Source organism: Allofournierella sp. CML151 (genome assembly GCF_027853465.1).
Taxonomy (GTDB): Bacteria; Bacillota; Clostridia; order Oscillospirales; family Ruminococcaceae; genus Allofournierella.
This window is the reverse complement of sequence record NZ_JAPNNW010000009.1, coordinates 57672-115342: the sequence shown is the minus strand read 5'-3', so window position 1 is coordinate 115342 and position 57671 is coordinate 57672. Positions and strand designations below refer to the sequence as shown.

The following is a 57671-nucleotide window of genomic DNA, read 5'->3' as shown; positions in this document are numbered from 1 at the left end:
TGAGATCTTTGTCCGCCGTCACCAACTGGGTCTTACGCAAGAGACCGTGGCGGAACTTGCGGGAATCTCGACCCGATGGTATCAGCAGATCGAAAGCGGACGGCGCACTCCCAGCGGCCGACTTCTGCTTCGCCTGTGCGCCATTCTGCACATTGATGCACGGCTGTTCTACTGCACTGTCGGTGTGGACCCGGCACAGCTGGACTGGCTGACGCTGGACGACCACCAGGCGGGCTAGCCCCTTACGATACCGTACGCCCGGCAAACGACGGCACATCACGCGCCGTTTTGCCGGGCACTCTTCTTTCCCGGGGCAAGCGTTCGAATAAATCGCTGGGGCACAAATAACAAATCAATTTTATTATAACCAGAAAAATTTCTGCTGGCCCTTCAGCTTACAGAATTTTTAGGCTATTATTTTTTCGGGGCTGACCCTCGGCTAAATCCTTTCAAAAAGAAAAAATCCGCAAGCCTCTTAGCCTACGGATTTTCTGGCGGAAAGAGAGGGATTTGGAAATCTTTGCTGCGCAAAGCTTCCCGCGCTTGGGGCACAGCCCCGGCGCGCAGATCGCCTAAAAACCTGCCACCGGCAGGTTTTCTTCACGGCAATCACCCTTTCGGGTTCGAATCCCCGGTTAACTTTTTTCAAAAAGAAAAAATCCGTAAGCCTCTCAGCTTACGGATTTTTCTGGCGGAAAGAGAGGGATTCGAACCCTCGGTGGGTTTATGGCCCACACACGATTTCCAGTCGTGCGCCTTAGACCAGCTCAGCCATCTTTCCATATGGAGGTGCTGACCAGATTTGAACTGGTGAATGAAGGTTTTGCAGACCTTTGCCTTACCACTTGGCCACAGCACCAAAAAAATGGAGCGGCTTACGAGGCTCGAACTCGCTACCTCCACCTTGGCAAGGTGGCGCTCTACCAGATGAGCTAAAGCCGCAAATTACTGCTCGAATATAATACCATAGCCTTATGAAAAATGCAACCCCTAAACTGCCACTTTTTTCAATTTTTTATTTTTCTTTTTGGAGCAAGCAGTTTTCCCTTAGATGAGGCAAAGAAGAAAACCGGCAGGCACCCAATGGCACCTGCCGGTTTTGGTTGGGTTGGCGGGATTCGAACCCACGCATGCGGGAGTCAAAGTCCCGTGCCTTACCGCTTGGCGACAACCCAGCAGAAACGCCGTGTAAAAACGGCGGGGTGATATAGAAAAAAGCGAACTCTTTCGAATTCGCTTTTTTAGTGGGGTGGCTAGTGGGATTCGAACCCACGGCCTCCAGAGCCACAATCTGGCGCGCTAGCCAACTGCGCCATAGCCACCACATGTTTGGTGCGCCCGGAGGGACTCGAACCCCCGGCCCACTGCTTAGAAGGCAGTTGCTCTATCCACCTGAGCTACGGGCGCTTAGTCGTTCTTCCCTGGGAGACGCTGCTCAAATATAATACCATCCCCCTACTATATTGTCAACACCTTTTTTGAAATTTTTTCAGTTTTTTATATTTTTTCTTTTTCCCTCTCCTTTTGATCGTTTTCATGCGCTGAAACAGGGATGCCGGCATAAAGCCGGCATCCCTGTTTGCAGCTTTGCATGCGCTATGCAAAAGAGAGAGAAAGAAGGATATTAGAAATGGTCAAGGAAAAGTCAAACGAGACTCTGTCTCACAGCAGACCCATCTTGGTCATCAGAGTCTTGATGCGATCCTCCTGCTCCTTGGTGACAGGCAGGAAGGGTACGGTGCTGGTATCGCTGATGGGCAGGCCACGCAGCTGCAGGGCACGCTTTACCACCGGGATGAAGGGAGTGCCGATGCTGTAGATGTCCATCCACTGGTCGATCTCACGCTGATACTTCTGGATATTCTCCATATCGTTCTCGCGCACAGCTTTGGCCAGCGCGCTGGTAACCTCAGGCACCAGATTGGACAGGCCGCCAATGCTGCCGTTGCCGCCGCTGATTACATTATGTACGAAGTTATCATCGTAGCCGGACAGGATTTCGAACTCCGGGAACTCGGGACGCATGGTCTTAATCAGCTCGCGGGTGTGCTCCATGGGCACCACGGTGTCCTTGAAGCCAACGATATTCTTGTGGCGGCGGGCCAGGTTCAGGGTAACCTGAGGCTTGATATCGTAGCCGGTGCGGTCCGGGAAGTTGTAGATCAGGATATCGCCGTGGATGCCATCGGCAACCTTGTCAAAGTACTCCTCCACACTGGCATCGCTCAGAGCGAAATAGTAGGGAGGAATGATCATTACAGCCTCGGCGCCCTGGTCGATGGCATAGTTGCCCAGCTCGATGGTCTCGCGGTAATCCATGCAGCTGGTGCCAACCAGCAGACGGGTACGGCCCTTGATGGTCTCGGCCGCAACGCGGATCAGCTCTTTTTTCTGCTCCATGGGCATGCTGAAAAATTCGCCGGTGGAACCCATCACAACGATACCATCCACGCCGCCCTTGATCAGGTGCTCATAAACTGCCTTATTGCCTTCCACATCCAGGGTGCCGTCCTCATGGAAAACGGTGACCACAGGAGTCATCCAACTGATTTTGCTCATAATCTGCTTACTCCTTTTGTTCATTGATTTGCAGTTAATCTCGAATGCGGTTGCGGAGAACGCCAATGCCTTCCACTTCACATTCTATCACATCGCCGGGCTTCATGTAACGGGGCGGATCAAATCCCATCCCCACACCGGCAGGTGTTCCGCTGATGATAATGTCCCCCGCTTCCAGCGTAATGCCCTGCGACAGCTCGCTGATCAGCTTGGGAATATCCCGAATAAACGCCCGGGTATTGGAGTGCTGGCGAACCTCGCCGTTGAGGCGGCTCTCCACATTCAGATTCAGGGGCATGGGCAGTTCGTCCCGGGTGACGATCCAGGGGCCCATGGCGCAGAAACCATCCAGGCTTTTGCCACGGTACCACTGCATATGGCTGTGCTGCAGGGTACGGGCTGAGATGTCGTTGAACACGCTGTAGCCAAAGATGTGATTTTCCACATCCTGGGGAGCAATGTCACGTCCTCCCTTGCCCAAAACGACCGACAGCTCCACCTCGTAATCCAGCGCCAGATCCAGGCCCGCATGGCTTTCCACGCTTTCTTCCGGACCGGTCATCCGGCTGCATCGCTTGGAAAAATACACGGCAGCCTCCGGCTCCTCCATATGGACGGCGGCGGCGCATTCCTCGTAATGCGCCCGGTAGTTTACCCCAACGCACATCACATCGTGAATGGGACGCTCAATGGGCGCCAACAGCCGGACCTGGTTCAGCCAGAAGCTTTCCCAGGCACCCTGGCCGGTCTGTGCATAGGTTTCCGCTGCCGCTTGCTGCTGCGGCGAAAAGCCACGCACCACCTCCAGCACATCCTGAGCCGGTTTGCAGCCCGGGATGGAAGCCAATGCCGCCACCTGGCCGCCCGGCCCCAGCACACCGGCCTGTGCCCGCCCTGTTTCAGGATGGACAAAGCGAACAAACCGCATATCGTTCCTCCTTAATAGGGCCGCCCGCCCAGAGGCGGCCCTGATGTATGAGTGTTACCTGTACCGATCAGGTGAAGTTGCACACGCGGGCAATTGCCATCTCCATGAAGCCCAGGCTCTCCGCCTTGGTCTGCTGGCCATTGGCGACCCGAACCAGCAGGTCCATCAGCTCATCGCCCATCTGATCCAGGCTCTTGCTGCCGTAGATGATCGGGCTGGCGTCCACATCGATGTTGTCGCTCATCTTAGCATAGGTGTTGCGGTTGCCGGTGATCTTGATCACGGGTACCAGCGGGCTGCCGGTGGGAGTACCACGGCCGCTGGAGAACACCACAACCTGGCAGCCGCCAGCTACCATGGCCGCCACGCTGGAGGGATCGTTGCCCGGGGTGTCCATGATAACCAGGCCCTCGTGAGCCTTCAGCTGCTTGGCGTAATCGTACACATTGCTTACCGGAGCATGGCCACCCTTGTGGATGCAGCCCAGGCTCTTCTCTTCCAGAGTAGTCAGACCGCCAGCCTTATTGCCGGGGCTGGGATTGCCCTCACGCACTTCCTCGCCCACCAGCTGCAGCGCCTTTTCATAGCGATGCACGATCTCGTAAATGCGGTCGTGAACCTCCTTGTTCACTGCACGGGCGGCCAGCAGATGTTCACCGCCGATGAACTCGGTGGTCTCGCTGAGCACGGTGGTCGCACCTGCCTCAACCAGCATATCGCTGAGCTGGCCGATCAGGGGGTTGGCTGCCAGGCCGCTGGTGGGGTCGGAGCCGCCGCACTCGGTGCCTATGATCAGCTCGCTGATGGGGAACTCTTCCTTCTGCAGCAGAGAAGCCTCGGCAACCATTTCCTTGGCGTAGCGCACACCGGCCTCCACAGCCTTCAGGGTACCGCCCACTTCCTGGATGATGACCTGCTTGATGGGCTTGTTGGTACGCTCCTCGATGGCCTTGACCACCAGATCCATCTGGCAGTTCTCACAGCCCAGAGAAACAACCACAGTGCCGTAAACGTTGGGGTTAGCGGCGTAACCGGCCATTACGTCCATGGTGTACTGCTGGTCCACAGGCACCTGGCTGCAGCCCAGCTGGTTGTTGAAGGTCACCGCGCCGGTCACCTGCGAAGCAATGACGCGGGTGGTATCGGACGCGCAGACGCTGGCGGGCAGAATCAATACATGGTTCCGGATACCCACGCGGCCGTCCGGACGTTTATAACCGTAAAAAGTCATAGCTCTTACTCCCTTATTCTTAATGCATTACCGAACACGGCTCACAGGTCTTCCCGCTTGCTCTCCACGTTGTGAACGTGGACATGCTCGCCGGCCTTGATATCACAGGCAGCAACACCAATGTGCTGGCCATATTTCACAACGGGCTCCCCTTTGGCAATGTCGCGGCGAGCCAGCTTGTGATAAATGGTCACGTCGGTGGCAGCCTTCAGGCTTTCGGTCTGGCCGTTCAGGGTGTAATTCACCTCATCGCCAGCCTTCAGCGGCTCAATGGCCACGATGACATTGTCCTGAGGATCGATGATCATTGCGTTAATCATAGAATATTCTCTCCTTATTTATTAGGCGCTGCCGGAGCTCCGGCGCGGTCCATTACCACAGGTTGCCGTTCTCGTCGAAGCCCCAATCCTCCAGCTCGCCATCGATTTCCATATTGGGATGTGCTTCCACCTCAGGAATCAGCGCTTCCGATACCCAGATGTGGCCCAGCTCCATGGTGTTCTCAATGTGAACGATGCGGGGGTTCTCCTTGTCGATCATGTTGCAGGTGCGAACGCCCAGCTTGATGGCGTTTTCATCGCTGTGGCAGAAGATGGGCATCTTGACGATGTTCACTACGGTGCTGGTAACAGCGTTGGGATAGGTGATATCCACATCGGTCTTGTCCACCAGACGCTTGGTGGTAACATCCGCCACGCCGATGCCGTTGGCATTGCCGTGGGTTTCATCGCTCAGATCCAGCACAACGATACGCTGTGCGTCGATGGGGCCGGGCTTGCCGTCCTTGGCGCTGTTGGGGCAGGCGAAGGCACCGGTCACGTTGGGGTCCATGCCGTCGCCGGAGAAGTTCTTGCCGATCTTATCCACAACCAGCACATCGGTCTTGTCAATCCAGATGCGGCCCATCTTGCTCTTGGCTTCCACCAGCAGAGCGGGCTCCTGCTCCCAGATCTCATCGGCATTCAGGCCAACCAGCTTGTAGGTCTGATCGAAAGCATTCTCCAGAACGCCCAGACCGGCCACAATGTTGGTGTGGGCAAAAATCACCTTGCCGAACTGCGGCATTACGCGGCCCATGTTGTCAAAGCCGGATTCATGAACCGACTCTGCGCCATGCTGCTTGCCCATGCCGATAACCGACATCTTGATCAGGCCGCTCTCGTAAGGGCCACGGAAGGCGGTGTGCGCCTTGATGCGGCCGCACAGAATCACGCCGTCGGCCTCATGGGCGTATTTATCGATGAATACCGGGCTGCCTTCCTCGGTGTCGCCCAGGTAAACGGTCTCCATGGTGGCCCGGATGGGGCAGCCCATGGTCTCCTCGGTCACATTGTAGCTTTTCAGGATATCCAACTGGCCTTCCACAGTGGCGCCGCCATGGCTGCCCATTGCCGGGAACACGAAGGGCTGTGCACCGCACTCCTTCACATAATCCACAATGGCGCGCAGGATCACGGCGATATTGGCAACACCGCGGCTGCCGCAGGTGATCGCAATGCTCATGCCGGGCTTGATGTTCTGCTTCACCGCATCCCGGGACAGCTGCTCACGAACGATGCCGGGGATGTCCTTCACCTCGATGTGGGTATGGTCAAACTCCTGACGGACCCGAACCATTTTGGGCAGTTTCGCAGTGGAAGCCAGCTGATCGGTCACATTGTTTTTCTTACTTTCGAACGCCATAATGATACTCTCCTTTATATCTTCGCTTGGATATAAATTTACGTTTCCTGAAAAAAGCTCGACCATGCCGCGGGGATTTTTCAGTATTCCGGTCCCCTCTTACTTCAATTATAATATAATGTAAAAGGGCAGATACCACAAACCTCATTCACTCCATGCGAGTGCATGGAGTGAATGAGTGATTTGCATTTATGCCATAGGTACAAAAGTCGCGCCCAGCAGGGTAACAATCAACGTTACAATCGAAACCACAAAGATGGGCAGAGTGTAGGTCTTCAGGCCGCCGGTCACGGTGAAGCCGGACAAGTTGGTGCAAACCCAGAAGCCGCTATCGTTCACGTGGCCGATGCTGATGCCGCCGGCCAGAGAGGCCATTGCCAGCCATACGGGGTGCACGTTCACGGAAGGAGCGATGGTAGCCATGATGGTCATGGCGGTGATGCCGGCAACGGTGCCGGAGCCCTGCGCCACACGGAAGATGAAGCCGATGAAGTAGGCGAACAGGCAAACCATGATCACAGAATCGGTGTTGATGTTCAGAGCAGAAATCAGAGCGTCGCCGATGTTGGTAGCCGCGATAACGGAACCAAAGGAACCGCCGGCACCGGTGATGAGCAGAGCCACGCCGGCAGTGCCCAGAGCCTCGTTGGCGGACTTTTCACTGGCCTTCATGCCAATGTACTTCCAGGCGATGAGGTAAGCGCTCAGAACGCCCACAACCAGGGCGAAGATCTTGTTGCCCAGAACGCTGACCAGGATGTTGCCATCCTCAGCGCCCATGGCATCGATCATGGTGCTGATCATGATGCACACAACAGGCAGCAGCAGGGGAACCAGAGACAGAACAAACGGAGGATCAGGCAGCTCCTTGGTCTGGCGCTGCTCCAGGTTTTTCAGCACGTCAACTTCGTGGTTAACATCCTTCTGCTCATTGAACAGGCCCAGATCCAGGATCTTGATGCAGATGAACAGAGCGATGAAGGTAACGATCAGGCCGCAGATCAGGCCAACGATGACCTGGGTGCCCAAGCTGTAACCCAGCAAATCGGGGGCAGCCAGCGGGTTGGGCGTGGGAGGAACGAAGGTCTGGGCAACGCAGGCGCCGATGATCAGGGCGGTTGCTACATAGCTCATGGGTTTATTGATCTGCTTCGCCACCGCGATGCCGATGGGCACCAGGATGATGAAAGTGATGTCGAAGAATACGGGGATTGCCAGCAGGAAGCCTGCACCCGCAAGAGCCCACAGAACGTATTTGCTGGGAACCGCATGTACCAGCGTGGTAGCGATCTTCTGCGCCATGCCGGAGTCGCTCATCAGCTGGCCCAGGATAACGCCGAAACCGATGGGAAGACCGATACTGGTCATCATGCTGCCGAAACCGCTTGCAATGGTATCCAGGGTGGGAACAACACCCAGTCCGCAGGAAATGCCCATGTAAGCACTGGCCAGTACAAGGCTGACCGAAGGATTTAGCTTGGGAATCAGAATCAAACCGATAATCAAAGCGATGGAAATCGCCAGATTAACAACCAACATTGTGCTTGTCATTTTTTACTCCCTTTCTCCGATGGTATCCTCTCTCACTGCCATCGAACAGTCTGCTTCCTATGTATTGTGCCGGGCTTCCCCTTGCCCTGTGCACGTGACCGTTTCACCTCCGTTCTGTTTTAATTATTTCAATTTCGTATATACGAACATTTTTCTTAATAACGAACCGCCTGTTATTAGACTAACACTGCGTTCATAAAATGTCAACAAAAAAGCGGAAAACTGAATGCGATTTGTTGGATTAGCATCGATTCATTTCAAAAAAACTGTGCATTATGCTCAATGCTTTTCATTTTCTTTCACTTGTTTGAAAGTGATATCCAAATTATGGACATTTCGCACCGTTTTTGTTATCATAAGTAATAATGTATTCAATGAATCCAAAGGAGTATCATTTATGCTCACTTCTACTGAACACCGCAGCACCTCCCGGGTGCTGGATATTTTAGAGCTTGTTTCCTCCGAGGGAACCGACGGCTTCACTCTTTCCGAAATCGCCAGCCGGCTGAACGCCCCCAAGAGCAGCCTGTTCCCCATCATCCATACGCTGCACGCACGCCGCTTTCTGGAACTGAATCCCGCCACCGGCCGCTACTGCATCGGCCTGGCCGCCTTCACGGTAGGCGTGGTATTCTCCAACAAGCACACCCTGCTGGAGCATATCCACAACGAGATGCGTCAGGTCACCGAGGGCTGCGGAGAGATCTGTCAGATGGGCGTGGCGGACCGCGGCAAGGTGCTGTACGTGGCAAAGGTGGAATCGCCCAACGCAATCCGGTTGATCAGCTCGGTGGGCAAGCGGCTCCCTCTGTATTCCACCTCTCTGGGCAAGGCTCTGCTGATGTGCTGGTCGGATGACCAGATCCGTGCCCTCTACCCGGACAGCAGCCATATGCCCGCGATCACCGCCAACACGGTAACCGACCCGGATACTCTCATTGAGCAGCTGCACCAAATGCGCAAGGCAGGTTACGCCAGCGAGTGCGGTGAAAGTGACGAGAACATCCGCTGCGTGGCGGTTCCCCTGGTGGCCAACGGTCAGGTAATGGCAGCCCTCAGTGTCAGCGCTCCCCTCTTCCGCTTCGATGAGGAACGCCAGGCGCTGGCTCTGGAGAAGCTTTTCTGCGCCAAGCAGAACATTGAGTCCCTTCTTCGCCGGCCGGACTTCGCCCCTGAAGTAAGCGGTTTCATCGAATTGGTTTAAGCAAACAAAAGGCTCCGGCCGCATTGAACAACAATGCGGCCGGAGCCTTTTTCTGATTTATATTCCATTTATTCCACTGCCGCTTGATTTTCCAGCCTGCGCTGCAGCCCGCGCCAGAACACGGCAAACATGATCACCAGAATTACGCCTTTGCAGATGGTGGAGATGGAAATACTCCACCAGATACCGTTCAGCCCCAGGGCCGTACTGGTCAGAACCATGGCCAGCGGGATGCGGGCCATGGTGAGCACCATGCTCAGGATGCTGGGCGGCGCGGTGTGGCCGAGGCCAGCATAGGCCCCTTCCACCAGGATTTCCCAGCACATGAACAGCTCGGAGAAGCCCAGAATCACCAGGTAGTCCACCCCCAGAGGCAGCACCTCTTGCTCCGGGATGAAGAAGCCGAAGATCGGCCCGGCCGCAAAGATGAGCAAGCAGCTGCAGAACACGCCCCACAGGCTCATCATGGCAAAGGCAGCGGCGAAGCCCTTTTTTGCCCGTTTCAGATTTCCCGCACCGTAATTCTGGCCAATGAAGCTGTTCACCGCAGCAGCAAAGCCATCCGCCGTCATCCAGCTGATGGACTCGATCTGGCTGCCTACCTTCTGCACCGCCACCGCGTTGTCACCAAAGGCAGCCACCATGCGGGCAATGTACATGGAAATCAGCGGGAACACCACATTCATCACCGCTGCCGGGCCGCTGATGCGCACCAGTGCAGCCAGCTCCGCCGGGGTAGTGCGCTGGGTCAGCCGCACCTGATCAAAGAGGCAGCTGTCCTGCCGGGCATAGGCCACCAGCAGCACAAATACCACCACCTGAGCCAACACCGTGGCCAGGGCAGCGCCTGCCACCTCCATACGGGGTACAGGCCCCACACCGAAGATGAGCACCGGGTCCAGCACAAAATTCAGCCCCAGACCGCAGCACATGGCCAGAAAGGGGGTATGGCTGTTGCCGGTGGCGTTGACCACCGCAATCAGCACCTGATTCAGAAAAGAGAAAAACATGCCAAGGCCAACGATAATCAGATACACCCGCGCCTGGGCCGCCACCTGAGGGCTGTTCAGCTTGAAGAAGCCGATCAGGGGTCCTGCCCCCGCCACCATAAGCAGGGTGTACAGCAGCGAAATCACCGTTGCCAGCTGAATGGCCGCAGCCGCATAGCGGGCGGCCGCCTGCTTGTCGCCCGCGCCCAGGCGCTGAGCCACCAGCACCTGTCCGCCGGTTTTGCCCAGAATCGCCAGCCCGTTGGACAGCCACATAAACATACCGGCTGCGCCCACGGCGGCCACCGCTCCGGCGCTCACCCGGCCAATCCAGATCATATCCACCAGATTGTACGCCATCTGCACCAGCTGAGAGCCCATGATGGGCAGAGCCAGCGCAGTGAGGCTCTTCAGGATACTGCCCCGCAGCAGATCCACCTGTTTTGCCATTGTACTTCCTCCTCTTTCTCCCTGTTCAGCGGATGACGAGTCCCAGCACCCGGGCCAGGTCTGCCGCCTGACTCACATTTACAATCGCTCCCCGCAGCTCCTTACCGGTATCACTGACCACAATACCCTCCATACGGCTGTCGGTAAAGTCCAGTCCGTTCAGAAGAGTGCCAAAGAAGCTGGTACTCATCAGGGTGCATTCCCGGAAGGTGAGGCCCTTGTGGCGGCACTGGGCCAGAAAAGCCTCGCTCAGGTCGGTTTGCTTCCACGAAACCTGCTGCAGCAGCGCCCCGGTCAGATTCGTCTGCCGGAAGTTGCTGTTCTCCAGCCGGACGTGCGCCAGGCGGCTGCCTGCAAAGCTCGCCCCCATAGCTTTTACGTTTTCAAACCGGCAGCGGCAGAAGTCCGCATCCTCCGCCTGCAGCGCCGAGCATTCACAGTTTCGGAATACCACATCCGAAAACCGGGCGCCGTGCCAATTGGAGCCGGTAAACCGGCAGCCCTGAAACAGACACCCCTGTACCTCCAGCTCGGTCAGATCCATTCCGGTCAGATCCGCCCCGGTAATCTGCCAGCCGGTGAGCGCATCGCCCCGGGCCAGCGCCATATCCACCAGTTCCTCCGGCCGCTCCGCTGGCTCCAGCCGGGCGGGCAGCGCAGCCTCCAGCAGCTTATTCCGTTCCACGGTCCATTCCCTCCTGTTTCCGGCGGCAAAGCTCATTCGTCTTTGCTGCCTTGTTTGGTACACATTTCTTCTATCATAATCCATTCCGGCGGGCGGTACAATCCCCCTTTTGACTTTTCTTTTTCAAAAGCAACACAAACCCCGGCGGCCCCTTCCATTGGAAGGAGCCGCCGGGGCATTTGGTATGGAATTACCGTTTTCGCTTAGGCAAGGCTCAGCCCTGCTTGCGGCGCAGCAGTACCAGAGCGGCGGCGCAGCTCAGCGCCAGACCGCTCAGAGCAGCCAGAGGCCAGATGCTGTCGCCGGTCTGAGCAGATGCCGTACCGGTGGGGGCAGCTGTGGCAGACGGAGCCGCAGTGGAACCACTGCCGCCCGGGCCGTTCTGGCTTTCCTGAGCACCACTGTCCTGACCCGGGTCGGGCGCAGGAGTAGGTACAGGGGTGGGTACAGGAGTCGGGGTGGGGGTTTCCTCCGGCTGCTCCGGTTCACCAGCATCCTTTGTGTAAGAGCCGGTCACCACCAGATCCTTCTCCGGCATGGTCTCGGGTAGGTTCTGCCAGCCGCTGAAGGTATAGCCCTCATGCGCCGGTGCAGCGGGCGCGGCAATCTGCTCGCCTGCCTTATACTGCAGGGCAGCAAAGCTTTCCTCGGGAAAATATTCGCCAGTGATCCGGAAAGTCACCGTATAACGCACGTCAGCCTTCTTTTCCAGACCGCGCGCAGCCTGGAACAGCGAGCCGGTTGCCTCATTGATGGTCTCCTGCGCCTGCCGGGCCTGGTCCCGGGCAGCAGCAGAGCGGGCATCGGAATCCACGAACAGTGCGCCATCCAGCGCGGCTGCCTGCTCTGCGGCGGCCTTCTCCTGCTGCATCCGATCCCAGCTGGCCGGGGTGTACAGGCTTTCGTCCAGCCCCTCCAGGAATGCAATCATCTTCTTCAGGCCTGTGGCGCTGGTGCGGTAGTAGCTTTCCCCTGCCTGCAGGGCAAACTGACGGTACATGGCCATCTCGCTGCCGCTGCCTGCGGTGATGCAGAACTTGCCGGTCTGGCTCAGGAAATACTCGGTGTCGTCCAGCCGAGTGCTGATCTGATAACCGCCCTCTCCGTCACCGGTAATGGCAAAGTAGGTGGGCGTTTCCTTGACCGGGGGATATTTGCCGCCGGTCTGCCCCTCCACCGCCAGATACCAGCCGGGGCGGGCCATGCTTTCCAGGGTATAGCCCTGTTCGGTTTTGGTCAGCTTCCACAGCTGGGTATTGGCATCAAAGCCGGTGTTCAGGTTCAGCTCGCCTGCTTCATCGGTCACGCCCACCTGGTCAGCCGCGGTGCCGGTGGCACTGGAATACAGCGCCTTGCCGCCGGCCACGATGGCATACACGCCGTCTTCAATGGCCGTCTGCATCTTCAGCAGCGGGTTCTCGTTGCGGGCTGCACTCTCGGTAACACCGCCGTTTTCAAATTCGTCCGGCAGAGTCACGGTATTCTCGTCGGATACATAGACCCGGACACTGTCCTGCAGGGTGAGGGTTTTGTTCTCCGTTTGCACCTGCGCAGTCACGGTCAGGGTAGCCTTGCCTACCGCCTGAGCGGTCAGGGTCACCATCTCGCCCGCACTGCTCTCGGTCTTGTCCAGAGCTGCCACAGCGGCCTCACCATCACTGGTCAGGCTCCACTGCAGCCGGGCATCCTGCGGGATGCCTGCAGTGCCGGCGCTCACCTGCACGGTGCTGCCCGCATCGCAGGCAATATCGCCGGTGTTCAGCGTCAGCTGCGGTGCCTGGGCCAGATAGCTCCAGCCCTCACTCATCAGATCGGTCATGGCAAAGGCGTCATACAGGATGTAGCCGGTGCCGTAGCTGGTGTCTTCCTTTTCATACAGCAGGCCCAGGGCTTCTCCCTTCAGCTGAGTCAGGCAGGAATACAGGTAGCTGCCGGGGTATTTCACATCCGCCGGGTTCAGCCAGATCACCTGATTGGTGGCCGCGTCAATGCTGCCGATGCGCAGCACACCGTTGTTCCGGCCGCTGCCCTTGGGATAGGAGGCGGCGATCAGATTGCCGTATACGTTTCCGTCCGCATCCACCAGAGCACCGTCCACATTGATGAAGGACACCATGCAGTTGCCCACATAGTTCAGCGCCTCATCCTTGCAGGAGGGCCCCCAGGTCACGCCGCCGTCGTAGCTGTCGGCATAGCTGATATAGCCAATGTCATTGCGGGAATACATGCGAATGCCGCCGTCCGGCAGAAGGACGGTCTGGGACTCGCTGGTCTTGCCCACGTTGTTGGTCACATGCTCTCCACGCTGCCAGGTGGTGCCGCCGTCATCGGTATAGATCACGCTGGCGCGCTCCTGGCCGGTGGCATTATCGTAGACCTGGAACAGCACCCGCTCGGTGCCGTCCTCACCCAGCTCCACGGTCAGGCCGCGGCCGGGGCACACACCCACAAAGCCTTCGCCCGGCTGCTTCACATTCAGAATCCGGGGCTCGCTCCACTGGATGCCTGTTTCGGTCACATTGCCGGTGCGCAGCCAGATGTGGAAGGTGGGATAGATTTTCCATTCCGACTGGCTGTAGAACACATTGTTCTGCACGGTTTTGCCGCTGAGCTCCTGGCGGCAGGTGGATTTCACCACCGCGCTGCCGCTGGTCTCATACAGATTGTATTCCGCGTCCACCCAGGCGCCGGTGAGCGCACCCGCTGCATCCTTGATGGGATAGAGGGTCCGGTTCTGGCCTTCCACCACCTTGGACTGGGGGTCTTTGGAATCGATATAGTAGGTGTAATCCTCCGCCTTGGTGGAGGCGATGGAACCGGCTTCGCCCCTGGCGATCACCAGATTGCCGTTTTCGTCAAAGCCGGTGCTCTCCTTGCCGGCGGTGCCGCCGTTCTGCAGACCGGAGTAGGCCGGGCAGGCATCCACCACCATGTAGATGGTGCCATCCTCGCTCTGGATCAGCGCCGGGTCAATGAAGGAGGCGCTCTTCCTGTAAGCGCCGGGGGTCTGGTCCGGGAAGTCGGCGAAATGGTTAATCATCTGCCACTCCCAGGTCTTGCCGCCGTCCTTGGAAAGGCTGACCAGTCCGTCCAGGTTGTTGGCCGCGTCCATGGTGGAGCCCCAGCGGGCATCCGCCGCGCTCAGAATCCAGCCATTGTCCAGCGTGATCATGGCGGGAATGCGGAACCGGCGGCTGGAGCCGGTTTCGTCGGGAATATAAGGCTGGTCCTGGGTCACACCGGAATGGCCACCCTCCATCGGACCGTCGTAGCTGGCCAGATAGCTCCAGCCCTCGCCCAGCATGCCGGTAATGGTCAGATCGGTGTAATAGATGCCACCCGCGCCGCTGTTCTCGGTGCTGCCGGGGCCGGCGGTCCCGGACTCAAACAGCAGGCCCAGGGCATCGCCCTGCTTCTGGGTCAGGCAGGAATACTGGTACCGGCCCGCAAAATCCACCTCAGTGTCGTTCAGCCAGGTGATGGTGCCGGTCTCGCTCATGGAGCCCACACGGATCACACCGTTGGTACGTCCGCCGCCCGCCGGGTAGGAAGCGATCACCAGATCGCCGTAAACCTTGCCCTCCGGGCTCTTGACATAACCGGCCGCATTGATGAAGGACACCATGCAGTTGGAGGTGTAATTCAGGGCGCTGTCCGCAGTGGCCTGGCCCCAGGTCGCGCCGCCGTCGTAGCTGTCGGCAAAGGTAATCTGGCCGCCCAGGTTGCGGCAGAAGATGCGCATGCCGCCGTCCGGCAGGTTCACCACCTGGGACTCACTGGTCTTGCTGCCGCTGGCCAGGTTGTTCACCCGGTCGCCGCGGGTCCAGGTTTTGCCGTTGTCATCGCTGTAGATCACGCTGGCGTACTCCTGACCGGTGGCATTGTCGTACAGGGGGAACACGATGCGCTGTTTGCCCTCCACGGTGGTTACCAGGCCGCGGCCGGGGCACACACCGGTGAAGGACTCATTTTCGGTGTACTTGATGTCCAGGAAGGTGGGTTCGCCCCATATCAGGCCATCTGCCGTTACCTCGGCGCTGCGCAGCATGATGTAGAACACAGGGTACGCCTTCCAGGCGCTGCTGCGGTAGAACAGATTGGTCTGTACCATCTCGCCGCTGCTCAGCTGCTCCCGCATCACCTTCTCCACCGGGCCGGACGCACCGTCCCAGGCAAACAGATCCAGCTCCGCATTCACCCACTGACCGGTGGTTTCTCCGCTCTCGGTGGTGATGGGGTACAGCTTCAGTTCCTGGCCCTGCACGGTGACCCGGGCAGGCTCTGCGTTCAGATCCACACGATAGGTGTAGGCGCTCTTTTCCTTGGGAGCATCCTGGTTTTCACCGGCGAGGGCCACCAGCATCCGGCCCTGCTCGTCAAAGCCGCTGCTCTGGTTGCCCATCCGGTTGCCGCTCATCAGACCCACATAGGAGGGGCAGGCGTCCACCACCATGTACAGCTTGCCGTCCGGCCCCTGCACCATGGAGGGGTCGATGAAAGAGGCGCTGGCCTGGCCGGTGGCGCTGTTGGCCTGATCATCAAAGTAGTTTACAACCTCATAGCTCCAGGTGGCACCGCCGTCCTTGGAGACGCTCACAATGGTATCCAGATTCTGGGGAGAGTCGGCGGTAGTCTGCCAGCGCATATCCGCTGCAGCCACCATCCAACCATTGTCCAGAGTGATCAGTGAGGGAATACGATAGTTCTTGCCGTTGCCGCCGTCCGGCTCGCCGTTTACAAAGGGCTGATTCTGTGTGGTGCCGGTAATCGCCTCCTCCGGGCCGCAGGCAGTCAGGGCCACAGTGCCCAGGTCCACCGCTTTCTCCTCGGTGTAAACCAGTTTACCGGATGCAGTGCCGGTGCCGCTTGCCTTGAGCGCGGTGAGCACGCCATTTTCCAGACGGAAAGCGCCGTCCGGATTTTCGGTCAGGGTCCACTCCACCGTTGCCGGGTGCGCGCCCCGGGCGTCGGTATAAATCCATTCGGTGCCACCGGTCACCGCCAGCTGGCTGGTGCCTGCGTAGCCCTGCTCTACCACAGCCTTGGTACGCACCAGGGTGGGCTGCTCGGCTTTTTTCAGGAACAGCTGAACCGGACTGCCCTGTGCATTGGCGGTAAAGCCGCCGTTCTCCACCGCCAGCCTGGCTTCGCCTGCGCTGAGAGTGTAGGTGTTGTTTTCGTTCTTCGTCACGGTGAGCAGTACCGGAGCATCGCTGCGGAATACCCCCTCGCTGCCCAGGCCCAGATAAACCGGGCCGTCCTCGGTCATGGCGGTGAGATACACGCCGCCCTGCGTGCTGGTCAGCGACAGATCTGCCCCGGCCAGCGCCTCTTGTGCATTGGTCAGCTTTCCGGTCCGGTCATCCCGCACCGCTGCGTTGGCATTGTTCGCACCGCTGGTAGAGAGCACCCGGAAACCCTCGTCATAGCCCACCACTGCGTAAACGCCGTCGGTCAGGATATCGGTTTCCGCCTGGGTGTAGCCGTCGATCTTCAGGTCGGTCTCGTTCAGGGTGATGTCCCGCGCGTAGAGCCACAGGGTATAGCTCTTGCCCTCAGACAGGCTTCGGGGACCCCAGAAATCGGTGATGTTATTGGGATACTGGGTGGTATCGCCCTTGCGGTTAAAGTCCAGCACACGCTTGGCGCCGCTGATCTGCCAGCCGTCGCCCGCCTTGGCCACGCCCAGGCTCACCGCCTGATCCGCCACCATGTTGCTCTCAGCCAATGCCAGATAGTTGCCGCTCTTGGCATTCTGCAGGCTGAAGCCGCCATCCATGGCGCTGCCCACCAGGGTCAGGTCCTCCAGGGTCAGAGTGCTTCCATCCTTCAGCCAGGAGGCCTGCACGCCGCCCTCCGTCAAAGTGAGTTTAGCGGCAACAGTACCGTCCACACCACTGAGGGAGCCGGGATTCAGGCTCTTGCCTGCATCGCTCAGATACAGTGCATACACCTCATCTTTGTAGGCTTCCTCCTTACCGCGGGCTACGATCAGGTACTCCTTGCTCAGATCCAGCTGACTGCTGGTGTACAGGGAGAAGCCGGGGATTTGGGGCGCGTTTTCATCCGATTGACGGGCATACAGATAGATGCTGTAGTCCGTTTCGGCCTGCGGGGCCCAGAAGTCGGTCTGGGCACTGGTAAATTTGCCGCCGTCGCCGTTGATGTTGAAGCTCAGCACCCGGTTGTTTGCAGCATTTTTCAGCAGGTAGGAGCCGTCGGCTTTTTTCTGGACCGAGCAGAAGCTCTCGGTCGCGGCGGTCATACTGCCATCCAGCTTGAGCCACTGGCTGGTAGCGCTGTTGGAGAAGGCAACCTTGCCGTCCTCACTCTGCTTTGCATCCAGCAGCAGCCGGTCCAGCGTGAGGGATTCGCCATTTTTCAGCCAGGCGGCGGTGACACCGTTCTCGCTCAGGGTCAGCTGCGCGGTCACCGCGCCCTTGGCCTTCAAGGCTCCGGGACTGGTGGATGCGCCATCTGCGCTGAGGTACAGCGCATAAACGCCATTTTCCCCCTCCCGCTGATCCTGAGCCACCAAGATGTACTGCCGGGCGGTATCGATGGAATCGCCAGTATACAGTTCAAAGCCCGGGATCTGAGGCGCAGCCTTTTTGGCCTGAGCCAGCTTGTCCGCGCCATCCTCGGCCACAGGAACCTCGTTTCCCTCCGGTGTTTCCGTGGGAGCTGGCGTTTCCGTGGGCGCGGGCGTCTCGGTCGCCTCGGGTGCTTCGGTTGCCGCAGGCACTTCTGTGGCTACAGGCTCTTCGGTAGCCTCAGGCACTTCCGTCGCCTCGGGTGCTTCGGTCGCCGCAGGCATTTCCGTGACTACAGGCTCTTCGGTTGCCGCAGGCACTTCCGTTGCTTTGGGCGTTTCAGTGGCTGCAGGCACTTCGCCGGGCAGGGTCAGTTCTCCGGTCACTTCTTCTGCGGTTACCGGCGGCTGTTCCAGCAGCGGTTCATCCGCTGCAAAAACAGGGGCTGCCGTGCTGGCCATCACACAAACTGCCAGCAACAGTGCCACCATGCGTTTCAGTTTCAGTCTCATGCTATCCTTAACCTTTCCGCTGTTTGCTTCTCATTTCTTGCGCAACGCTGTTTTTTGTCTTCCTCCTCTCCTTTCCGTTCGCTTGCATGTTGCACAGATTTTCTCGTCAATGATAGCATTTTTCAGTGATATGTATATTCAATTTTCAACTTTTTGACTTAATGGAAAAATTTTTCATCTTTTTGTGTAAATTATGAAAATTTTCTTCATCAAAATGCCTATTTTTTCAATAGATTTTTGTTTGGTATGAATATTGCTTTTTTGCCGATCTTATGTTCTACAAATTAGTACGGGGGACATTCGTCATCCTGCCAACCGGCTGTTTTGTTTGATATTTTGAATTTATTTTTGAGTTTTTTCGTTTCGTGAGCTTTATTTCTATTGCTTCCTGTCGCTGACTGCAGTTTTATCCCTGCGCCTCATCTGGTAAAAAATCCGCTGGCCAAACCGTCTTTCCGGGGATGGCAACTGCACTCCGGTTCGATTTTTCCGGCGTAAAACGTAACAGGATGCAAAAGAAAAAGGCCCGGCTAAATGACCAGGCCTTTGATCGGTAAAGCATAAAGAAGTGCGTGACAAGATAAAAAGAAAACCCCGAACACTTTCGTATTCGGGGCTTTGGTGCGGATGAAGGGACTTGAACCCCCACGGTATCGCTACCACTAGAACCTGAATCTAGCGCGTCTGCCAATTCCGCCACATCCGCATATGCTGTTGTTGCAGCCAGCAAGCCGGAGCCCTAGCCCCTTGCCTGCTTTGTGGAGCAGGTGATGGGAGTCGAACCCACGTCCTCAGCTTGGAAGGCTGATGTACTAGCCGTTGTACGACACCTGCGCATCAGCTCTCTCGTGTCGGCTGCGAAATATATTATAGCACGGTGTTTTGCAAAACGCAAGCCCTTTTTTGAAATATTTTTCAAAAAATTATACTTCTTTTTTCCAAAGGCCCGGTGAGGGCCATGAAGATATATGTTATAATTAATATTACTGCGTTTTTCGCAAGCTGCATATTCCCCGGCCGGCTTTGCGGCCAGGCAAATTTTCTGCGAGGGAGTTTTTATTTTATGAGTCTGATCGAACTGTTTATTCTGGCAGTCGGCCTTTCCATGGATGCATTTGCCGTCTCCATCTGCAAGGGTCTGAGCCTTCCCAGCCTGAAACCCCGCCATGCTGCCATCACCGGCCTGTACTTCGGCGGCTTTCAGGCACTGATGCCGCTGATTGGATATCTTCTGGGAACCCAGTTCCAGCAATTCATCACCAACGTGGACCACTGGATCGCCTTTGTCTTGCTGGTATTCATCGGCGTAAACATGATCCGGGAATCCCGCTCGGAGCCGGAGGAGCTGAACTGCCAGTTCGGCCCGGCAGCCATGCTGCCCCTGGCGGTGGCCACCAGCATCGACGCCCTGGCGGTGGGCGTAACCTTTGCCTTCCTGTCGGTGGATATCGTGCCCGCCGTAAGCTTCATCGGCGTGATCACCTTCTGCCTTTCCGCCGTGGGCGTAGCCATCGGCCACCGGTTCGGCGCCCGCTACAAATCCCGTGCCGAGCTGGCAGGCGGTATCGTTCTGGTGCTGATGGGCTGCAAGATTCTGCTGGAGCATCTGGGCCTGCTGGCATTTTGAGCCGCGGCGTTGCATCCCGCCTCGTTTTGTGGCATAATCGTTTTGTAATCCTTCTTGTCTTTTTGACAAAATCCGTAACCCCAGGGAGGCCCGCCGATGGAATTTTACGAATATCTTCCCTTTTGGCCCAAGCTCACCCGTGAGCAGCAGCAATACCTGGCCCAGAACGTGACATTGCATCACGTAAGCAAGGGCGAGGTGGTGCACAACGGCTCTGAGGACTGCGTGGGCCCGCTGATCGTGGTACACGGCCAGCTGCGGGGATACTCCTTCTCCGAGGAGGGGCGCGAGGTCACCCTGTACCGGCTGTTTGAGCGGGATGTGTGCATTCTCTCGGCCTACTGCATGCTCAACAGCCTGCAGTTCGACATCTCGGTGCAGGCGGAAAAGGACTGCATCCTTTACCGTATTCCCGCGCCGGTCTACAAAAAGCTGATGCAGGAATCCGCCCCGGTGGCCAACTACACCACCGAGCTGATTGCCAGCCGTTTTTCCGACGTGATGTGGCTGCTGGACCAGATTCTCTACAAGCATCTGGACAGCCGCCTGGCCGCCTTCCTGGTGGGCGAGGCGCAGCTGAACGACACCACCGAGCTTCGCCTGACCCATGAGGAGATCGCCCATCATCTGGGCAGCGCACGGGAGGTGGTGACCCGGATGCTCAAATATTTCCAGACCGAAAAGATGGTGCTCATTGCCCGGGGCTGCATCACCCTGCTGGACATGGACAAGCTGCGTGAGGTGGCGAAGGACAGTTTGCGCTGAGGCCACAAACCTTCACCGGCGTGGTATAATTAAGGTGATTACATCACGGATAACCTGCCCCGGCACTGGTATACTAAGGCCAATGGATGAACCGCTCCGCACTCACCTGCGGAGCCCCTGAAATAAAAAGGAGTGTTATGAAATGAGCGTTGTAACTGTAAATAAAGCAAACTTCGAGCAGGAGGTCCTGCAGAGCAATGTCCCCGTTCTGGTGGATTTCTGGGCAACCTGGTGCGGTCCCTGCCGCATGATGGCTCCCATCGTGGATGAGCTGGCTGAGGAGAAGGCTGGTCAGGTGAAGGTCTGCAAGATCGACATCGACGAGAACCCCGAGCTGGCCATGCAGTTCGGCGTAATGAGCATCCCCACCCTGATGGTGTTCAAGAATGGCGCCATCGCCAACAAGAGCGTGGGCCTGAAGCCCAAGGCTGCTGTGGAAGAGCTGCTGAAGTAAATCGATTTGCGAAAACCGCTGGTGAAAGCCAGCGGTTTTCTTTTTGACTCGCACCAAAAAGCGCCTGCCCGGGAAAACCGCCGGGCAGGCGCTTTTATTATTTGCGAATTTACTTTTTCTTCGGAGCCTTCGGCGGCTGGGCCTGAGCCTTCGGAGCCTGCTGAGCAGGTGCCAGCATATACTTTGCCTTTTCCACACCACGGCGGCGCAGGCGCTCCCGGGTGGCGGTGCGCAGCAGGCTGTAGAGCACCGAGCACAGCGGAATCATCACCAGCATACCGACCACGCCGAACATGCTGCCGCCCAGAGTAACGGCGGTGAGTACCCACACCGAGGGCAGGCCCACCGAGCTGCCCACCACGCGGGGGTAGATCAGGTTGCCCTCGATCTGCTGGATCACCAGGAACAAAATCACAAACACCACGGCCTGCATGGGGTTCTGAATCAGAATCAGGAACGCGCCCACAAAGCAGCCGATGAAGGCACCGAACACCGGAATCAGCGCGGTGACCGCCACCAGCACACTGACCAGCAGCACATAAGGCATACGGAACAGCAGCATGCCCACCGCGAACAGCGCGCCCAGAATGCAGGCCTCCAGGCACTGACCGGACAGAAAGTTCGAGAAGGTCTTGTTGGCCAGCCGAACCACCTCCAGCACCTTCTCCGCATGCTCCGGCTTCATCCAGGCAAACAGGAGCATCCGGCCCTGACGGCTCAGTGTCTCCCTCTGGAACAGCAGGTAAATGGCGAAAATGAAGGCAATGAAGAAGTTCACAAAGCCCGAGATGATGCCGGTGGCCGCGGTGACCGTGTTGCCCACCAGCGCAAGTCCGCCGTTTTTCAGCCAGTCCACCACCTGCTGGGTCACATTGCGCAGGTTCAGGTTACCGGCCTCACTCAGCCAGTCCGCCAGCTCGGGGTAGCGGATCATCAGCTCATTGGCCCATTCCTGAGCCTGCGCCCAGAAGGCGGGCATCCGGGCCGCAATGGTCTGCACGGTATTCTGCAGCTGCGGCAGCACCAGCAGCGACACCACCATGACCACACCGATCACTCCGGCCAGCGTTATCACCAGCGAGATGCCCCGGTGGGCCTTTTGCAGCTTCTGGGGCAGATGGGTCTCGATGGCGCGCATGGGCACATTCAAAATAAAGGCCATGGCAGCGCCCAGCAAAAAGGGCATGAGCAGACCGGCTACCATTCCCAGGAAGCTGCCCACCCGGTCCATATTCTGCAGCCCCCAGTAAAGCAGGATGCAGAAGGTGGCAATGCCCAATACATTGCGCAAAAAGGTTTTGTTTTCCATATTATTCTCCTAAACAGCGGATCATTTTTTGTTCCATATTCCAGGGTGGTTTTTGTGGCCGCCCCGGCATCGCCTTAACGATAGCATGTTTTGCCCGGTGATGCAACCTTATTCCTCGGCCAGGATCATTGCAATCCGGTCCAGCTTATCCTGGGCGGCACGCCACAGCTCGTAGTAATCCTCCTCCGGCTGAGTGGGGTCCACCTCCGGCAGATAACCATTCTTGCCCGCCGCCCGGATCAGCGGCAGGTAATCCTTGTAGCTGTAGTTCAGGTCCACATTGCCGTTCACGCCGCTCACCTGCCCCACCGAGGAATACTGCCAGACCCCATAGCTGCCGCCGTAACCCACATAGCCTCGGTAGTCGGCCACCCACAGGGGGTAATCCGCCAGCTGCTGGGTATTGACGTAACGGCGCAAAAATTCCGTATAGCTGTAATAGCCCGGGAACCAGCCCTTCTGGTCCAGAATATCCATGGAAAACTGAATCAGCCGGGTCACTGCGTCCCGTCCCAGGCTTGCCAGCGAGGCATCCTCCGCATCCACATAGACCGGATACTCCAGCCGGTGGCCCTCCAGTGCCTTCAAAAACACATCCAGCTCCCGGATGACCTCGCTCTCGGTTTTGGCATAGGTGTAAAAATAGGCCCCCACCCGCAGCCCGGCGGCATGTGCCCCCTGCACGTTGCGGGTAAAACAGGGGTCCACATAGGGCCCGCTCTGGTTGCTGGAGCCCACCCGGACGATGGCAAACTCCTTGCCCGCCGCGGCCACGGCAGACCAGTCCACCACGCCCTGATAACGGGATACGTCGATCCCTTCCTGAAATACTGTCATCGTGCTCCCCTCCTTGCCCGCATTGTATGCGGCAGAAGGGAAAAGCGTTCCGGCGGATTGGCGCTTATACCACCAGGCCGCCGTTCACCCCCAGCACCTGGCCGGTGATGTAGTCTGCGTCATCGCCGGCCAAAAACAGGATAGCCTTTGCCACCTGCTCCGGACTGCCCAGACTGCCCAGCGGGGTCTCCTCCGCCAGGGCAGCCTTGTCCTTGGCGGAAAAGGCCGCCATCATATCGGTCTCGATCACGCCGGGGGCCACGCAGTTCACCGTGATGCCGCTGGGGCCTTCCTCCTTTGCGAGGGCCCGGGTCAGGCCGATCAGACCCGCCTTGGCGGCGGAATAAGCCACCTCACAGCTGCCACCCACCTGGCCCCACATGGAGCTCACGGTCACGATGCGTCCCCATTTCTGATGCAGCATATGGGGCAGCGCGCACTGACAGCAGTGGAAGGCACCGCTCAGGTGCACATCCAGCATCCGCTGCCAGGCCGCGGGGGTCACGTCGGTGAACAGCTCCTGTCGGGCAATGCCCGCGTTGCATACCAGCACATCCACCCCGCCGAAGGCTTCCTCCACCTGGCGGAACATGGCCTCCACCTGGGCCCGGTCGGCCACGTCTGCCTGCACCGGCAGCATTTGATCCGGCCACTGGGCCGCCAGGGCCTCGGCCTCGGTCTTGCTGGTGTTATAGTTGACGGCCACCCGGTATCCGGCATTGGCAAAGGCCCGGGCCACCGCCGCGCCGATGCCCCGGCTTGCCCCGGTGACCAGCACTGTCTTTTCTCTCATTTTTCCTTTTTCTCCTCCCGTTTACGCCGCAGCATGGCAAAAAACTCCTGAAGCAGGGCGGCAGCCTCCTGCTCCCGCAGGCCGCTCTCGATCACCGGATGGTGATTAAACGGGTAGGCAAACAGGTCCACCAACGAGCCGCAGCAGCCCGCCTTGGTATCCTTCGCGCCGTAGACCACCCGCTTGATACGGCTGTTGATGATAGCCCCGCTGCACATGGGGCAGGGCTCCAGCGTCACGAACAGCTCGCACTGCCACAGCCGCCAGCCGCCCAGCTTTTTGCAGGCCGCGTCGATGGCCAGCAGCTCGGCGTGGTGCAGGGCGTTTTTCTCGGTTTCCCGGGTGTTATGGGCCAGAGCGATGGGCTCGCCGTCCTTGGCCACCACCGCCCCCACCGGTACCTCGCCCAGCGCTGCGGCTTTTTTTGCTTCCTCCAGGGCAAGGCCCATCAGTTCTTCGTCAGTCATCCGGTTTCTCCTTCGTGAAAAATCATGTAAACGTGGCGTGCAGCATCTGTACCGTCAGCAGCACCGCCGCCAGGGCATACCCGGGGCAGCGGGCCAGCACACCCCCGCCATTGCCGTGCAGACGGGGCAGAAGCTTGGGTTTTGCCGCCCAAACCGCCAGCGCGGCAGCGGGCAGGCCGAACAGCAGCAGCGGCTGCACCCACGCCGGACCCGCGCCGGTCTGCCCCAGCAGGGCCAAGGTGTTGTTGTAAAGATGAAAGACCATGCCGGGCCAGAGGCTGCCGCTGGTTTCGGCGCAAAGGCCCAGCGCCAGCCCGGAAAGCAGAGCCGACAGGCAGGCCGGTGCCTCGCCGTGCAGCAGCGCGAACAGCACTGCCTGGCCCCACACTGCCGCCCGACCACCCCAGGGGCGCAGGTAGCCCTGCATCAGCCCCCGGAAGAGCAGCTCCTCGCCCACCGCCGGAACAAGCGCCAGCCGAAGCCACAGCAGCCCGGCCGGGGCCTCCGCCAGCTGCACACCGGCGGCTTCGCCCAACACAGCCCGCAGGACGGTGCTGGCAAGATTTCCTGCCATGGTGAGCACCCAGAACAGCAGGAACAGCGCCGGGAGCAGCCTCCAGCGGGGCCGCCTGAGGCGCACCGGGGCCCCGGGCGGGCTAGCCAGCGCCACCAGCAGCGGAGCCGCCAGCGCCAACAGATTTTTGCCCAGCGCCACCAGCTCCCCCGCTGACGGGGACAGACCGTCCACCGACGGGCCCAGCAACCCACTCAAAGCGGAATCCGCCGCCAGATAGACCAGCGCGGCCAGCCCGCACAAAGCGGCGGCCCGCTGCAATTCCGGTGGCAGCGGTTCTGCCCCCTGCTTGAAAAGCGTCCGTTTCATGCCGGTTTAATGCTTATCGTCCAAATCGCGCCAGTCCGCCTCCACGATGTCCGTATCGTCAAAGGCGGGGTCGGTGAGTATCTCCTGCATCTGATCGGCCATGTCACGGGCCGCCTTTTTCAGGCCCTTCAGCTGGATTGCAGCCCAGATGGAACCAGCCAGATTCAATACGCCCTCCACCATCAGGATCACACCGATGGCCATAACCAGCAGCTCCACGGTGCCGAACGGATTCCACAGCATTACCGCGCCCAATACCACGCTGACCAGTGCCAGCAGCAGCAAGCTCCACCAGCGGTCATAGCCCGCTGCCCGCAGCTCAAAGGCGCTCTGCACCCGCATCACACCGTCCAGAATCACGAACAGGCCCACCAGAATGGGCAAAACGGACACCACGGTCTGGGGCCGGATCAGCAAGAAGATGCCAAGAGCCACCGCGATTGCGCCGAACAGCCAGCCGAAGTAGCTGAAGAAGCCCCGCACCTCAGCCTTCAAAAAGCTGTAGATGCTGCTCACGCCCTTCAGCAGGATCACCAGGCCAAACAGCCCGCAGACCAGCCGCAGAGATACATCCGGCCAGAGCAGCAGCGCCAGGCCCACCAGAATAAAAGCCACCGACGAGATGGAAAAGGTCTTGCGGAAATTTTTCATAGCAAATTCCTCATTTCATCCGGACGCCCCCTGTGAAAGGTGCGTCCCTGTTGATACTTATTTTGATTATTATACCATAAAACTGACCGGTTTCCTGTTGCAGCGCGCACATCCCTTCTTTTTTTGCGCCGCCGGGGCAAGTGTGTTATGATAAAGTGGAAAAAACGCGGCGGTCTTCCTACCGGGAATGCCCCGCTTCAAAGGAGTATTTCTGCATGCCTGACCCGTTTCCTCCTCTGCTGGAAGCATTGGCCCGCCACAGCACCGGCGGTCCTGCTCCCATGCACATGCCCGGCCACAAGCGGAACACCGCACTGGCCTCCTATCTGGCCGCTCTGGGCGCGGCCTGGGACATCACTGAAATCCACGGCTTCGACGACCTGCACGAGGCCGAGGGTATTTTGAAGGATTCCATGGACCGTGCCGCCCGGCTCTGGGGCGCGCAGCGCAGCTTTTATCTGGTAAACGGCAGCACCTGCGGCATCCTGGCCGGTATCCGGGCGGCGGCGGGCCATGGCGGCAAGGTGATCCTGAGCCGCGGCTGCCACAAATCCGTTTACCACGCGCTGGAGCTTTGCGGCGCGGTGCCAGTCTGGCTGGCCCCGCCGGTGGACAAGAGCTTCGGGGTACTGGCCTCCATTACCCCAGAACAGGTGCGCGCCGCGCTGGCCGCCCACCCGGACGCAAAGCTGCTGGTGCTCACCAGCCCCACCTATGAGGGCGTGATCAGCGATCTTACCGCCATCTGCACCGCCGCTCATGCCGCCGGGGTTCCGGTATTGGTGGATGAGGCCCACGGCGCTCATCTGGGCCTTGCCCCCAGCTGGCCCGCTGGGGCAGTCGCCTCCGGGGCCGATGTGGTGGTTCAGAGCCTGCACAAGACTCTGCCAAGCCTGACCCAGACCGGCATCCTGCACCAGCAGGGCGATTTGATTCCGGCTGAGGCGCTGGCCCGTCAGCTGGGCATCTTCGAGACCAGCAGCCCTTCTTACCTGCTGATGGCCAGCATGGACGGCTGCGTGGACCTGCTGGAACGCCGGGGCGGCGAGCTGTTTGCCCGCTGGCAGGCTGCGCTGGCCTCTTTTGACCGTGCCATTGCCGGGCTGACCCGGCTGCGGGTACTCTGCCACGGGGCGGACACACTGCAAAAGCATCCCGGCCTTTTCGCCCACGATCCCGGCAAACTGGTGATCTCCACCCGGGGCACCGCCCTCACCGGTCCCGGACTGATGGCCCGGCTGCGGGAGGAATTTTCCATTGAACTGGAGATGGCCAGCGGCGACTGGGCCATTGCCATGACCGGCCTGGGCGACACCGAGGAGAATCTGCTGCGGCTGGCCCGGGCACTTGTGGCAATTGATAAGAGCCTTGCCGCCTGCCCGATGCCGCCTGCTGCCAAACCACTGCCGCTGCCGCCCGCCGTCCTGCCTGTAGCGCAGGCACTGGAGCTGCCCTGTGAGGAGGTTCCGCTTGGAGCCTGTGAGGGTCGGGTGAGCGCCGAATATGTGTGGGCCTATCCCCCGGGCATTCCGCTGATCGTACCCGGCGAACGGGTGGATCGGGTCTTTCTGGACTGCTGCGCCCGGCTGAATCGCCAGGGTGTGCGGCTGCACAGCACCGGCGGCACCATGCCCCGGGCACTGCGGGTGCTGATCTGTGCTTCCCATTCAACTTCAACCAAAGGAGATTGATCGCATGTTATCCAGCTTTTCCTTTGCGGAGGCCTTTGTGAGCCGCCACCGGCGCCTGGTCCCTGCCGCCGGAGTGGTGAGCGGGCTGTTCTGCGCTTTGTTCCTGCTCTGGGCCTGTCAGGTGTGGTCTCCGCCTGCCTTCTGCTTGTTCTGGGGCATCTGCTTCATCTGTGCTGTGCGCGGCCTGTGCGCCAGGCCCTCCCGCCGGGAAGGCCTGGCCTGCGGAGTGCTGGCCGCAGTGTTCTGCTTTTTCACTTTGGGGCAGAACGCGGTGGCGGGCACCATGCAGTTTGACCTTTCCTTTTTGGCATTCTGGGTCTTGCTCAGCGCCCTTCTGTTCCCCATTCTGCTGGGGCTGTGCCGCTTTCTGGCTCATCTGCCCGCCGCGGACGTACCCACCGCACCCGCCGGGCCGCTGTGGCGGCAGCTGGCGCTGTACACCGGGGTTATTCTGGTGCTTTGGCTGCCGGTCTTTTTGTGCTGGGGCCCGGTGCGGCTGGATGTGGACTCGGTTCAGCTGCTGGAGCAGGCCTTCCACGGTGGGCTGAACGACGCCCACCCCATCCTTTACACTTTGCTGCTGCGGCTGATCCTCTGGCCCTTTTACAAGCTGGGCCTGATGGAGCTGGGGGCGTATCTCTTCGGCTTTCTGCAGATGACCACCGTGGCCGCCATGCTGGCCTACAGCCTGGTCTGGATGCGCCGGCGGGGCGCGGGGCTGATCGCTGTGGGCCTGGGCTTTGCCCTCTTCGGCGGCTGCACCATGTATGCCTTCCAAAGCCTGGTGGTCTGGAAGGACCCGCTGTTCAACGGGGTGCTGCTGCTCTACTGCCTGTTTCTGTTCGACACCGCCCGCTGTAAGGGGGAAAATCTGCAGCAGAAAAGCGGAGTGATTCATTTTGTTGTTCTCACCCTGCTGCTGTGCTTTCTGCGGGGCAACGGCTGGCCCATCGCGGCAGTAGTCTGCCTTGCGCTTTGCGCTCTGCGCCCAGCCCGCCGCCGCATCCTCACCGTGCTTCTGCCGGTGCTGATCGGCGTGAAGCTGATCACCGGGCCGGTCTACGGCGCACTGGGTCTGCAGAGCACCCTCACCGCCGAAGCCTGGGCCGTGCCGCTGCAGCAGCTGGCCTATGTGGCCTCCTCGGAACCGGAGGCCTTCAGCCCCCAGCAGGCCGAGACCATCGCCCGGGTGATCCCGGTGGAGGCCATGGCCCAGAGCTACAGCCCCATCACGGTGGACCCGGTGAAGACCAGCTCGGAGTTCAATGCCGAGCATTTTGCCACCCTGCAGGGCAAGCTGGACCTGCTTTCGGTGTGGGCCCAGCTGCTGCCCGGCCACTGGCAAAGCTACCTGAAGGCCTGGCTGGCCGAGGTGGCAGGCTACGTAAGCCCCCGGTTTGACGGCGGCAGCTATTCCTTCCCCTACGAAGGCAGCAACGGAGCCTTTGGCATCACCAGCAAGGACATTGTGCTGGGTCTCACCGGATGGGCGGGCCTGCGGGACGAGCTGGAGGCCCGGGCGGTGTTCGTTCCGCCCGCGCTTATGGCTTACGGTCTGCTTTTGTGCGGCGTGGTGCAGCTGCTGCGCCGCCGCGCCCGGCTGCTGCTGGCTTATCTGCCGCTGTATCTGGTGTGGTTCGGCCTGGTGGTGGGCGCGCCCAATTACATGCAGATCCGCTATCTGCTGGCCTTTGCCTACTTCATTCCCTGCGCCCTGTTCACCCTGCTGGCCCCCGCCGGAGCCTCCAAAGTAGGTATTGACGAAAAGGCCGCTTCCATTGTATAATAAACGCAAGTTTCTATAGGTTTCTTAAGCGCCGGGCATTCCCGCCCGGTTCCCGGAAATTTATGGTATAGAAAGGGGGACGTATCGATGAACCGGATTCAGACTCTCGAGACCCGCGACCTGGCCAAGAGCGTACAGACCGGCGGCTGCGGCGAATGCCAGACTTCCTGCCAGTCTGCCTGCAAAACCTCCTGCGGTGTTGCTAACCAGATGTGCGAGCATAAGAACGACGAGAAGTAATTCTTGCCTTGCAGCATACCGCCTGCCGCATTGTGCGCAGGCGGTATTTTTTGCGTTTTCATCCAGCCGGGGCCTGCCCCCGCCGGATTTTTGAATAGATCCTTCGTTTTTAGTTTCAGATAGATTCATTACAGAAAGGAACCTTCGTTTCATGATCCATCAGTATAAACTCAACGGATACAACATCGTGCTGGATGTATTCAGCGGCTCGGTCCATGTGGTGGACGATGTGGCCTATGACGTGATCGGCCTGTACGAGACCACCCCCGCCGACGAGATCGTGGCAAAAATGCTGGAGAAATACGCCGGCCGCGAGGATGTGACCGAGGCCGACCTGCGCCAGTGTCTCGAGGACATCGCCGAGCTGGAAAAGGCCGGCAAGCTCTTCGCCAAGGATATCTACGGCGACATGGCCTTCGATTTCAAAAAGCGCGTGACCGAAGTAAAGGCCATGTGCCTGCATGTGGCCCACACCTGCAACCTGAACTGCGAATACTGCTTCGCCAGCCAGGGCAACTACCACGGCGAGCGCGCCCTGATGAGCTTTGAGGTAGGCAAGCAGGCTCTGGACTTCCTGGTGGCCAACAGCGGCAAGCGCCGCAACCTGGAGGTGGACTTCTTCGGCGGCGAGCCCCTAATGAACTGGGATGTGGTCAAGCAGCTGGTTGCCTATGGCCGCAGCCTGGAGGAGCCCAACAACAAGAAGTTCCGCTTTACCCTGACCACCAACGGCGTTCTGGTGGACGACGAGGTCATCGAGTTCGCCAACAAGGAAATGAACAACGTGGTCATGAGCATCGACGGCCGTAAAGAGGTCCACGACCGGCTGCGCAAGAACTACGCCGGTCAGGGCAGCTACGACACCATCGTGCCCAAGTTCCAGAAGTTCGCCAAGGCCCGCGGCAATAAGGAATACTACGTGCGCGGCACCTTCACCCACAACAACGTGGACTTCACCAACGACATCTTCCACCTGGCCGACCTGGGCTTCGACCAGCTGAGCATGGAGCCGGTGGTCTGCGCCCCCGGTGACCCCTACGCCCTCACCGAGGAGGACCTGCCCAAGATCATGGAGCAGTACGAGATCCTGGCCAAGGAGATGCTGCGCCGCGAGAGCGAGGGCAAGGGCTTCACCTTCTACCACTACATGATCGACCTGAACCACGGCCCCTGCATCTACAAGCGCATCTCCGGCTGCGGCAGCGGCACCGAGTACCTGGCCGTGACCCCCTGGGGTGAGCTGTTCCCCTGCCATCAGTTCGTGGGCGACCCGAAGTACAGCATGGGCAACGTGTGGGACGGCGTGACCAACACCGCTCTGCGGGATGAGTTCAAGCTGTGCAACGCCTACGCCCGCCCCGGCTGCAAAGACTGCTGGGCAAAGCTGTACTGCTCCGGCGGCTGCGCGGCCAACGCCTACCACGCCACCGGCAGCATCACCGGCGTTTACGAGTACGGCTGTGAGCTGTTCCGCAAGCGGATGGAATGCGCCATCATGATGAAGGTGGCCGAGGCCGGCATGAAAAAGTAATTTTTCCACAGTCTTTCCACGAAGTTTTCCACAATCCGGCGCACAGCCGGTGAAAAACTGACCTTACAGGTTCAAAATCCCCCGGCAACCGCGCTTGGCGCAGGCTGCCGGGGGATTTTTTGCTGTAAGAAAATTGTATGAAAACCGAAAGCCGGCCGCAAAACACTTTCGGCCGTTTTTTGTTATAACAAAAGTATCCCAATATTACACCCGGCAGAAAGCTTTTTGCCGCCGGGCAAAGAAAGGCCGATGCTCGTTATGACCACTCAGCGCACCCTGCGCCCCCGCTGCCCGGTATGCCAGCCCGCAGCGGCCCGCCGTATTCCTTCCACCCCGCGCCGCCGGGCAAAGCGCCGCCGCCGAAGCCGCCGCGGTCCACTGGCGCTCTGGCTGCTGGCCCTGCTGCTCTTCGCGGCGCTGGCCTGGCTGAAAGCCGATCCCCTCGCCGCGCCTGCTTCCTCGCATCGCTCCGTTTCTGCCGTCTCTCTCCCCGCTCTGAGCGGGCTTTCCAGTCCCCGGGCCGCCCTGCTGGACCGGACCAGCGGCGAGCTGATCGCCGGGCAAAACACCGGCACGGAAGCCCCGCCCGCCTCGCTCACCAAAATCATGACGGTACTGCTGGCCATCGAAAATCTGCCGGACCTGGACCAGACCGTAACCGTTCCCGCTGAAATCTTCAACGGCCTGTGGGCGGAAAATGCTTCGCTGGCCGGGTTTGCACCCGGTGAAACGGTGCCCCTGCGGGATCTGCTCTACGGGGCAATGCTGCCCTCCGGCGCGGAGTGCTGCCTGACTTTGGCTCTGCAGGTCAGCGGCAGCGAGGAGGTCTTTGTGGACCAGATGAACCTGCGTGCAGAGGAGCTGGGGTTGGAGCACACCCATTTCACCAACTGTACCGGCCTGGAGGACCCGGACCATTACGCCTCGGCGGCGGATCTTGCTCATCTGCTGGACCGCGCGCTGGAAAACGAAACCTTCCGCCAGGTATTCACCTCCCGCAGCTACACCACCTCTCCCACCGGCGAGCATCCCCAGGGATTCACGGTGTACAGCTCCATGTTCTCCCTGCTGGACGGCATGCCCGGCCAGGGTGGAGAGCTGCTGGGCGGCAAGACCGGCTACACCAGCCAGGCAGGGCTGTGCCTGGCCAGCCTGATCGGGGTAGATGGCCGGGAGTACATTCTGGTCACCACCGGCGCTCCCGGCGACCATTCCACCGAGCCCTATCACCTGCTGGACGCGCTGGAGGTCTGCGAACAGCTGCGCAGCGGCACCCCTCAGCGCATGAAAAAACGGAGCGATGAAATCCATCGCTCCGTTTTGTTTATCCCAGCGCCACGTCCAGGATCATCATCACCAGAAAACCGGCCATTACGCCCAGGGTGCCCACGTTGGAGTGCTCGCCCAGATGGGCCTGGGGGATCAGCTCCTCCACCACCACATAGATCATGGCGCCTGCCGCAAAGGCCAGCAGCCAGGGCATGAAGGGCCCGATAAAGCCGGACAGCAGCACCACCAGGATGCCGAAGATGGGCTCCACCACACCGGAAGCACTGCCGTACAAAAACGCCTTGCCCCGGCTCATCCCCTCCTGGTGCAGGGGTAGCGAGATAGCCGCACCCTCGGGGAAGTTCTGAATGCCGATGCCGATGGCCAGCGCCATAGCCCCGGTGAGTGCGGCCTCGGCCCCGCTCTGCTGGGCCGCCAGCGCAAAGGACAGGCCCACCGCCATGCCCTCGGGAATGTTGTGCAGCGTCACCGCCAGCACCAGCAGGGTGGTACGCCGCCAGTTGGCGTGCAGGCCCTCCGGCTGGTCCGAACCCGCATGCAAATGGGGCAGCAGCCCGTCCATCAGCATCAGAAAGGCCACGCCCAGCACAAAACCACCCGCCGCCGGAATCCAGCTGATCTGGCCCGCTGCCTCGGCCTGCTCAATGGCCGGGATCAGCAGGCTCCACACCGAGGCCGCGATCATTACACCGGCCGCAAAGCCCAGAAAGATCCGCTGCATCCCCTCGCTGGTCTTTTTCCGCAGCAGGAACACCATGGCCGAACCCAAACTGGTCATGCCGAAGGTGACACCTGTGCCCAACGCCGCCCAAAGCAACGCTTTCGTCATTGTTTCCTCCGTTCCGCGGGCAGCAATGCCCGCTGTATGCTTCCTTTGAACGAAGTATATAAGAATCATTCTCACTTGTCAAGTGACTTTGTTGCACTTCTGTTTTACGCTACCGGCCAAAGCGGAACAAAAAAGCGGCCTCCCCGCATTGGCAGGGAAGCCGCTTTTCGGATAAACTCAGCAGTCGGTGTAGTACTTGCCCAGCTCGTCTGCCGCCAGAATGGCCGCATACACGCTGTCGGCATCCACCGGGAAGGGCATGTTGTGCAGGGTGTCCGCATCGGCACAGGCCAGCTTGGCAACCTCCATCAGCTGCTCCTGGGTGGGATTCTCCACGCCCAGGTCGGCCAGGGTGGTGGGCAGGCCCACCTCGGTGCAGAACTCCAGCACCTCTTCCAGCTCCTCCAGGGGAGCGTTCTCCAGCACCAGCTGAACCAGGGTACCGAAGGCCACCTTCTCGCCGTGGTACAGGCTGTGGGTCTCGGGGATGGCGGTCAGGCCGTTATGGATGGCGTGCGCACCTGCCAGGCCGCCGCTCTCAAAGCCCACGCCGGACAGATAGGTGTTGGCCTCGATCACGTTCTCCACCGCCTTGGTGCAAACGTGGCGCTCCACCGCCAGCTTGGCCTTCAGGCCGTCGGCCAGCAGGGTCTCGTAGCACAGGCGGGCCAGGCTCATGGCAGCCAGGGTCACCTTGCCGCCCACGCAGTTGGACGCACCGGAGGCCTGGCAGGCCCGGGCCTCAAAGTAGGTGGCCAGCGCATCGCCCATGCCGGATACCAGCAGGCGGGCGGGAGCCGCGGCAACAATGTCGGTGTCCACCAGGACCACGGTGGGGTTGGCGGGCAGGAACAGGTAGCGGTCAAATACACCCTCATCGGTGTAAATCACAGACAGCGCGCTGCAGGGTGCGTCGGTGGAGGCGATGGTGGGCACGATGACCACCGGAGCGCCTGCATAGTAAGCGGCCGCCTTGGCGGTATCATGGATCTTGCCGCCGCCGATGCCGACCACCACGCTGCAGCCGGAGGCCTTGAAGGCCTCGACCACACGGTCGATCTCCTTCTGGCTGCACTCGCCGTTGAAGGTCTCGTACACCACCTTGGCGCCGGTACCCTCTACGCTCTGGGCGATCTTCGCCTCCACGCGTTTTTTACCAGACGCACTTACCAGCACGAACAGGTCCTTGCCGTATTTCTCGCAGTGCTCATACAGATGAGCCAATTCTCCGCGCCCCTGCACGTAGCGGGAGGGGCTGCCGATCACGTTTGCCATAGTCACTCTCTCCTTTTCGGTTGCGCAGGCTTTTCCCGCGCAAAAAACTTTCTTGAGCCATTATACCACTGTTTTTCGAACGAATTCTACTGGCAATCGTTAAAAAAAGAACACCTGAATTTTATGTATTCTGCCTTCTGCAGGCTTTTTGCGTCCCTGTCCTGCATTTTCTTCATCCTTTCCAAAAGTATGGCTTTTCTCATTTCACCTTTTGTTTTTTAAATGCTTCGCCAGATAATGCCGCATTTTTTTACGAAATTAAAGCTTTATTCATAAATTATCAAACATTTTCATAGTATAATAGGGGCATGCGGCAAAAAAGTGGCCGGTGAAGGGCTTTTCCAGGCTATTTTAGCAAAGTGCACCCGCGCCCTCCGCTTTTGCCTTTGGTTGACAAGTTATCTTTTTATTTGTTACCCTATTATTATAGGTTTTTTAACGAACCGGAATGAAACAAGAGAGGGGTTCGAGATACGCATGAATGTATTACTGGAAGAATTCGTGCTTCCGCGCGATTTGGAAATGATTTTGAACAACAGCCCCTGCATCATCATCCCCAAAACGGAGGAGATGCTGTATGATCTGATCTTCGGCAACGGCAGCACCAAACAGATCGATGTTTCCTACGACGTGAACGGCACTCTTGTGAAGGAGGCCGACGTGGTGCGCTGCAAAAACGGCGCCGTGGTCAACTACGTGGAGGACTACATGCGCCGCCGCGACCCGGACTGCATGCGCATCGGTGACGACAAGCCCACCGACAAGCCCCGCTTCAAGGATGTGTACGGCTACGACTTCAACACTCTGAAGGTGGATACTTACAAGTGGCTGGCCCGTCAGGAGCTGATTCTGGTTCCCTTCATGGCCGGCGGCTACGAATACGGCTACCAGGCTCTGCTGGTCTGCCCCCGTAACGCAGCTTTCTTTGCGTTTGCCCTGTCCCAGCTGCAGGCCTTCGTCTGCGCCAAGGACATCCACAACTTCAAGCCCCGTGCCATCGTGTATGTGGCTCCTCCCTTCCGCCACACCCACTTTGACGGCAAGCAGGTGTGCGTGCACAACCGGCTGGACGACCGTCACGAGGTCTTTGCCTATAACCTGTACCCCGGTCCCTCTGCCAAGAAGGGCATCTACAGCGTTCTGCTGGACATCGGCGAGCAGGAGGGCTGGGTTACCGCCCACGCCTCCGCCGCCAAGATCGTGACCCCCTACGAGAACGAGATGGTCATGATGCACGAGGGCGCTTCCGGCGGCGGCAAGAGCGAGCTGCTGCAGGATGTGCACCGTGTGCCGGACGGCCGCGTGCTGCTGGGCACCAACCTGGAGAGCGGCGACCGCGACTACCTGCACATGAGCGATACCTGTACCATCTACCCGGTCACCGATGACATGGCCATCTGCCATCCCTCCTTCCAGACCGGCAGCGGAAAGCTGGCCCTGTACGACGGCGAGGACGGCTGGTTTTTGCGTGTGGACGGCATCACCGAATACGGCTCGGACCCCATGTACGAGCGCATCACCATCCACAGCAAAAAGCCTCTGGTGTTCTTCAACATCCAGGGCGTGCCCGGTTCCACCTGCCTGGTGTGGGAGCACACCATGGACTCCACCGGCAAGCCCTGCCCCAACCCCCGTGTGATCGTTCCCCGCAGAATGGTGGACAACATCGTGGATAAGCCGGTGGAAGTGGACGTGCGCAGCTTCGGCGTACGTATGCCGCCCTCCAGCGCCGCTCATCCGGACTACGGCATTATGGGTCTGATGCACATCATCCCGCCCGCTCTGGCCTGGCTGTGGCGTCTGGTTGCCCCCCGCGGCTTCAAGAACCCCAGCATCAGCGGCAACGCACCTCTGGCCAGCGAGGGTGTGGGCTCCTACTGGCCCTTCGCCACCGGCCTGCGGGTACGTCAGGCAAACCTGCTGCTGGAGCAGATTCTGGCCTGCCCCAACACCAAGTACGTGCTGATTCCCAACCAGCACATCGGCGTATACCGCATCGGTTTCGCGGCCGAGTGGATCAGCCGTGAGTATCTGGCCCGCCGCGGCGGCGTCAACATGAAGATGGACCGCCTGTCCCCCGCTCCCTGCGCCCTGCTGGGCTACTGCATGAAGGAGATGAAGGTGGACGGCCAGGACATCCGTTCCGCCTTCCTGCATCCCGAAACCCAGGAGCAGATGGGCATGGAGGGCTACGAGAAGGGCGCCCAGATCCTGTACGACTTCTTCGCCAAAGAGCTGGAGGCCTTCGACGTGGAGGAGCTGCACCCGGTAGGCAAGCAGATCCTGGAGTGCTTCAAAAAGCGCGGCAGCATCGAAGACTACTGCGCCATCACTCCCCTGGGCCTGAAATAAACACTCTGCCAAACAAGACCTCCCGGCCGCTGACCGGGAGGCCTTTTGCATCCCAAACGGGTTTGCCCCGCTTTCCGGAGGAAACTTATGAAGCGCTGCTTTTCCCTTTTGAACGGCGACCGGCTCGACTGCACCGGGCAGGCCGCAATTCTCACCTTTTCCGGTCCCCGGGCGGTACTTTCCACCGCTGCCAACGGCGGCGGGCTGCGCCGGGACCTGACCGCCGTGTTCAATTACAGCGACTGCGGCCCTGCCGGGGTCTGCCGCCCCATGGAGGGCGACACCCTGCTGGAGCACCAGCGAGCAGTTGCCCGGCGCCTGGGCCTGGACCCGGAGCACACCACCGGGCTGGACACCGCCGTGAATCTGGACAACATGGTTCTGGTTACCCGTCAATGGCAGGAGCTTTGGGTCACGGCAGCAGTCTCCGCCGGGGCAGATGTGAACGCCCTGTGCGCCGGGGACCCTGCCACTCTCACCGAGCAAGCCGGCAAACCCTGCGCCGTTCCCGCTGGCACCATTAACATCTTTCTCATCACCGGCCAGTCCTTTTCTCCCGGAGCCATGGTGGAACTGGCGCTCACCGCCACCGAGGCCAAAACCGCTGTGCTGCGGGACCTGATGCAGGGCAGCAGCGCCTCGGCCAGGCTGGCTACCGGCACCGGTACCGACGGCCTAGTGATCGTTTGTGACGATTCCGGTACTTCGCCCTGCCTTTTGAACGCAGGCAAGCACTTCAAATTCGGTGAGCTTGCAGCCCAGGCAGTGAGCCAGGCGGTGGCGGAAGCCCTGATGCGGCAGACCGGTCTGTGCCCGGATTTCCAGAGAAGCTTGCTGCGGCGGCTGCAGCGATTCGGCATCACCGCCGAAAGCCTGCGGGTGCGCTGCCCCGGGGAGCTGCCTGGCGGCGAAACCGCTTTCCGCCGGGCGCTGGCCAAGCTGGACCGGGACGCCTTTGCCGTGAGCACTGTTGCGTTGTATCTGCATCTGGCGGACCAGCTGCAAACCGGTCTGTTCACTCCGGCTCAGGCTAACGACTGGGCCGACCACTTGCTGAACGAGCTGGCCATGCATTTTCAGTTTGAAGCATCTGCTCCGGATGCGTCCCAGCCTCTGGAGCTGCGGCTGGAGCATTTTCTCGCCGGGCTGCTCCTGGCACATCTTCGGGAGCAGGAACGGCTTTATCCCGCTTCTTAAAAGCCGCTGCAACAGGGGAAAACGGCCGTGCAAAAGCGTTGTCATCCTTCGCTTTTCTTTCTTTGCCGTTTTTTCCCATCTGTTTTATTGACAGGTGTTTTTCGATATGATATTCTTTTCAAACACCGGGCAATCGTAGTACGACTTTTTCCTTTTATAAACAGCCGAATCTCTTCGTTTCGGACAAAAACAAGGAGGACTTCATGGACCTTTGCCAGCGCACAAAAGAAATCTGGGCGGCTTATCTGGCCAATTGCAATACAGGCACCTTCGACGGGCTGACCAGCTTTGCCCCGGACTGCTCGATCATCGGCACCGGCAAGCATGAGCTCTACCGGGACCTGGAGCAGTTTTCCCGCGCGATGCAGTCAGACCTGGCGGATCGCGGCAGCATCCGGTTCCATTTTCGGGATTTCTGGTGCACCGAACAGGTGGTGGACGCTCAGTGCAGCCTGGTCTACGGCGGGTTATGCATTCTGGGCGAAAGCGAGGACAGCTCAGTCCGTGTAAATATGGATAGCCGCTTCACCATCCTTTATAAAAAGGTGGACGGGAAATGGAAAATCCTGCACCTGCATCAGTCTATCCCCAATCCCGAACAGATGGAGGGGGAATATTATCCCCGCACCCTTACCCAGCAGATTGAGCGTTCTCAGGAGACCATTGAATATCTGACCCGTCTTGCCCAGCGGGACAGTCTGACCGGTCTGATCAACTTCAGCACCCTGCAGAGTTTTTACACCGATCTGGACAAGCACGGCGCCTGGATTTTCGTGGTGGATATGGATGATTTCAAGGCCATCAACGATACTCACGGTCATCTGGCAGGCAATCACATGCTCAAGCGGCTTTCCGAGCTGCTGGTGTCCACGATGCGCTCCCACGATCTGGTCTGCCGTATGGGCGGCGACGAATTTGTGCTGGTCTGCTGCGGGCTGGGCTCGGAGCAGAATGCCCAGGACCTGATGCGGCGGCTGCTGGCTCGCACCGCAGAAGTCTCCGGCGAGGAGCCCGCCTGGACCGGTATCTCCATCGGCGGTACCCCCATCCACAGCGACGACTGCCTGGAGAGCGCCTTCAAGCGGGCAGACCGGGCTCTGTATCAGGCCAAAGCCCAGGGCAAAAACCGGGGCAGCATCCTGTAAAGCCCTCTCACCATTCCATACAAAAAACACCGCCCTGCCGGGAATTTCCGGCAGGGCGGCTTTTTTATGTTTTACAGCTGGCTATCCAGCAGCAGCTGGCGGACCTCAAACAGATCCTTGCAGCAGCGGTTGTACAGCGCCCGGATCTCCTCGTCGGGCTGAGCAATGTCCGGCACCATCACGGTGACCGCTCCGGCTGCGTGGCCCGCGCGCACACCGTTGAAGCTGTCCTCCAGCACCAGGCAGTCCCGGATGTCCACACCCAGGCGGCGGGCCGCCTCCAGGAAGATATCCGGCGCGGGCTTGCTGTGGCGCACATCCGCACCGCAGACCACCTGGTCAAAATACCGGGCCATACCGGTGGTTTCCAGGTTTTTCAGGATCAATGCACGAGGGCTGGAGCTTGCCACGATGCGGGGCAGCTTTTTCTCCTCCAGAGTTTCCAGCAGCTCGGCAAGGCCCGGCTTGCAGGGTACCCCCTGGGCAAACCGCTGCTCTGCCAGCTCCCAGATCTTTTCCACAATCACCTGAGGATCTGCCTGGAGGAAGAATTTCTGAATGTGCTCGTTCAGCTTCACTCCCGCCAGCCCGCGGCCACCGGTGAAAAAGGCCTCCAGATCCTGCGGCATCTCCAGACCCAGTGCCCGGCAGGTGGGCTCCCACAGGGTATCCCACAGGCGCTCGGTATCAAACATCAGGCCGTCCATATCAAAAATGACTGCTTTTATCATAAAAGAAGTTCCTTCCTTGCGGTTATTTTGCAGCCTCTATTCTACCCCATTTCTCATGGATTGGCAACCGGCGTTTCCGGACCTCTCTGCAGCAGAAACGCAATTCTATTTTTTGACCAATTCTCAAAATGTGTTTTCTGAATTCTGCCGGACAGATGGACCGTGCAGCACAAAACCCCGTGCCGCTCTGAGCGCAGCCCACAGGCCTTTGAAAAAACAGAGAACAGCCCGTTTTTGTCTTTGCGAACCGCGCTCTATTTTGTTTGTCATTCCAATTCCTGCTCCAGTGCCTTAACCACATATTTTGCTATGCCACGAACGATCAGCTGGCTCGCGAAAATCTTCTGATTCGGATACTTTGCCTGATTCCGATATTCAAGGATTACCTTCTTCGTCTCCTCATCAGTGCCGCCGAACACCTTTAGAGTACTCTCATCGTCCCCGGTGAGAGCAGCAACAATGTCTCCAACCTCAGCGGTACAATCCGTTCGGACCACAACCAAATCTCCAGGAGCAATGCCCGCATCAACCATGGAATCATCGGAAGTCTCCAGAATAAAGAACTCACCCTTCCCGAAAAGAGAAATCGGAAGGCTGATATATTCTCTGACATGTTCCGTCTCTGTCTGTGCCGCTCGGCGCGTAGTGGACCCGACAAGTAGACCAAGAGAAGAGGCGGGAGCAAATTTTCGGATCATCGGTGTGCTGATTGTCCGATTTTTTCCATCGTACTCAATCATTCCACGGTTGTCCATTTCGACCAGGTAGCGGTAGGCAGTCGATTTCGGAATACCAACGCCCTGCGCAATTTTTCCAATGGAAGGAATGGTATGCCTGTCGCAGAAGTATTGATTGATAAAGGAAATGATATTGACCATCGTTTCTTGACTCATAACACGCATGGCTCTGCTTCCTTTCTGCGATATTAATACGCATTGTTTCTGTAACCCCATCATAAAACGCCTTAATCCGGGAATCAAGGGATAATTTGCATAATGGAACACAGGTGCGCAAAATTTTGGGCAAGCCAGTCAATCACTCTTGTTTCACCCAAAACTGATATACAGACAAATCAGTATCTCAATCATAGATTGCTTCTGACGGAACTCTATAGAACGAGTTTTCCCTTCATGTAATTCAAAAGTGTTTGTGTGCCCCATTGAATTCAAGATCTCTGATCCATCAATGATTTTTGGCTTATTAATCAGTGTCCCTAATAAAAATCAAACCCACGGCCTTTCGATTAGGAGCTACCGCTATCCATTGTCATACTCGTGATTCTGTGTAAGCCTGTATGCCTGCAAAGCCTTGTATTTACTGGCTTTTTTCATGTTCCGATTTCATTTGTGGTCACGGGTATTTCTGCATTTTATTCCTTTCAACTCCTTTTTCATTAGCAGATTTTTAGCAATTTCTAATTTTGGCGATAGTGAGGTTTTCCAACTATCACCTTTTTTAGATATTTTAAGCCCACGACACCTCTTTCAAAAGTGCCGTGGGCTATGTAAAATACAGGCCAAATTATGTGAGCTTTTTCACCAGAGCCAGCAGCAGCTCAGCGGTGGATTCATCGCTCATGAGCCGCTCCAGGAGCTGCCTGTCATTATCCGCAATATCACCCTGCTTTGCAGCTGAGGCAGGTGCGGAAGCTGCTTTTGTATCGACTTTTTCCGTATCCGGTTTCTGATAAAAAGCCTTCTCGAACAGCTGTGCATTCATCTTCCGGTCATCGTCCAGAATATGCGAATACTGATCCGTGACCATCTTGGCCTGTGCATGTCCGGAATCCCCTTGCACCGCTTTGATATCACCGCCGTTCAGTTTCAGCTTGTAGGTAATGCTGGAATGCCGGAGACTGTGAAAAACCACTTTCGGCAGGTCGTTTTCCTTGATCAATTTTCGGAACGCCGCCGTAACCGCGGACGATTCGGTGGGCATTCCGTAATATCCGGCAAACACCAGATCATAGTCCGTGTACTCCGGCCCCAGAGCTTCCCGAAGCTCATCCTGCTCTTTTTTCCAATCCACCAGCATCTCGGCAACCGTGCGCGGAAGAAAGACCTTTCGAATGCTGCTTGTTGTCTTTGGCTTTTTCAAAACAAGCTGTGTGCTGTTTTTCTCTGAAATGACCGGAAATTCAAAAAGAACATCTTTGCCTTCCAATTGCTGAAGCGCATCTCTTTGCACCCGCTGAAGCTCCTTGTTCACATACACATACGCCACTCCCTCCTGGATGCTCTCTTCCGAAATGTCGATGCATGACCACGTCAGGCCAAGCAATTCCCCAAGCCGAAGCGAGCAGGCAAACGCCAGATTGATCGCCAGCTTCAGTTTCGGGTCCTCACAGAGGTCAACAGCCTTCATCAAAACATCTGCGGTCCAGATGTCACGCTGCCCTTTGCTCGTTTTGGGAACCGTAGCGTAGTCCGCCGGATTTCTGAGCATCAGATCCCAGCGAACCGCCTGTTCAAAGCAGCTGTGGAGAAGCTTATGTATTCGCCGTACCGTTTTCGTGGTAACATATGAAATTTCCTTCTTATACTTTTTGTCCGTGCATTTGGGAACGGCCTGTGTCCTCAGCATTTTCTGATAGTACTTTTCCAATGCCCTTGCGGTGATATCCCTCAGCTTCATCTGCCCGAGATAGGGTTGAATGTAGCTTTTGATCAACCGCACATTCGCGGTATAGGTGGAAAGGGCCCATGTATTCTTTCCATACATTTCGATGTATTCCTTCAAAAGCTCATTCATCGTCTCGCATTGAGGAACCACGACGCTGCCCGCCGTCCTGCGAGATTCAACTTCCGCTTTGCGACGCAGCGCATCTGTTTTCGTCTCAAAGCTTTCCCATTTTTGCTTTTTCACACCGGCATCGGTTTCATATGTATAAACGACACAATAGCGATTGCCGCGTTTGACCAATGAAGCCATTTATTTTTCCTCCCTTCTGAAAACCTCGCCCTGATACGACAGCCACCACTCCAAGCTTGCGCGCCGAATGCGAATCATCTTCCCTATTGTGAAGCTGTCCAGTATGCCCTCTTCTATCATGCGATAGACGTCCCGCTGCGGTACACCAATCAGAATGGCGGCTTCACTTGGCGTGAAGCTGGTGCGTTCCGAATCAAGAAGAGTCTTGCAGGCCGAATCCTCCGCCTTTTTCAGCTCCTCCTGAAGTCCGGAGATTTTCCCGGTCACCTTCTGATAGCGACTTTGATTGCGATACCAATTTTCGAAGCTTTCATATGTAACGCGCTTTTTATCCCCTACTACGACAATATCAAAGACGCCTCTGTTTCTTTTCTTTCCGAGAATCAAATAGACTTCATCGCGGGTAATTCCCAGCAGCCTGGCCATCTGCGGCATCGTCATGGAAGAACTCTCCAATTCTGCATCGCGTTTACGATCCTCTTCCGTTCGGTACTTGGTCTGCGACTGGTACCATTTTTCAAAGACATCCTTCCGAACGCGCATTCGGGTATCCACCTCAAAAGTCTCCAGCTGATGACGCTGAATCAAGGTATAAATCACATAATCAGAAACGGCAAGAAGCTCTGCGATTTCCTGAACGGAGTAGGAGTATGCCCGCAGCGCCTCGCCGGGCGGCGTTCCATCCACCTTCCTGTGTTTAGTCTGATTGGCATACCAATGCTCAAAGCTTTCGATATCCACCCGCATGATTCCTTGCACAAGAACAGTCTTGAAGCATCCCTTGTGCACGAGCCAGTAGGCTGTTGTTTTTCTCAAGCCCAACCGCTGGCCCATTTCCACCACAGACATCGTCTTTTTCTCCCTCTTATTCATCTTAATCACCTTCGATTCCAATAGGTTCGATCGATCTAATAAGAGGATAACAGAAGCTTTAGAACTATTTTAGGATGTCACCGGGTGAAGTTTTCCCGCCTGACATCCTTGACAAATGCCCGGGAAAAGCCCTCCGGCTCAGAGATTCGGGAAAGGAAAAGGGAGAGACTCGTCACCCGCCGGGACGGCAGATGCCTTGTCTCTCCCTATGTATTTTTGTGCTTGCAGTCCCAATGGAGCTGCTTTTTTAATTCAGGCTTTTGGCCAGAGCATTAATCAGCGCCGCCATCTCCGGATTTGCCAGTATCTTTGCCAGCAGCTCCGGGTCCAGAACAGATTGCTGTTGTTCAGCACAAGCTCCTTTTTCCTGCTCGGCATTTTCTCCGCCGGGAACGAGGTTCTTCCCTCTGTAGAAGGCTTCTTCAATGAGTGCTGCATTGGTTCTTCTGTCATCATCCAGGATATGTGAATACTGGTCGGTAACCATACTTGCCACTGCGTGACCGGAGTCACCCTGAACAGCTTTGATATCGCCGCCGTTCAGTTTGAGCTTGTATGTAATGCTGGAATGACGCAGGCTGTGGAACACGACCTTCGGAAGGCCATTTGTCTCGATCAGCTCTTTGAACAGCGCTGTAATCCGGGAATTTTCAACGGGTGTTCCAAACGCACTGGCCACGACCAGATCGTAGTCGTTGTATTCCCCGCCAACGGCCTCCTTTGTGAAATCCTGCGAAATCTTCCATTGCACCAACATTTCCGCAACGGTCTTCGGCAGAAATACCTTGCGGGTACTGGTGGCTGTTTTCGGCTTTTTCAGAACCAGGATGGTCTTGTTTGCTTCACTGGTATCTGGGAACACACGAAGCACATCCTTCTTGTCCAGAACCGAAAGTGCCGTTTTGCTCACCCGCTGCAGCTCCTTATTGATATAGACAAACGCCTTACCGGCTCGGATGCTCTCCGGCGAGATATCCACGCAGTCCCATGTGAGACCAAGGATCTCCCCCACACGCATCGAGCAGGCAAACGCCAGATTGATTGCCAGCTTCAGTTGTTCATCCTCGCACACTTCCAGCGCATGGAACAATGTTTCAGCATCCCAGATTTCTCTTTTGTGAACCTCCGGCTTGGGAACCGTTGCATAGATTGCCGGATTCTTTTCCATCAGCTCCCACTTTACCGCCTGATGAAAAGCACTGCGCAGTACGTTGTGAACCCTTTTGACCGTACCGGCAGTGACATACTCCGTTTTCTTTTTTGTATACTTCCTGTCGGTCACCTTTCTAACCGCCGGGGTCTGAAGCAGCTGCATGTAGTACTTCTCCAGCACGCGGGCGGTAATATCCGACAGCTTCATGGAGCCGATCAACGGAAGTATATAGTGATCCATCAGGGCGTTGGTACTGGAATACATGGAGAGCGACCAGGTACTTTTTCCGTAGATTGCAACATATTCACGCATCAGGTCCTCGACAGTTTTGCAATTGGGAATCACCATACTCCCCATCTGCTGGCGGTACTCAACCTCCGACTTCCGCCGTTTTGCATCTGCCAGCGTTTTGAAGCTCTCCCATTTCTGCTTGCGTTTTCCATCCTCTGCATCGTACAGATAAACCACATTGTAGCTGTTCCCTCGTTGTACGATTGATGCCATTGCACCCCACCTCCTTACCTTTCCGTATCCAGCTTCTGCTGCAGAATCCACCACTCAATTTCAGACCTTGCAATCAAATAGCGGTTCCCGTATTTTCCGGCTTCCAGTTCCCCGGCCCGAATCATCCTTCGGATCACCTGTTCCGTACACCTCAAAAGCACGGCTGTCTCCCGGACACCATAGGACTGCTTGTCCGGGACAACCATCAACGGAGGCTGCTTTTCCGACACGTTGTCTCGTTCCCGATTTTCAGCGGTGCGGTATTTGCTCTGGCCCTGATACCACTTTTCAAAAACGTCCTTGCGAATCCGTTTCCGGTGCTCCGCATCGAAGGTCTCAATCTGGTCTCGCTTAATGATTGCATAGGCCACATCATCCGAAACACCGAGAAACTCAGCCATTTCCTTTACTGAAATGGAGTATGCCCTCAACTCGGCCCCGGGCGGCGGACCGTTTACTTTCGAGTGCCTGAGCTGATTTGCATACCATTTTTCAAAGCTGGCAAGGACAACCCGCATTTTCTTTTCGACGAGGATGGTGTCAAACACCTTCTTGTGTACCAGCCAGTAGGCATCTGTCTTTTTCAGTCCCAGCATGCGCTGCATTTCTGGAACCGACATGGTGGTCTTTTCCATCGCTTCATGTCCTCCTTATAAAGTTTTAACTAGGTCACAGGACCTGGTTAAAAGATAACGGATTTCCTTCTGAATTGTCAGCGAATACCAAGCCATCTAAAGCGATCCGGTCACTTTCTTGGCTGTCACACGGTGTTCTTCAGCCATTCATCAAAGCTTGGCTTAGAAATTCGATAGACCGTTCCGACCTTAAACCATTTGAATTCATTCTGCTTCAGAAGCTTGATGACGGAAGGGCGGCTGATCCCGAGGATCAGCTCCACCTCCGCAATCGAATAGCACATCTTGGTGATGACCGGCTCCTCAATGGCAACAGGATTCTCATAGATTACAGTGTTTTCCATATGTATTTCCTCACTTTCACTTCGGATTGCGGTTGCCCGCAGTGTTTATCAGGGAAACTCCACACTTTCCGGAATGGGGAGCGGGTCCTCGGGGTCCAGATGCAGGCTCGCCCGGATGCTTTCATCGATGCGCTGCATGTGCTTTTGATTTGTGCGCCCCAGGTACTTGATGATCTGCCCCTTGTTGATGGTGACGATTTGCTCTGCCACACTCATGGACGGCTCGTTCAGGCCATGCTGCTTGTTCAAAACATAGTGCGTCGGCTGTTTCAGTTTCTTCAGCTCCGTTGTGAGCGGTACAACAATCAGTGTCGGCCCAAAGAAGCTGCCGCTGTTGTTCTGGATATTGATAACAGGCCGAATGCCGCCCTGAATGTGGCCGCGATGCTCACCCAGATCCGCCAGATAAATATCCCCACGTCTGTAACTCCAATTGTTTCTAAGCATGTAATTCGCCTCCTTCAAGGTTGTATATGGAAAGGGGCGAGATATCGCTTCCCGCCCAATAAAGCCACTGTTGGCTAAATCTCAATTTTATGTTATCCCCACATTTGTCCTCGACGCCCCTGGGAACTGGCAGACGCTCCGGCCCGCCGGGAATACATTCAGGCGTCTGGCTGCTACCAGATCCATGGGACTCTCACCCCTCCGTGGTACTCACCGAGCTGCGTACAGAAGTATCATTATGCTGTGATGGATCATCGCTATATACCGGAAGCAATCCGATACTTACAGGCCGGTTCGCGCTCCTGCCTGGTGGCAATCGTTGCGCTTCGCCGCTGATGTGGCTCCTCATCACAGGTTTGTGCCTGAAGAATGATATGTACTTTTCAAGGTGCTCGGCAAGAAGTTTCTTGGCTCCTTACATGTTCAAGTTTATCCCGGTTGAGCGAAAATCTTTAGGTACCGGCAGTACGGGTTGCCCGCCCTGGTTGTACGGATTGGCAGGCTTGTGCGCGGCTATGGCCTGTCGAAGACACAACAAAAAAACATCGGCAAAGCGGGAACCTTACAAATATACTTTCCTGACAGCTATTTTTGAAGTACAATACTCTTAACTACAGTACTTTTTATTGTGAGCATTATCCATATACTATCCCTTAAAAGGAGGTCAACATGAAACTCGGAAGAGCATATGAACTGTTCGTCAAATACATTCTTATCAATATTGGCTTCTCCCCCGTAAAATCTGATGGTTTGTATGTTTTCGATGGAGCTCCTGGTCAAATGATTCAAGGATTAGGAGAGGCACATAACGCTGATGTTTTGTTAGAGCCCCCAGTTCAAACGCCTTTCTTCTCTCGCACGAGGCTATTAATAGAATGCAAAGATTATCGTCAAAAGGTCGGTTTGAACACTATTCGAAGTGCGTTGGGATTACGGGAAGATATTAATCATTTTGAAATTGTAGATATTAATAGACTACAAGGACGTCAAAATCAGCGTCGACACGGAATTACGTATAACTACGATCGTTTTTCCTACCAAGTGGCTGTTGCTGCCTTCAATGGGTTTACTGTCCCCGCTCAAGAATTCGCAGCAACACATCGAATTCCCTTATTAGAATTTAACAAAATGCCTTTCTGGCAAGATTTTTGCACACTGCTCGGTTACCAACCCGCTGATTTTCATCGTCGTCCCCAATGGTTTATCGAGCAAAAAGAGCAAGTTACTGAAGATCAAATTATTGATTTTGCAAACGAAATAGGGCAGCATATGGCGGTTGCTGTTACTAATTCAGGTCAACTATTATTTTTGTACCAGATTTCAGGCGAAAGAAACAATTTTTCTGATTTCTATAGATTATATTGGAAAACACCATCTAGTCCCTGGATACTTGAATCCGGCAATCAAACATATTTGTTTCAATTACCGAAAAGCATTTCCCAAAAATGGTTGGAAAATATATCTTCAGATTTTGAATTGAAAGCAAAAGCAATAAGTTGTAAAGCTGATTTTCTTTCTAGTATGATTGTCTATTACACAATCAATTGTCTTCCCGCAGTAAAAATGATTTCAATAGACGAATATGCTTTAGATATCGCAAAAAAGCAGTTAGAATAATAACTTTTATTCACTTTCAACTTCCTTATTGGACAACGACATAGACGGTAATATCGAAAACACATTTTTGTATATTGGCATTCACTTTTACTACATGCTTTTCGCAATCTCCGTCAGCTGTGTTACCACATCCAAAAGCTTCGTCCGGCTATCCACCATATCGTGGTTCTTCCCCATGAGGAGATAATCCGTACTCACATGGAAATAGCAGGCCATGGCCACAACCAGGTCAATAGAAGGTTTCCTTTTCCCCCGTTCCATCTTGCTGAGGTGCTCCAGGCTGATATTCAATGCTTCAGCCATTGCCTCCTGTGTCATTCCCTGCGCCTTGCGGAGATTGCTCAGGCGGGTCGCAAATTCGGTTGCATCAAAATAGTACATACTGCTTTCCTTTCCGCCTGCAGCGGAAGAGCAAAGGATACCATTGCTCGCAGTACGTTCCTGACCATCCCCGAAAAAGGGCGCACTAAAGAAAGGGTACCGATACTGCTTTTTCTGAACATCAGAAATTCAGCAATATATGTATCCTCAGCCCTTAATGCATGTCAGGCTTTCGATATTTTGTTTTCGAAAGCCTTGTCGGAATAAAAAAGAGACTACCGGCAAGGCCGAAATCCCATGAAATGGGTATTTCCGTCTTGTCGGCAGCCTCTCATGTATATCTGGTTTAACTGACCGATTTCCGCAGCATATGACCTGGCGATGGATTTACGCAGTCTGTTTCATCTCAACCATTCCGTCGTTATGCCGAACTCATTCAATTGTCAAATGCGCTCTTGCCCACATGGTGCATACACATCAATCCGCTCATGTCTACGGCCCATCACTTTTCTAATCATAACGGCTCCACATTGATCGCAGGTCATTCGTGTAGTACCATCTTTGCCTTCATAGCCGGAGACTAATTTGCGGCAGTTGGGGCAATAGATTTGTTTCGAGCGCCATGAAGTATTTTCATTACGCAATGATATAGCCCCTTTCTTTTCTTATATCTATTCATTTCGCAGGTGCCGTCTGTGACCGCAGCTTTCGGATTACGAATACCGGAATCGGTTTCTCCGTCTGCGCTTCCCACTGAAATTTGGTAGTGTGGCCACAGCTTTCACACTCCATCCAACCATCCGTTTCTGCCAAAAATAGACTACAATTGATCGTGCCGCATATCGGGCATTTTACATCATAGGTATTCATAATCTCGTGCTCACCTCCGCTATTGATTGCTCACAAAGCCTTAATCACATGCTTTGCTATCCCTTGGATAACCAGCTGTCTCACAAAAATTTTCTGATCCGGATACTTTTCCTGATTTCGATATTCAAGAACTGCCCTTTCGGCTTTCTCATCAACACCGCCGAACACCTTCAAAGTACTTTCATTGTCCTCGGTAAGAGCAACAACAATGTCTCCCACCTCAGCCGTGCAATCCATTCTGATGACGACCAAATCGCCATCATCAATCCCCACATCAACCATGGAATCACCGGAAGCCTCCAGAATATAGAACTTCCCCTTTCCGAAAAGAGAAACCGGCAAGCTAATATATTCTCTGACGTTCTCCTCCTCTGTCTGTGCTGCTCCACATGGGATACTCCCGACAAGCGGACAGGGGGCGGAAGCAGGAGCAAATTTACGGATCATTGGAGTAGTGATTGTACGAGACTTTCCATCGTATTCGATCATTCCACGATTGTCCATTTCGACCAGATAGCGATAGGCTGTAGCTCTAGGAATACCAACCCCCTGAGCAATTTCTCCAGCAGATGGGGTGGTATGTCTGTCGCAAAAGTACTCATCAACAAAGGAAATGATGTTGGCCATCGTTTCTTTGCTCATAACTCTCATGGCTTTAACCCCTTTCAAACCATAATGATTCAAGATGTCTCATTAATTGCATTATAAAACCCCTTGTACTGAAATACAAGGGGTTATTTGTTTAATGAGACAGTGATGCGTAAAATTTTGAGCAGTAATTCGGCTATATCGAATTTACTGCATTCGACAACATGTTCTTATAGCTCTCTATGATCAGCTGCGGACCGACGATTCGGATCTTTCCGTTAAATCCGAAGACCCAGCTGTAGAAGGTAGTGCTGGCACATACATTGACCGTTGCTTTGAAATGATCATCATCAGCGACTTCTACATCGAAATCAGCACCAAAGTTGTCAATCAAATACTTCATAACCGACACGTGGCAATATAGCTGCACAGTAATCGGTTCATCGGTATCATACATACGGAAAACATGCTTGCTATAGTCAGCAGGATTATACTCTTCAGGCGGCATCACTGCAATCTGGTTGAGAATACTGGGCTGCTCAGCAATACGATCCAATCGGAAATTCCTCATTTCCTGCCGCTCATCGCAGAAGCCGCGCATATAGTAGTAATCTCCGTCCCAGATCAACGTATACGGACTAACCGTATACGGCTTTCCGTCATTGGATATGTACCGCTGCTTTGTCACATCAAAATCCGTGTATCGAAAAGATATCTTCCTTTTTGTGTCAATAGCAGTGTTGATGGAGTCAACGATATAATACCCGTTTTCATTATCCGATTTTGCGCGACCAGTAACGTAAATATGTCGGCGGAGCTTTGCGGCATTCTGAGAGTTCGTCAGCGTGAGGAGCTTTGCTATCAGTTCGTCGCTCTTTCTCTGTGTGATGAACTTGGAGGACGAAATGGCATCCACAAGAATCTTGAGTTCCGGCAGCTCATAAATGTGCCCATCATAATAATACTTATTCTGCGTAGACTCGTAGTGCTCAATATGAAGGCCGCAATCGTGTAGCATAGCAAGATCATCACTGATGGTATTCCGGGAGACCTTCACCGAATACTCTTCTTTGAGGATTTTCATCAGTTCAGCCGTCGATAATGTGTGTTCTGCGTCGGTATTCCGGACCAAATGCTGATATAGATATAGAATTCTAAATTTCGTGCCGTTTTCCATGCTTCACCTCTATCATAGTTCAATCCGCCGATCTTGCGATTAAGACCCTACATATTGTTTTATTCGCCTGAAGATTGCATTTGGACGCCTTACTAATTCACGTACTGTACATGAGTTAACAAGAATATTTTCATCGAACACATGAACATTATTCTTAATGACAGAAAAAAGATATTGTGAATATCACTGAATTTTCTTTTTCTACCATTTAGTATCAAATTACTTCCTTAAATACTTTAGCGAAGAGTAACTTGGTAAATAAAGCATCTACTTGCTTTGCTAAAGCCTTCGAATGAATCTGAGCGCCTAACTCTATGTTTCCTTCTTGCCCATGATAAGAAAGATTCGCAGAAGTAATTAAGGTCTCTTTTTGATCCACAGAAATAACTTTCGCATGTAGCGCCGACATTTTATCTTCTTGTTTCGGATAATTAAAAATTCTCAGAAACTTTCCTCTATAACTGTATAAGCGTTCGAAGATTTTCTGATTCTCAATATCATTCACAAAGAACTTTACTAGAACACCTTCTTGGCTCTTTCGAATGACACAATCAATTAAGTCATTAAAGTAATCAGAAAGCGAGTACCCTGTAATTAAAATACTGCTCGTTGCACTTGTGAGCATAGTATTTACAGTTATCTTTGTTGGCTTTGTTTTTAATGCAAAAGAGGGGGGAGCGGTGATGACCAGATCTGCGCCGTCATGATCACTCTCCGCTGCCGCTGAAATCATCGCAAAAATTTCTAGAGCTTCTTTTTCAGAAATCGTCGGAAATTTTTTTTGAATGGATTTAATGGACGCATTGCTCCCCCGAAGTGCATCTGTAAGTATCTGATTCAATAAAATATCTAAACTTATGCTTCCAGTTGACATAATTCATCCACCAATACCTTAAAGTATGCCTGATTCTCTCTACCATCAATGGGTACAATAAGGCCACGATCCAGCATACGATTTCCATTTTCACATGCTGTTTCAGAAACCATACAACAGGAGTGACAGGCTGCGCCATTCGCATTATTTCCGGCGGGAATGTTATTTGAACATTCTGGATCGTTTGTGCAAACCAGGGCCTCTTGGAACGCGTCCTTCATTAAGATAATCAATTGGTCAATATTACCAAGCTCAACAAGGCCACCAAGAGAGCCTTCTTTATCCGCACTTCCGGTATACAGCAGTATTCCGGACATATCATCACCAAAGTAAATACGCTCTCGAATTGCCGATGAAGAATATCCGGAAGACATAGACATCTGCTTAATTAACAAATGAGCAAAGGTGTGCATTAATACATAGCGAGCATCTCTCAAAGTGGTAACTATCCACTCTTTAGATTCACAGAAATCCCTATAACACTGAGCGTATTTCTGTGAAAGATCTGTGAGCCCAGAGTTGCTTAGCCAAGCATCAATAGTATCTTTATTGAACTCAATGAAAACGCCTTCACCATGAACCTCTGCTGCAGGCAACCATTTTTCAGTCTTTCCTTTGTTAAGGTAAACGATATTTGTCTGCTGATCTGCATCAGGATCCGGGGCGTCGACACGTGTAAAACCAAGTAATACGCGAACTTCTCTCAATCTCGTTATACGTATAACTCGCTTGAAATATGGCAGAAGATAATCTGGAAGTGGATCTTCTTCAGCCATAAAATGCTTTTTGTTAGTCGCATACACAGGATCGTCATGGTGAGTAATCGCGTTATACTCCATCTGCTTAATTTCGGTGAATTCTTTAATATTTTCCTGTCTTCTCGCCAATGCAGCATCAAATTCGGCTTTGGTATATGTGCCAAAATAGAGTTCATAAATCTTGTCAACGCCAGCATCACCCATTAATGTCATTGCTAACTCGATATCGCGCAAATGCTCATCGATTAGATTGTAGAGAGGATTAATCCACGGTGGAATGGAAATTGCGCTCCGCATGACTGGAAAATAGACGTTTGATGCACCACGTTGAGACGGTATCATTTCCTTATCACACTTTTGATTTTTATGATTTGGCCTGAACGGATGATGACCTGTGCACTTCATTCCTTCAAAGTTTTCTCGCTGTGTTGCTCCGCTCATGCTGCGACGAGCTCCACAGGAACATTCAACCCACATATCTGCTAGTGTTGAAGTATTGCCTGTAGAGTACATGCGCATAGTTCCTCTACAGGTTGAGTTACCATTATGAACCCACCAATGCCAAGGGAAATCATTCATATGACCGTTTTCACAAATCGTAATAAAACGGGAGGGATACGCCTGTCTGTGACAAGAGGGACAAGTTACGCCAAATTTTAAATACTTATCTAGATCAAAACCATCTCTAACGTCAAAAATTCGGCCACATTTGACGTTAGAGCAGACGTGCATATACGGGAATGATACTACAGGTATATCTCCATGATAGGATGTTCTCGGCATGTAAAAGCAGTCAACATTCAGGTACGATGCAAGTCTTCCATCGATAATTTTCTTTCCTTTTTCTTTCCAGTAATTCAGATCGAGGACGGTAACAGAATCTTTTACAGCATCCACGATAGATCCAGGTCCGAATGTAGTTATCAATTGATTAGGACGAATTTCACCTAACTTATTGTCATCAAACATAGGTTTTTATTCCTCCGTATAATAGAACATATTCGTTGCGCTTTCGACTTCTCGCATAGACCGCAGGGTTGCTTTTTCGAAATCAGTGCATACTTCACCATAGCTGTTCATTAAACGACTATATCTATCGGTCTTAACGACATAGTATCTAAGTCCCTTAGGCTGAGCAGCTAGCAGCTTCCAATTGCTTACAAAATCGTCAATCTCGTGCTCGGCATCCGCTTTAGCAGAAGGCTTTATAATATTTAGGCGGTCCATAATAAGAGCCTTGACATTATTGAGCTGCTCTTCGGTCAGCTGAGAAATCATGCTTGCGCCATTGTTGCCAGCCAAATTAGGATAATGAAGGCGAATGGCAGAAATCACCAAAGCGTGCAGAACGCGATCCCGTGCCCTAGCCGAGAACGGAGTTGCTGTAGTTCCTTCAACAAAACGATATAGTTGAGAATGATATCCGGTAAAATTTTCGTAATGAGACAAATCGCGAGGACGATATGGATTGTAAAGCGTTACGACTAAACCAGGATACGCGCGTCCGATACGGCTAGTAGCCTGAATATACTCAGAGTTCTGTTTAGGCTGACCGGTAACAACCATTAATCCAAGTCGATCAACGTCCATACCAACTGCAATCATATTTGTTGCAATAGCAGTATCCAAGCAATCTTTTGATGTATATGGAACTTCCAACTGGCTCAGCTTCTTTGGGATATCATAAGAAGACATGCGGGATGTAATTTCCACCTTATGATTAAGAAAGCGCTGCTTGCTCATTCCATATTTCTTTTTAATACGCTGTATTCTGTCAGGAATGTCATCCTGAAGCAGTCGTACTGCACCACCAAGCTCTCGGATGCTGTTGTAATACCCAACGAGGCTGTAATAAGGATCAATAAATTTTTTATATTCTTCTTTCTGGGAAAGCTCATATGCACTTTGCAAGATGATGGAGTATGTACGTAGTAAAGCAGTCTTTACAGACTGACCTGGCGCACAAACACCTACATACTTTCTAAAAGGATCTTGGTTTACAGGCACCTCGCGAATATAAAAGCTATCTCCTATTTCAAAACCGTTCGGCGGAAACTGTGCTGTAATACTTCTCCCATATAGACATTTGGCTTGTTCCGATGCGTTTTTGATTGTTGCAGTTGACACAACATACTTTGGTTTAATTTTCTTTGCTCCAAGAGAATAAGAACATAAATCTTCAATTACCGTTTCATAAGCACCATATATTGTTCCCAGTGGGCCAGTAATAAGGTGCAGTTCGTCCTGAATGATTAGTTCAGGAGGCAAGAAAGGCTTTATCTGCGTAAGACTAGATGTTGGAAGTTCCTCTGTCCGGTCATGACGGGAGTGATCAGCTCCAATGGCAACATAACCATCTCGGCTGCATACTCTATCAACACGTCCAAACAGTGCATTTGTATTAACATCCCAAGGTAAACCAGCGAATTTATCTACAGTTGACAAAATGACTGTAGGACACTTAGCATAAATCTCTTCATCTACAAGATAGACGGGAATAGCCTTTTTATCTCTCTCCTTATATTTGTAAAAAACGCATCTCTTATCTGCACAGTAAATATTTACACTTTTTCTTGGTATATCGATATTAAATGTGTATTCTGTAATGTCTTTATTATCGTCAGACTTATGTAAAGATTTCCCACAAAAGGGGCAAGTCAAAAGTTGTTTGTATATAAGCCTCCTTTGTCTCTTGGCTTTTGCATTCTTCTCTGGATCTTCAGGATCTAACTTCAATTCCTTAAACTTATTAGGTGTGACTCCACCTCCAACCCAGAAGCCTATACTGATAGGCTCTTTCCCGTATTTCGGGCATTCTTTTTCTCGAAGCATTTCGGCAGCTATAATCATTTTAGTGATACGATCTCTTTGTTGAGTGGTAAGAAGACGAAGCGTATAGCGAAGTATTGCTGTCACACCACCATCACGATTGTATTCATCATCTTTTTTTGAACGCAATCTTCTATTGGCAATAACAAATGCCATAAGTCCTAGGTATGCTTCAGTCTTTCCACCGCCGGTCGGGAAGTAGAGAAGATCTACGATTTCACGATCATCGTGTTCCGGATCAACAATTGCCATCAAATTCATGAGAATAAATGCAATCTGGAATGGCCTCCAACCAAAGTTATTTTCTGGTTTTCTTGGATCTACAAAATCAGTAAAGCTGCATTCAATGCCCGCACCATGTTTCTTTGAGAAGTTCGTAATATTTCTCTGCAAAATCATAGCACGGTTCATGAAGCAGAACGCCTCAAAGGCAACATCGTCAGCAATCAGTAGCTGAATTCCAGCACGAATTCGGTCAAGTGCCTTTTCACACTTTTCGATGATTGGATGTCCTATTTCACTTTTAAATTTGGGATTGTCCATTTTCGAATTGTGAATCAGTTTCTCTTGAATCCACGAAGCATAAGAATCTGCCAAGACGTTTAATCTAGCAATAGTATCGTCTTTCTTTTTGGTGACAGATAATGTCCGCATTGAGAAATAGAATGGATCAAATCCTTCCAACGCAGCACTTACGCCAGGAAACTCATATTCCGGAATAAATGAAGATGTAATTTCCGACGCACGACCATTCTGATCTGCATTCCAAGTTGCAGCGCAACCACGTCCCCTTCCTAAAATAGGACGCTGGGCAAAATAGAATTCATCAACAGCAAGAATTTTTCTACAAATATGTTCTGCAACAAAAATAGCAGATCCATCCTGCGAATATGCACGCAAATTAACTTGGAACATCATTCCAGCAACATCACTATCGGGATTGTTCCGCTTATTAATGACATATGCTGTCACCAATGTATACCCTTGTTTTAAACTAATTTTGGAAATATGTAGTACTACATTTGAATCACACACGAGTGGATATTCTGCATTCTTTCCAAAGGATCCTAAGTCGACGGTGAAAGTTTCCTTCTGTGGGTGACGAGTATATGTGTTTATACTGATTTCTTTTCCATCTTTATTTGCGGCCTTTTGAGATGCCTTCGAGTAATCGCCCCAAGATATATCCACGTTAAAAATTTTACTTTTGGTTTCTAAATAGAAACTTATACCTATTGAAGAAGGCGTCTTGAATCGATTTGCAAATACAGGCTCGTTATCGTCTTCTTCTCCTGCAGTATAATCTGCATCTCCCTCAAAAGAAGCATCGCCATCGACTTCCTGTTCATTTGGATTCTGATTTTCGCTTGTTTGAGGTGCAAGCATCCCAACTATATACTCGAACCTAGGATTCTGATTCAGAACCTCATTTTCGCAACTTGGGCCCAATAAGTCGGTTTTTAACATTTCGATTACTTGCTGTCGAACCTCTGCGAATTTAATTCTATCTGCCATTTAGTGCCTCCCATTAGAACTTCAGTACAATGTTGATTAGAAGTATCGGATTGATTG

General features: G+C 54.9%; 46 protein-coding genes, 8 tRNA genes and 1 pseudogene (2 of these 55 cut by a window edge). 14 read left to right on the top strand and 41 right to left on the bottom strand.

Annotated elements, in window-relative coordinates:
* A protein-coding gene (locus PH256_RS08525) for a helix-turn-helix domain-containing protein (protein WP_087185485.1) crosses the window boundary here: on the top strand, window positions 1–238 show its 3' portion. 26 nt of this gene lie to the left of the window's left edge; 238 of the gene's 264 nt are visible here — the last part of the coding sequence; its start codon lies beyond the left edge, outside the window; its stop codon occupies window positions 236–238.
* A gap of 451 nt (window positions 239–689) precedes the next feature.
* Here PH256_RS08525 and PH256_RS08520 read toward each other — a convergent pair.
* From PH256_RS08520 to PH256_RS08465, 12 genes are all read right to left on the bottom strand, one after another.
* Window positions 690–781, bottom strand: a tRNA-Ser gene (locus tag PH256_RS08520).
* Window positions 782–784: 3 nt separating this feature from the next.
* Window positions 785–859: transfer RNA gene (locus tag PH256_RS08515), tRNA-Cys, on the bottom strand.
* A 7-nt stretch (window positions 860–866) separates the two neighbouring features.
* Window positions 867–942 (bottom strand) — tRNA-Gly (locus PH256_RS08510).
* A gap of 158 nt (window positions 943–1100) precedes the next feature.
* Window positions 1101–1175 (bottom strand) — tRNA-Gln (locus tag PH256_RS08505).
* 70 nt (window positions 1176–1245) lie between these two features.
* Window positions 1246–1322: transfer RNA gene (locus tag PH256_RS08500), tRNA-His, on the bottom strand.
* A gap of 8 nt (window positions 1323–1330) precedes the next feature.
* Window positions 1331–1407: transfer RNA gene (locus PH256_RS08495), tRNA-Arg, on the bottom strand.
* A 255-nt stretch (window positions 1408–1662) separates the two neighbouring features.
* A complete protein-coding gene (locus PH256_RS08490; RefSeq protein ID WP_270913783.1) occupies window positions 1663–2559 on the bottom strand; it encodes a dihydrodipicolinate synthase family protein in 897 nt (298 codons plus the stop codon).
* Between the two features lie 34 nt (window positions 2560–2593).
* The gene (locus tag PH256_RS08485; RefSeq protein ID WP_087184813.1) at window positions 2594–3487 is read right to left on the bottom strand and encodes a fumarylacetoacetate hydrolase family protein; all 894 of its coding nucleotides are present in this window, start codon (window positions 3485–3487) and stop codon (window positions 2594–2596) included.
* Window positions 3488–3554: 67 nt separating this feature from the next.
* Window positions 3555–4718 carry a UxaA family hydrolase gene (locus PH256_RS08480; RefSeq protein ID WP_270913782.1) on the bottom strand — a complete coding sequence of 388 codons (1164 nt, stop codon included), beginning with the start codon at window positions 4716–4718 and terminating at the stop codon, window positions 3555–3557.
* 41 nt (window positions 4719–4759) lie between these two features.
* Window positions 4760–5038, bottom strand: a complete 279-nt coding sequence (locus tag PH256_RS08475; RefSeq protein ID WP_087184811.1) for a UxaA family hydrolase — start codon at window positions 5036–5038, stop codon at window positions 4760–4762.
* 52 nt (window positions 5039–5090) lie between these two features.
* Window positions 5091–6401 carry a lactate racemase domain-containing protein gene (locus tag PH256_RS08470; protein ID WP_087184810.1) on the bottom strand — a complete coding sequence of 437 codons (1311 nt, stop codon included), beginning with the start codon at window positions 6399–6401 and terminating at the stop codon, window positions 5091–5093.
* Between the two features lie 189 nt (window positions 6402–6590).
* Window positions 6591–7940: a GntP family permease gene (locus PH256_RS08465; protein WP_270913781.1), complete on the bottom strand. Its 1350-nt coding sequence runs from the start codon at window positions 7938–7940 to the stop codon at window positions 6591–6593.
* Window positions 7941–8349: 409 nt separating this feature from the next.
* On the opposite strand from PH256_RS08465, the gene PH256_RS08460 reads away from it, so the two are divergent.
* Window positions 8350–9156, top strand: coding sequence for an IclR family transcriptional regulator (locus PH256_RS08460; protein WP_158096441.1), 807 nt, complete (start codon window positions 8350–8352; stop codon window positions 9154–9156).
* A 68-nt stretch (window positions 9157–9224) separates the two neighbouring features.
* On the opposite strand, the gene PH256_RS08455 is transcribed toward PH256_RS08460, so the two are convergent.
* From PH256_RS08455 to PH256_RS08430, 6 genes are all read right to left on the bottom strand, one after another.
* Window positions 9225–10595, bottom strand: a complete 1371-nt coding sequence (locus PH256_RS08455) for an MATE family efflux transporter (RefSeq protein WP_270913780.1) — start codon at window positions 10593–10595, stop codon at window positions 9225–9227.
* Window positions 10596–10620: 25 nt separating this feature from the next.
* Window positions 10621–11280 (bottom strand): pentapeptide repeat-containing protein, encoded by a 660-nt coding sequence (locus PH256_RS08450; protein WP_270913779.1) that lies wholly within the window; start codon window positions 11278–11280, stop codon window positions 10621–10623.
* A gap of 32 nt (window positions 11281–11312) precedes the next feature.
* Window positions 11313–11438, bottom strand: coding sequence for a hypothetical protein (locus tag PH256_RS08445; RefSeq protein WP_270913778.1), 126 nt, complete (start codon window positions 11436–11438; stop codon window positions 11313–11315).
* Between the two features lie 56 nt (window positions 11439–11494).
* Complete coding sequence (locus PH256_RS08440; protein WP_270913777.1) at window positions 11495–18325, bottom strand: exo-alpha-sialidase; 6831 nt, start codon at window positions 18323–18325, stop codon at window positions 11495–11497.
* A gap of 619 nt (window positions 18326–18944) precedes the next feature.
* Window positions 18945–19031: transfer RNA gene (locus tag PH256_RS08435), tRNA-Leu, on the bottom strand.
* Window positions 19032–19084: 53 nt separating this feature from the next.
* Window positions 19085–19159 (bottom strand) — tRNA-Gly (locus PH256_RS08430).
* A gap of 229 nt (window positions 19160–19388) precedes the next feature.
* Here PH256_RS08430 and PH256_RS08425 point away from each other — a divergent pair.
* The 3 genes from PH256_RS08425 (at window position 19389) to trxA (ending at window position 21171) form a co-directional block, all read left to right on the top strand.
* Window positions 19389–19952, top strand: a complete 564-nt coding sequence (locus PH256_RS08425) for a manganese efflux pump MntP (protein WP_270913776.1) — start codon at window positions 19389–19391, stop codon at window positions 19950–19952.
* 96 nt (window positions 19953–20048) lie between these two features.
* A complete protein-coding gene (locus PH256_RS08420; RefSeq protein ID WP_087184803.1) occupies window positions 20049–20717 on the top strand; it encodes a Crp/Fnr family transcriptional regulator in 669 nt (222 codons plus the stop codon).
* Between the two features lie 142 nt (window positions 20718–20859).
* Window positions 20860–21171 (top strand): thioredoxin, encoded by a 312-nt coding sequence (trxA, locus tag PH256_RS08415; protein WP_087184802.1) that lies wholly within the window; start codon window positions 20860–20862, stop codon window positions 21169–21171.
* 109 nt (window positions 21172–21280) lie between these two features.
* Here trxA and PH256_RS08410 read toward each other — a convergent pair whose 3' ends face one another.
* The 6 genes from PH256_RS08410 to PH256_RS08385 all read right to left on the bottom strand — a co-directional run bounded on the left by PH256_RS08410 (window position 21281) and on the right by PH256_RS08385 (window position 26111).
* A complete protein-coding gene (locus PH256_RS08410) occupies window positions 21281–22480 on the bottom strand; it encodes an AI-2E family transporter (RefSeq protein ID WP_270913775.1) in 1200 nt (399 codons plus the stop codon).
* A 108-nt stretch (window positions 22481–22588) separates the two neighbouring features.
* The gene (locus PH256_RS08405; protein ID WP_270913774.1) at window positions 22589–23317 is read right to left on the bottom strand and encodes a GH25 family lysozyme; all 729 of its coding nucleotides are present in this window, start codon (window positions 23315–23317) and stop codon (window positions 22589–22591) included.
* Between the two features lie 64 nt (window positions 23318–23381).
* A complete protein-coding gene (ymfI, locus tag PH256_RS08400; protein WP_270913773.1) occupies window positions 23382–24110 on the bottom strand; it encodes an elongation factor P 5-aminopentanone reductase in 729 nt (242 codons plus the stop codon).
* The gene (locus PH256_RS08395) at window positions 24107–24577 is read right to left on the bottom strand and encodes a nucleoside deaminase (RefSeq protein ID WP_270913772.1); all 471 of its coding nucleotides are present in this window, start codon (window positions 24575–24577) and stop codon (window positions 24107–24109) included. The genes ymfI and PH256_RS08395 overlap by 4 nt, the downstream gene beginning before the upstream one ends.
* A 22-nt stretch (window positions 24578–24599) precedes the next feature.
* The gene (locus tag PH256_RS08390) at window positions 24600–25460 is read right to left on the bottom strand and encodes a CPBP family intramembrane glutamic endopeptidase (RefSeq protein ID WP_270913771.1); all 861 of its coding nucleotides are present in this window, start codon (window positions 25458–25460) and stop codon (window positions 24600–24602) included.
* 6 nt (window positions 25461–25466) lie between these two features.
* Window positions 25467–26111: an HdeD family acid-resistance protein gene (locus PH256_RS08385; protein ID WP_270913770.1), complete on the bottom strand. Its 645-nt coding sequence runs from the start codon at window positions 26109–26111 to the stop codon at window positions 25467–25469.
* Between the two features lie 215 nt (window positions 26112–26326).
* Here PH256_RS08385 and PH256_RS08380 point away from each other — a divergent pair, with 215 nt between their 5' ends.
* The 5 genes and pseudogenes from PH256_RS08380 to PH256_RS08360 all read left to right on the top strand — a co-directional run.
* Window positions 26327–27802, top strand: a complete 1476-nt coding sequence (locus PH256_RS08380; RefSeq protein WP_270913769.1) for an aminotransferase class I/II-fold pyridoxal phosphate-dependent enzyme — start codon at window positions 26327–26329, stop codon at window positions 27800–27802.
* A gap of 4 nt (window positions 27803–27806) precedes the next feature.
* Window positions 27807–29588, top strand: a complete 1782-nt coding sequence (locus PH256_RS08375) for a DUF6020 family protein (protein WP_270913768.1) — start codon at window positions 27807–27809, stop codon at window positions 29586–29588.
* 87 nt (window positions 29589–29675) lie between these two features.
* Complete coding sequence (scfA, locus tag PH256_RS08370; RefSeq protein ID WP_087182329.1) at window positions 29676–29828, top strand: six-cysteine ranthipeptide SCIFF; 153 nt, start codon at window positions 29676–29678, stop codon at window positions 29826–29828.
* Window positions 29829–29979: 151 nt separating this feature from the next.
* Window positions 29980–31359 carry a thioether cross-link-forming SCIFF peptide maturase gene (scfB, locus tag PH256_RS08365; protein WP_270913767.1) on the top strand — a complete coding sequence of 460 codons (1380 nt, stop codon included), beginning with the start codon at window positions 29980–29982 and terminating at the stop codon, window positions 31357–31359.
* A gap of 249 nt (window positions 31360–31608) precedes the next feature.
* Window positions 31609–32550: pseudogene (locus tag PH256_RS08360) on the top strand (D-alanyl-D-alanine carboxypeptidase family protein); the annotation flags it as partial.
* 133 nt (window positions 32551–32683) lie between these two features.
* Here PH256_RS08360 and PH256_RS08355 read toward each other — a convergent pair.
* Window positions 32684–33478 carry a ZIP family metal transporter gene (locus PH256_RS08355; RefSeq protein WP_270913766.1) on the bottom strand — a complete coding sequence of 265 codons (795 nt, stop codon included), beginning with the start codon at window positions 33476–33478 and terminating at the stop codon, window positions 32684–32686.
* 177 nt (window positions 33479–33655) lie between these two features.
* The gene (locus PH256_RS08350; RefSeq protein WP_087184790.1) at window positions 33656–34753 is read right to left on the bottom strand and encodes a glycerol dehydrogenase; all 1098 of its coding nucleotides are present in this window, start codon (window positions 34751–34753) and stop codon (window positions 33656–33658) included.
* Between the two features lie 477 nt (window positions 34754–35230).
* On the opposite strand from PH256_RS08350, the gene PH256_RS08345 reads away from it, so the two are divergent.
* The 3 genes from PH256_RS08345 to PH256_RS08335 all read left to right on the top strand — a co-directional run bounded on the left by PH256_RS08345 (window position 35231) and on the right by PH256_RS08335 (window position 39447).
* Window positions 35231–37105, top strand: a complete 1875-nt coding sequence (locus tag PH256_RS08345; protein ID WP_270913765.1) for a DUF4914 family protein — start codon at window positions 35231–35233, stop codon at window positions 37103–37105.
* 87 nt (window positions 37106–37192) lie between these two features.
* A complete protein-coding gene (locus tag PH256_RS08340; protein ID WP_270913764.1) occupies window positions 37193–38302 on the top strand; it encodes an adenosylcobinamide amidohydrolase in 1110 nt (369 codons plus the stop codon).
* Window positions 38303–38505: 203 nt separating this feature from the next.
* Entirely contained in the window at window positions 38506–39447 is a 942-nt protein-coding gene (locus PH256_RS08335; protein ID WP_270913763.1) for a diguanylate cyclase, read from the top strand.
* Window positions 39448–39518: 71 nt separating this feature from the next.
* Here the strand turns inward: PH256_RS08335 and PH256_RS08330 are convergent, their stop codons facing one another.
* From PH256_RS08330 to PH256_RS08295, 8 genes are all read right to left on the bottom strand, one after another.
* Window positions 39519–40178 (bottom strand): HAD family hydrolase, encoded by a 660-nt coding sequence (locus PH256_RS08330; RefSeq protein WP_270913762.1) that lies wholly within the window; start codon window positions 40176–40178, stop codon window positions 39519–39521.
* A gap of 266 nt (window positions 40179–40444) precedes the next feature.
* Entirely contained in the window at window positions 40445–41071 is a 627-nt protein-coding gene (locus PH256_RS08325; RefSeq protein WP_270913760.1) for a LexA family protein, read from the bottom strand.
* A gap of 628 nt (window positions 41072–41699) precedes the next feature.
* Window positions 41700–43109 carry a site-specific integrase gene (locus PH256_RS08320; protein WP_270913759.1) on the bottom strand — a complete coding sequence of 470 codons (1410 nt, stop codon included), beginning with the start codon at window positions 43107–43109 and terminating at the stop codon, window positions 41700–41702.
* The gene (locus tag PH256_RS08315) at window positions 43110–43958 is read right to left on the bottom strand and encodes a helix-turn-helix domain-containing protein (protein WP_270913758.1); all 849 of its coding nucleotides are present in this window, start codon (window positions 43956–43958) and stop codon (window positions 43110–43112) included.
* Between the two features lie 271 nt (window positions 43959–44229).
* Window positions 44230–45639, bottom strand: coding sequence for a tyrosine-type recombinase/integrase (locus PH256_RS08310; RefSeq protein WP_270913757.1), 1410 nt, complete (start codon window positions 45637–45639; stop codon window positions 44230–44232).
* A gap of 14 nt (window positions 45640–45653) precedes the next feature.
* Window positions 45654–46274 (bottom strand): helix-turn-helix domain-containing protein, encoded by a 621-nt coding sequence (locus tag PH256_RS08305; RefSeq protein WP_270913756.1) that lies wholly within the window; start codon window positions 46272–46274, stop codon window positions 45654–45656.
* Between the two features lie 125 nt (window positions 46275–46399).
* Window positions 46400–46618 carry a helix-turn-helix domain-containing protein gene (locus PH256_RS08300; RefSeq protein ID WP_333766337.1) on the bottom strand — a complete coding sequence of 73 codons (219 nt, stop codon included), beginning with the start codon at window positions 46616–46618 and terminating at the stop codon, window positions 46400–46402.
* 48 nt (window positions 46619–46666) lie between these two features.
* Window positions 46667–47065: a type II toxin-antitoxin system PemK/MazF family toxin gene (locus tag PH256_RS08295; protein WP_270913755.1), complete on the bottom strand. Its 399-nt coding sequence runs from the start codon at window positions 47063–47065 to the stop codon at window positions 46667–46669.
* A gap of 669 nt (window positions 47066–47734) precedes the next feature.
* Between PH256_RS08295 and PH256_RS08290 the strand changes: the two genes are divergently transcribed.
* Window positions 47735–48682 (top strand): hypothetical protein, encoded by a 948-nt coding sequence (locus PH256_RS08290; RefSeq protein WP_270913754.1) that lies wholly within the window; start codon window positions 47735–47737, stop codon window positions 48680–48682.
* 90 nt (window positions 48683–48772) lie between these two features.
* On the opposite strand, the gene PH256_RS08285 is transcribed toward PH256_RS08290, so the two are convergent.
* The 7 genes from PH256_RS08285 to drmD form a co-directional block, all read right to left on the bottom strand.
* Entirely contained in the window at window positions 48773–49063 is a 291-nt protein-coding gene (locus tag PH256_RS08285) for a helix-turn-helix domain-containing protein (protein WP_270913753.1), read from the bottom strand.
* Between the two features lie 840 nt (window positions 49064–49903).
* A complete protein-coding gene (locus tag PH256_RS08280) occupies window positions 49904–50500 on the bottom strand; it encodes a LexA family protein (RefSeq protein ID WP_270913751.1) in 597 nt (198 codons plus the stop codon).
* 157 nt (window positions 50501–50657) lie between these two features.
* Window positions 50658–51638 (bottom strand): helix-turn-helix transcriptional regulator, encoded by a 981-nt coding sequence (locus PH256_RS08275; RefSeq protein ID WP_270913749.1) that lies wholly within the window; start codon window positions 51636–51638, stop codon window positions 50658–50660.
* 214 nt (window positions 51639–51852) lie between these two features.
* Window positions 51853–52512 carry a phospholipase D-like domain-containing protein gene (locus tag PH256_RS08270; protein WP_270913748.1) on the bottom strand — a complete coding sequence of 220 codons (660 nt, stop codon included), beginning with the start codon at window positions 52510–52512 and terminating at the stop codon, window positions 51853–51855.
* Entirely contained in the window at window positions 52494–54239 is a 1746-nt protein-coding gene (drmB, locus tag PH256_RS08265) for a DrmB family protein (RefSeq protein ID WP_270913747.1), read from the bottom strand. The genes PH256_RS08270 and drmB overlap by 19 nt, the downstream gene beginning before the upstream one ends.
* Before the next feature lie 6 nt (window positions 54240–54245).
* On the bottom strand, window positions 54246–57614 hold the full coding sequence (gene drmA / locus PH256_RS08260; RefSeq protein WP_270913745.1) for a DISARM system helicase DrmA: 3369 nt from the start codon (window positions 57612–57614) through the stop codon (window positions 54246–54248).
* A 13-nt stretch (window positions 57615–57627) separates the two neighbouring features.
* Window positions 57628–57671: the final stretch of a DISARM system SNF2-like helicase DrmD gene (gene drmD, locus PH256_RS08255; protein ID WP_270913744.1), read on the bottom strand. It continues 2575 nt past the right edge of the window; the window shows 44 of its 2619 coding nt (coding positions 2576–2619); its start codon lies off the right edge, out of view; it ends in the stop codon at window positions 57628–57630.

What these genes read in the sequence shown, in the direction of transcription:
- PH256_RS08490 (WP_270913783.1), bottom strand. Translation starts at nt 2,559, where the DNA reads ATGAGCAAAATCAGTTGGATGACTCCTGTGGTCACCGTTTTCCATGAG.
- PH256_RS08485 (WP_087184813.1), bottom strand. Translation starts at nt 3,487, where the DNA reads ATGCGGTTTGTTCGCTTTGTCCATCCTGAAACAGGGCGGGCACAGGCC.
- PH256_RS08480 (WP_270913782.1), bottom strand. Translation starts at nt 4,718, where the DNA reads ATGACTTTTTACGGTTATAAACGTCCGGACGGCCGCGTGGGTATCCGG.
- PH256_RS08475 (WP_087184811.1), bottom strand. Translation starts at nt 5,038, where the DNA reads ATGATTAACGCAATGATCATCGATCCTCAGGACAATGTCATCGTGGCC.
- PH256_RS08470 (WP_087184810.1), bottom strand. Translation starts at nt 6,401, where the DNA reads ATGGCGTTCGAAAGTAAGAAAAACAATGTGACCGATCAGCTGGCTTCC.
- PH256_RS08465 (WP_270913781.1), bottom strand. Translation starts at nt 7,940, where the DNA reads ATGTTGGTTGTTAATCTGGCGATTTCCATCGCTTTGATTATCGGTTTG.
- PH256_RS08460 (WP_158096441.1), top strand. Translation starts at nt 8,350, where the DNA reads ATGCTCACTTCTACTGAACACCGCAGCACCTCCCGGGTGCTGGATATT.
- PH256_RS08455 (WP_270913780.1), bottom strand. Translation starts at nt 10,595, where the DNA reads ATGGCAAAACAGGTGGATCTGCTGCGGGGCAGTATCCTGAAGAGCCTC.
- PH256_RS08445 (WP_270913778.1), bottom strand. Translation starts at nt 11,438, where the DNA reads ATGGAAGGGGCCGCCGGGGTTTGTGTTGCTTTTGAAAAAGAAAAGTCA.
- PH256_RS08440 (WP_270913777.1), bottom strand. Translation starts at nt 18,325, where the DNA reads ATGAGACTGAAACTGAAACGCATGGTGGCACTGTTGCTGGCAGTTTGT.
- PH256_RS08425 (WP_270913776.1), top strand. Translation starts at nt 19,389, where the DNA reads ATGAGTCTGATCGAACTGTTTATTCTGGCAGTCGGCCTTTCCATGGAT.
- PH256_RS08420 (WP_087184803.1), top strand. Translation starts at nt 20,049, where the DNA reads ATGGAATTTTACGAATATCTTCCCTTTTGGCCCAAGCTCACCCGTGAG.
- trxA (WP_087184802.1), top strand. Translation starts at nt 20,860, where the DNA reads ATGAGCGTTGTAACTGTAAATAAAGCAAACTTCGAGCAGGAGGTCCTG.
- PH256_RS08410 (WP_270913775.1), bottom strand. Translation starts at nt 22,480, where the DNA reads ATGGAAAACAAAACCTTTTTGCGCAATGTATTGGGCATTGCCACCTTC.
- PH256_RS08405 (WP_270913774.1), bottom strand. Translation starts at nt 23,317, where the DNA reads ATGACAGTATTTCAGGAAGGGATCGACGTATCCCGTTATCAGGGCGTG.
- ymfI (WP_270913773.1), bottom strand. Translation starts at nt 24,110, where the DNA reads ATGAGAGAAAAGACAGTGCTGGTCACCGGGGCAAGCCGGGGCATCGGC.
- PH256_RS08395 (WP_270913772.1), bottom strand. Translation starts at nt 24,577, where the DNA reads ATGACTGACGAAGAACTGATGGGCCTTGCCCTGGAGGAAGCAAAAAAA.
- PH256_RS08390 (WP_270913771.1), bottom strand. Translation starts at nt 25,460, where the DNA reads ATGAAACGGACGCTTTTCAAGCAGGGGGCAGAACCGCTGCCACCGGAA.
- PH256_RS08385 (WP_270913770.1), bottom strand. Translation starts at nt 26,111, where the DNA reads ATGAAAAATTTCCGCAAGACCTTTTCCATCTCGTCGGTGGCTTTTATT.
- PH256_RS08380 (WP_270913769.1), top strand. Translation starts at nt 26,327, where the DNA reads ATGCCTGACCCGTTTCCTCCTCTGCTGGAAGCATTGGCCCGCCACAGC.
- PH256_RS08375 (WP_270913768.1), top strand. Translation starts at nt 27,807, where the DNA reads ATGTTATCCAGCTTTTCCTTTGCGGAGGCCTTTGTGAGCCGCCACCGG.
- scfA (WP_087182329.1), top strand. Translation starts at nt 29,676, where the DNA reads ATGAACCGGATTCAGACTCTCGAGACCCGCGACCTGGCCAAGAGCGTA.
- scfB (WP_270913767.1), top strand. Translation starts at nt 29,980, where the DNA reads ATGATCCATCAGTATAAACTCAACGGATACAACATCGTGCTGGATGTA.
- PH256_RS08355 (WP_270913766.1), bottom strand. Translation starts at nt 33,478, where the DNA reads ATGACGAAAGCGTTGCTTTGGGCGGCGTTGGGCACAGGTGTCACCTTC.
- PH256_RS08350 (WP_087184790.1), bottom strand. Translation starts at nt 34,753, where the DNA reads ATGGCAAACGTGATCGGCAGCCCCTCCCGCTACGTGCAGGGGCGCGGA.
- PH256_RS08345 (WP_270913765.1), top strand. Translation starts at nt 35,231, where the DNA reads ATGAATGTATTACTGGAAGAATTCGTGCTTCCGCGCGATTTGGAAATG.
- PH256_RS08340 (WP_270913764.1), top strand. Translation starts at nt 37,193, where the DNA reads ATGAAGCGCTGCTTTTCCCTTTTGAACGGCGACCGGCTCGACTGCACC.
- PH256_RS08335 (WP_270913763.1), top strand. Translation starts at nt 38,506, where the DNA reads ATGGACCTTTGCCAGCGCACAAAAGAAATCTGGGCGGCTTATCTGGCC.
- PH256_RS08330 (WP_270913762.1), bottom strand. Translation starts at nt 40,178, where the DNA reads ATGATAAAAGCAGTCATTTTTGATATGGACGGCCTGATGTTTGATACC.
- PH256_RS08325 (WP_270913760.1), bottom strand. Translation starts at nt 41,071, where the DNA reads ATGAGTCAAGAAACGATGGTCAATATCATTTCCTTTATCAATCAATAC.
- PH256_RS08320 (WP_270913759.1), bottom strand. Translation starts at nt 43,109, where the DNA reads ATGGCTTCATTGGTCAAACGCGGCAATCGCTATTGTGTCGTTTATACA.
- PH256_RS08315 (WP_270913758.1), bottom strand. Translation starts at nt 43,958, where the DNA reads ATGTCTGTGGTGGAAATGGGCCAGCGGTTGGGCTTGAGAAAAACAACA.
- PH256_RS08310 (WP_270913757.1), bottom strand. Translation starts at nt 45,639, where the DNA reads ATGGCATCAATCGTACAACGAGGGAACAGCTACAATGTGGTTTATCTG.
- PH256_RS08305 (WP_270913756.1), bottom strand. Translation starts at nt 46,274, where the DNA reads ATGGAAAAGACCACCATGTCGGTTCCAGAAATGCAGCGCATGCTGGGA.
- PH256_RS08300 (WP_333766337.1), bottom strand. Translation starts at nt 46,618, where the DNA reads ATGGAAAACACTGTAATCTATGAGAATCCTGTTGCCATTGAGGAGCCG.
- PH256_RS08295 (WP_270913755.1), bottom strand. Translation starts at nt 47,065, where the DNA reads ATGCTTAGAAACAATTGGAGTTACAGACGTGGGGATATTTATCTGGCG.
- PH256_RS08290 (WP_270913754.1), top strand. Translation starts at nt 47,735, where the DNA reads ATGAAACTCGGAAGAGCATATGAACTGTTCGTCAAATACATTCTTATC.
- PH256_RS08285 (WP_270913753.1), bottom strand. Translation starts at nt 49,063, where the DNA reads ATGTACTATTTTGATGCAACCGAATTTGCGACCCGCCTGAGCAATCTC.
- PH256_RS08280 (WP_270913751.1), bottom strand. Translation starts at nt 50,500, where the DNA reads ATGGCCAACATCATTTCCTTTGTTGATGAGTACTTTTGCGACAGACAT.
- PH256_RS08275 (WP_270913749.1), bottom strand. Translation starts at nt 51,638, where the DNA reads ATGGAAAACGGCACGAAATTTAGAATTCTATATCTATATCAGCATTTG.
- PH256_RS08270 (WP_270913748.1), bottom strand. Translation starts at nt 52,512, where the DNA reads ATGTCAACTGGAAGCATAAGTTTAGATATTTTATTGAATCAGATACTT.
- drmB (WP_270913747.1), bottom strand. Translation starts at nt 54,239, where the DNA reads ATGTTTGATGACAATAAGTTAGGTGAAATTCGTCCTAATCAATTGATA.
- drmA (WP_270913745.1), bottom strand. Translation starts at nt 57,614, where the DNA reads ATGGCAGATAGAATTAAATTCGCAGAGGTTCGACAGCAAGTAATCGAA.